This window comes from Pseudomonas sp. 22072 (genome assembly GCF_052046095.1).
GTDB lineage: Bacteria > Pseudomonadota > Gammaproteobacteria > Pseudomonadales > Pseudomonadaceae > Aquipseudomonas > Aquipseudomonas paracarnis.
In genome coordinates this window covers 213,355-269,177 of record NZ_JBQEQE010000006.1, presented here as the reverse complement: position 1 = coordinate 269,177, position 55,823 = coordinate 213,355, and the positions used below count along the sequence as shown (strand labels likewise).

Here is a 55,823-nt window from a genome sequence, read left to right as displayed (position 1 = left end):
CCGATGGCTTTCACATGCCTGCCGAATGGGCGCCCCAGACCCAGACCTGGATGATCTGGCCCGAGCGCCCAGACAACTGGCGCCTGGGCGGTAAGCCTGCTCAGGCGGCCCATGTGGCGGTGGCCAAGGCCATCGCACGTTTTGAGCCGGTGACCGTCGCGGTCTCCGCCGGCCAGTACGAAAACGCCCGTGCCCGCCTGGACGTACCCAATATCCGCCTGGTGGAAATGTCCAATGACGACGCCTGGGTTCGCGACACCGGCCCCACTTTCGTGATCAACGGCAGTGGTGAAGTACGGGGTGTGAACTGGGACTTCAACGCCTGGGGTGGTTTTGACGGCGGTCTGTATGCACCGTGGAATCGCGATTCCCAGGTGGGAGGCAAGATCCTCGAGATGGAGCGCGCACCGCGTTACCGCACTGAAGGCTTTGTGCTTGAAGGCGGTTCGATTCATGTCGACGGCGAAGGCACCCTGATCACTACCGAAGAATGTCTGTTGAACCGCAACCGCAACCCGCACCTTGATCGTGCGGCCATTGAGGCGGTGCTCAGCGATAACCTGGCGGTAGACAAGATCATCTGGTTGCCGGATGGCCTGTTCAACGACGAAACCGACGGCCATGTGGATAACTTCTGCTGCTACGTGCGCCCGGGCGAAGTGCTGTTGGCCTGGACCGATGACCCGCAAGACCCGAACTACCCACGCTGCCACGCAGCCATGGACGTGCTGCAAAGCAGCACCGATGCCCAGGGCCGCTCGTTCATCGTGCATAAAATGCCGATCCCGGGTCCGCTGTATGCCACTGAGGAGGAATGCGCCGGGGTAGACCTGGTTGACGGTAGCCAGGAGCGTAATCCGACCGTGCGGTTGGCCGGTTCCTACGTCAACTTCCTGATCGTCAATGGCGGCATCATCGCGCCGAGTTTCGATGACCCGTTGGACGATCAGGCCAAGCAAATCCTGCAGAACCTGTTCCCACAACATGAAGTGGTGATGGTGCCGGGCCGCGAATTGTTACTGGGTGGGGGCAATATCCATTGCCTGACCCAACAGCAGCCAGCTCCGCAGCGAAAGTGAGTGCAGTTGTAACAGCGCCTTGATGGCGCACGAGCACCGCGCGTTTGCAGTGTTCCCCGCAAGCCCGCGACCCAGCCCGGTCGCGGGCTTTTTCATGCCTGCATGCCGGTGAACAGGGCACATTGGCATAGCTCTTGTATCGCTGTGGTTACAGTGGCCCAAGGGGGATGACCGTGCAGTTCTGTCACAAACCTTGAGTAAGTTAGCCGCTCACGCAGCAGGAGAGAGCGCTGAAATGAATGCCGATGTCCACCTGATGAACACGCGTACGTTCCACCCTTTGCGGGTCGACGCAGACGCCATCCATGCGTTGGCCCTTTGGTTGAAGGCGAACGGCTCGCCACAGGTCAGGCAATTGCCTGATTTGCGCAGCGTGATGAGTGAGCGCTACCCGGTGGGGTTGTTCACGGAGGACGAAGTGCAGGCGTTGTGCGAGTTGATGAGCAACTAAAGAACACACCTGAAACCGACTGTGGGAGCTGGCTTGCCTGCGATGGCGGTGGTTCAGTTGAAGATTGGGGGACTGGCACACCGCTATCGCGGGCAAGCCCGCTTCCACAGGGATCTGCGCCAGGCGCTGATTTTTTGGACAATATCTAACCAGTGTGGGAGCTGGCTTGCCTGCGATGGCGGTGGTTCAGTTGAAGATTGGGTGACTGGCACACCGCTTTCGCGGGCAAGCCCGCTCCCACAGGGATCTGCGCCAGGCGCTGATGTTGTGGGCAATACCTAACCAGTGTGGGAACAGGCTTTGGTTCCCATGAGGTGTGTCAGAAGCTGTAGGTACCGGTGACTACCAGGCTTCGCGGCTCGCCTGGTTGAATCTGCGCCGCACTGGTCGCCGAGGCGTAGTAGTTTTTATCAGCGATATTGTTCAGTGCTGCCCGCACGTCCCATTCTTTCTGACGGAACCCGGCCAGCGCGTCCCAGCGGCCATAACCAGGCAACACCACGGTGTTGAGGTTGTCGGCGTAACGATCGCCCACCAGGGTCAAACCGGTTTCCGCGTACCAGCCCATCTCCGGCTTCCAGGTGATGAACAGGCTGGCGTTGCGCTTGGCCACGTCGCTGATCCGTTTGCCCTCAAACCCGTTGTTGTCCTTCTCCACCTTGGCATCCTGCAGGCCTACGCCGCCGCGCACATACCAGTTGTCGACGATCTTGCCGGTGGCGGTCAGCTCCACGCCGCGTGAGCGTTGTTCGCCGGTGAGCAGGGTAATGGTACGGTCCAGCGGGTCGCTGGTGCGGCGGTTGTAGAGTTCCAGCTCGTACACAGCCAGGGTGGTGCTCAGGCGCTCATCGAACCAGTCGCTCTTCACGCCGATTTCTTTTTGCTTGGTCAACTCCGGGCTCAGGTCGTTGACGTTGCCGGTGGCGTTCGGCGTGATGCCGATCAGGCCGCCGCCTGCTGGGGTGAAAGTCTTGCTCCACGAGGCGTAGAACGAGTGGTGCTCCAGGGGCGTCCACACCAGGCCGACGCGCGGGCTGGTGCTGTGGCTTTTCACGTTCTGTTGGATGTCGAGCAGCTTGTTGGTGGTGTCCACTTCGAAGCGGTCGTAACGCAGCCCGCCCAGCAGTTGCCACTGGTCATTCAGGCGCAGTTGGTCCTGTATGTAGAGGGCGCGGCTTTCGACTTCGGTGTGGTTGTTACTCGACAGTCGCATGCTCCCGGTGTGGCTCAGGCGGCGGTTGGGCTGGTTGAGGTCCAGGCTCGGCACCGTCTTGCCATCTCGAGCGGAGTACAGCTTCGGATCACGGCGCTGGCTGCCCAGCTCAATACCGGTGAGCAGGCGGTGCTCCAGGCCAAAGGTGTCGAAACCGCCTTCCAGCTCCAGGTTGTTGAACACGTTGCGGGTGGTCAGGTCCTGCTGCCAGTGTTGGCGGCTGACGATGTTGGTTTTCGGGTCATAGCCGGTCTGGTAAGTATTGTCGAAATCGCTGTCGAGCTTGAACACGCCGAGGGTGTGGCGCAGCTGCCAGTCGGCGTTGAGCTCGTAGGCAAGTCTGGAACGCAGCGACTGGGACTTATCGTCTATGTAATCGCCGTGATCAAAGTAAGTGGTGCTGCGGCTGACATCCGCCGGGCGCCCGTTGACACCAGGAATGCCACGGTCTGGGGTGCGGTTGTAGCGGCTGTATTCGTATTGCACCAGCCAGTTCAGCTCTGGAGTGAGCTGCCAGCTCATCGACGGCGCGAACAACTGGCGGTTGCCGCTGACGCCATCGCGAAAGCTGTTGTTGTCCTGGTTGCCCATGTTCAGGCGCAGGCTGATGTTATCGGTGGGGTCGGTACTCAGGTCGGCATACAGGCTGCGCAAATCGTTGCTGCCGCCTTGGGCTTCGATGCTGGACTTTTGCCCTGGGCTTGGCAGTTTGCTCACCCGGTTGACGATCCCGCCCTGGCCGCCTCGCCCGTAAAGCACGGCGGCCGGTCCCTTGAGCACTTCGATACGCTCGATGTTATGCAGGTCACGTACGTACTGGCTGTCGTCGCGAATGCCATCCAGATAGAAGTCATTGCTGGCGTCGAAACCGCGTATGCGCAGGCTGTCGAAGCGTGTATCGGCGCCGCTGCTGACGTTGGGGATACCGCTCAATGCCTGGCCCAGATCGTTGGTGCCATAGGAGCGCAGGCTCTCGGTTTTGACTGAGTCGATCGCCTGGGGCACGTAGCGAACAGCCGTCGCGGTGCGTGTGGCGGTGCTGGTCTCTTTGACCCGTGGGTCGTCTTCGTCTGCTTCCACGCTGATCGAGGTTTCGGGCAGGACCGTGGCCGCACCGGCAAAACCAGCAGACAGCAGGACAGAGAGCCCAAGGGAGAGGGGCGTCAGGCGAGGGGCAGGCATGGGAGTGTATCCAAATGATGTGGCAGGAAAATTGTGCGCGAATGGTAATGCTTTGCATTTGCGCACGTTATCTATTCCCTAACGCATTGCATGCGGATTTGTTACTTAATGTGTTTACAAGGGCTGATCAAGGTGTTTTCAAGGCTTTCATCCCGCCGCTTTAGCCCGCTGCTTAGACGAATATCGCCTAAATACAGACGATTCACGAAATTGACACATAGTTCAACGCCCGCATAGGATTGCGCCCAACGCCTGTGGCTAACCACCATGACTAAATCCAATAAAAAAAGGCCCGCGGCAGTTCAGTCGTCCGCGGGCCTTCTTTTTGCTGGCAAGGTCGACACCAGAAAAGCAACAGGAGCCTGGTGTCACAGCGCGTACTCAACCCGTAATAAGGAATATAAGAAAATGTTGAAGCAACGGATGAGTCTGATCGCTCTGGGGATTTTGAGCGCATCGACAGCAATGGCAAACGACCAGGAGCAATCCAAGGGTTTCGTTGAAGACAGCCACCTGAACATCGCAGCACGTAACGCCTACATCAGCCGTGACTACAAAAACGGCAAGCAGGACAAAGCTGAATGGGGCCAAGGCTTCATCGGCAAGTTCGAGTCCGGCTTCACCCAAGGCACCGTCGGTGTGGGTGTGGATGTGATTGGCCAATACGCTATCCGCCTGGATGGTGGTAAAGGTCGCAGTGGCGCTGGCGGTATCGACTTCTTCAAGCAAGGTGACAGCGGAGAAGCCGCCAACGACCTGGCCAAAGGCGGCGCAGCCGTCAAGGCGCGTATCTCCAACACCGTGATCAAATACGGTCAGCAGATGCCAGCCGTGCCGGTCCTGCAATACGACAACTCGCGTCTGCTATCGGAAACCTACGAGGGCACCTCGATCGTTTCCAAAGAGATCGCCGGCCTGCAACTGGATGCTGGTCACTTCACCAAGGAAGCTCGCAAGAGCGCCGAGGGCAGCGACAGCGGCCGCTTGAAGAGCATCAACTACATCGGTGGTAGCTACAAATTCACCGAAAGCCTGTCGGCTGCTTTGTACGCCTCCGACATGCAGGACGTGCTGAAGAAGCAATACGTCAACGTCAACTACGTGCTGGCCCTGCCAGAACAACAGTCGCTGACATTTGACTTCAACGGCTACAAAACCAAGCTGGACCGCAGCTTCGCCCTGGAAAACCAAGGTGATGCGGACGCTCGCGACAACAAGATCTGGAGCCTGGGCGCTACCTGGGCCGTTGGCGCGCACAGCTTCACCCTCGCTCACCAGCGCAGCACCGGTGACACCGGCTACCTGTACGGTGGCTACCGCAACGCTGGCGGCATTGGCGACGGCGGCAATACCATCCTGCTGGCCAACTCCTACTGGTCCGACTTCAACGGCAAGGACGAGCGCTCCTGGCAAGCAGGTTATGGCATCGACTTCGCCACCTTCGGCGTACCGGGCCTGACCTACAACATTGCCTACGTGCGCGGCACCAACATCGACGACGGCACTGGCCGTGGCGATGGCACCGAGCGTGAAATCTGGAACCAGTTCAAGTACGTGGTACAGAGCGGCCCAGCCAAAGACCTGAGCCTGCGTGCCCGTGCCTCGTGGTTGCGCGTTTCCAACAACGCCAGCAACTACAACGTAGGCGGTAACGAAATCCGTCTGTTCGCCGACTACCCGATCAACGTTTTCTAATTGATCGAATGTCGTGCCTGATGCCAGGCGATAAAAAACCCCGACTGGTTCGGGGTTTTTTATTGTCCGCTCGCGGGGGCGTCAGGCTTTGACCGGTGCGAGCTTTTTGCAGTTCTCTTTGCGCGTCGGGTACTGCTCGCATTTGCGCAGTACGCTTTGCACCTGCTGCGCATTCTGCAGTTGCTGGTTGGCCAACAGCTTCTCGGTAATAAACAGTTCTTCCGAGCCCAGGTTGCGTTCCGCCTTGTCGATCATCGCCAGGGCCGATTGCCCGTCACCGCGCTTGAGGTGGTAGCTGATCATCAAGTCATAGGTGGAAGGCCCTGCCAGGGACCAGTCCTTGATCGCCTGCAACTCTTTCACCGCTTCGCTGTTTTTGCCCTGGGCCAGGCGCACGGTATAGGCGGTGCGCCGAATGCTCGGCTGGTCTTTTACCGGCGAGGCCAGGGCCTTGCGGATGAAAGCGTCAGCCTGCGGCACCTTGTTTTTTTCCAGGGCATCAATTGCGAAGTACGCGTCTTTATAGCCCTGCAAAGCCTTCGCCACCTGGGGCGTATTCTTCATTTTCGACCAGCTTTGCGGGTTGACCCGGGCGCGGCGTTCCTGGCGATACTCGCGTTGCAAGTACTGGCGCAGCTCGGTGTCGCGGTCCATGGCCGACATATGTGAGCGGTTGAAGTATTGGCTGGTCGCGGTGATGCCGGTGGTCAAGCCATCCTTGACCAGCACGTCCAGCTCTTTGGTGAACTGGTCGAGATTGAACTGCTGCAGCGAATCCTGCATGGCATTCTTGCGCGCCGTGAGGAACCCCGTGAGCAAGGGCTTCTGCTTGCCCTGGAAGTCGTTGAGGCGCTCCAGACTATGGGTGGCGGCTCGCGGCGCGTAACCGGCACGGATCATCAAGTCGGTGCCCAGCAAGTCGGCCTGGTCTTCCTGGCTGCGGCCCCAGGCGGTGCTCCATACCTGATCGGAAAAGGTATTGGCCAGGGCGGTATACAGCACGGTGTTGCCGATGGTCTTCTGGGTGCCGGCTGGGTCTTTACTGAACAGTTTCATCGTACCGGAGCTGCGGTCCACGCCCGTATCGGCAGCCATGGTGGCCAAGGCGACCGTGGAGGCCACGGTGGTGAACATGTCTTTCTGCTGCTGGAAAGCGGCCATGCGGTCATGGTGATGCAGCAATACGTGGCTCATTTCATGGCCCAGCATCGCGGCGATTTCGTCTTCGCTGGCGACGTTGTCCAGCATGCCCAGCGGCACGAACAGGTTGCCGTAGGGGTCTGCCGACGGCCCGAAGCCATAGCTGTCGGTGATCTTCACCTGCAGCGGCGGCAACTCCCCCGGCCAGCCCTTGGACAAGCGCGTGACGATGCCCTGCAAGTAGCCTTGCAGCATCGGGATATCCACCAGGTTCTGCTGGCGCGCTTCAGCGGCCGGTACCGCACGCCCGTCGTAGCTCAAACGCTGCTGGCTCTGGCGCTGTGGGTCGAGCTTGTAATACTGGCGTACGTCGCTGTTATCCACGTAATGGCCCTGAACCCGGGACTGGGTCGAGGGCCCCACCAGGTTCATAAACGCCTGGTCTGCGCCTTTCAAGGTGGCGCAACCACTGAGCACCGAACTGGCCAACAGGCTGGCTGCTACTAGATATCCCTTCACCGCAACGCTCCTTTTATTGATTGCAGCCGGCACCAAAACCGATGGTGGAGTTGTTGCGGCTGTCCTTGGCCTGGCTTTTGGTCAGGCCCTGGCAGGGCAGGTCGACGACGTTCAGCGGGGGCTCGATGCGCAAATCCATGGTGTCCAGCCACACCTTCTGGCCTGCCAGTTCTACCTGCACCAGGTCCAGCGCCTGGTTGTACTGCAATACCGGCAGGGGCTGGGTGGGCGCGTCCTTTTTCGCCAGCTCACGTTGTTGCTTGCCCTGCTCGTCCAGCACTGTCACCGGGTCGGCGAGGAACGCCTTGATACTGTGGGTTTCTGCCCAGGCGCCCTGGGTGAAGAGGGCGGCGAGCAAGACGATGAGGCTTCTGTTCATCCTTGGTTTCCTTGAGTCAGATAGCAGAGCGGTGCACTCAGCGATCGCGGTCGAAGAAGGCTTCGATCCGCTCGCTGAACAGCACCAACGACAGCAACACAATGCCCAGCACGTTGACCGGGGTGATGTCATTGAGGCTCAGCAACACACTGACCCCCGCCAACATCGACATCACCAACAGCCACGACGGGCACGGCGAGGTAAAAAACCAGATTTCCTGGCGCCGCCACCGGCTCCAGGTGCGATGGCCCGCCAGGCGACGTGCGTGCAGCGCCTTGAGCACGGCGATCAACGCCAGCAGCCCGAGCTCCAGCAGGTCCAGCCAATTGAACGGCAGGTGGGGGAAATTGGCCGGTTCATGGTCGTAGTCCATGCCCGCATTGATCAGGTTGTCCAGCGCCATGGCGTGCAGGTAAACGCCAGGGAGTTGGCCGTGTACCGGCGACTCCACCAAGTCCCCGGTGGAAGCAATATTGGCGCCCACCAACACCAGGCGGTCGCGCAGTAACTCGGCGACCAATGCCTGGTCGTCGGGGTCGCTGACCTCCAGGTCACTGGCCGACAACGTCAGCGTATAAGGGCAGCGCGCCTGGGCCGAGTCGTCGAGCTTCCAGAACACCGCCTGAAATAACTGCGCCACCCCATCCAGCAAAAAGTGCCGTGCCGGCGCGCAGTGGCGGATATCGGCAATACGTGCCTGCTCGGGCGCCAGCTTCAGCCCCCACTGCACCGCGATGGGCTGGCGCTGCGCAGCGGCTTGCACATCCACCGGCGGCTGCTTGCAGTGCTGCGTGGCACAGAACACTCGATACAGCGACAGGGCGGGAGTTTCCATCAGCCCTGCATGTGTGCGCATCGCCAGTGGATACTTGTCATCCACCCCTTCCCATACAACCAGCGCCGGCTGGCTCACCTGCATGAACGGCGCCAGCGTATTCGCCTGGCCCGCCTCTGCCCGAGTCAACCCAGTATTGGCCAGCCACAATGGGATGCGTTGGCGTTGATAACGCTCAAACACATTCGCCAGCAACTGGCTGCCCCGCGTCGGGTCGCCAAACGAGTGGTCGTGGCTATAAAGCAAATCCACAAACACCGCCTGGGGCTTGTACGCCAGCAAGCGCTTGAACAACTTGCTCTGCTCGCCATAGGGCATGGGCCACGAACTGTTATTGCGCATCAGGTAGGCATCATCGATCAACACCACCGCCACCCGCTGCTGCCCAAGGCTCGGGTAGTGACTGGCGAACATACGATTGAGCCACTGCGCCGACGCCTTGTCGCTGGAACTGGCCAGGCCGAAAGGATCAAGAATCGCCAGCAACACGATGATGACCGCCAGCCAATAGCGGCGGTATTTGAACAGCGGGGGTTTGGACAACATCCATGTCTCGATAAAAACGCAAGCAAGGCGGGGTTTTTAACGGAGTGGGGAGGGGGTGTCAATTGGAAAAGTGGCTAAGTGCCATATCGCTATGGGCGCATGGGTTGTCATTCGTAAAAAGCCCTGGCCTATCCAGGCCAGGGCTTTGCGCTGTGGGCGCCGGGCTTGCCCGCGATGAAATCAGCCCGCGTCCCGCACGAGTTCTTGTCGATGACTCGTCGCATCTCCCCTGAGCGCTCGCGGGAGTGGCACCGGGTTCTCTGACTCAGGCATGATGTGAACCTGAGCCAACGGAGAGGCGCTATGGGCAGTCACGATAACCCAGCGGTTTCACTGGCCCTTCGTTCGTATTCGGGCCAAGTCGAATTGCACGATCACGACTTTCATCAGCTCGTGCTGCCGCAGTCCGGCTCCATGGACATCGAAGTCGACGGTCGGGCCGGCAAGGTCGACTGGAGTCAGGGCGTGGTAATTCCTGCCGGTGCTCGCCATGCGTTTCTGGCGCAAAAGGCCAATACCTTTCTGGTACTCGACGTGCCGGCCACGACGTTCGGCGGGCCCAAGAATCTCGACCTGTCGACCAGACTCCAGGCCGACAAACGCTTTTTCCCAGTAGGCCCGGAAATCCGCCATTTACTTCAATACGCCAGCCGCAGCGCGCCCTTGCTGACCAGTTCACCTCAGGTGGCGGAGTCCTGGAGTACTTTGCTGCTGTCTTCGCTGACGCTGCCGCCCGGAATCATCCCTGAGCATGGTCAGTTCACCCTGGCACGGGCACTCGCTTACATCGAAAGCCATCTGGACAGCCGGCTTAGCGCCACCGAGATTGCACGGGTGGCAGGCACCAGCGAGCGGCAACTCTACGTGCTGTTCGCTCGGCATTTGAATAGCACGCCTTTTGCGCATATCGCCACCTTGCGTCTCAACCGTGCCATCGACTTGCTGTGCGAAACCGCGCTGTCGATCACCGAGATCGCCCACCGCGTCGGTTATGCCGATCAAAGTGCACTCACCCACGCCCTGAAAAAGAACCGCGACCTGACCCCGGCCACGGTGCGACGAAGTTCGCGGGTAAGGTGAATCCGGCAGGCCTGAACAAATCTTCAGCAGTGCTCATCAATACCCGCCCGGCCGGACCTTTCTATGATTGCCCCACCGACAAGGATAAATCAGACGGGGCGTAGATGACCGAAGTGACGCACACTGCCAAAACACAGGTGTCTGTCAGAGCCGCAGCCTCGGCCACCGCCATCGGCGTGATCGCGGTGTTTCTGTGGTCATGCCTGGCGTTGCTGACCAGCCTCACCGAAGGCATTCCACCCTTCCAACTGCTGACCCTGAGTTTTGCCGTCGCGTTTGTAGCGAGCCTGTGCATCCTTGGCCGCAACGGCATGGCGGGGTTTCGCAGCTGGCGTCAGCCCTGGTCGGTATGGGCGGTCGGTTTTCTAGGGATATTCGCCTACCACGCGCTGTATTTTTTCGCCCTCAAGGCTGCCCCGGTTGCCGAGGCGAGCCTGATCGCCTACCTGTGGCCACTGTTGATTGTGCTGCTCTCGGCCTTCAGCGCGGGGGAACGGCTGCGCAAACGCCAGTTACTCGGCGCGCTGCTGGGGTTGGCCGGTACCGCGTTCATCATGCAACAGCGCGCCTCGGATGAAGCCGCCGCCATGCCGGTAGCCGGCTACCTGGCCGCCTTCGCCTGCGCGCTGGTCTGGTCGTCCTATTCGGTGATCAACCGCCGTTTCAGTGACGTGCCAAGCAGCATTATTGGTGGCATCTGTGGCCTCGTCGCAGTGGCCGGCCTGGTCTGCCATCTGGCGTTTGAAACCGCGGTCATTCCAAGCGCCGGGCAATGGGCGGCCATCGTCGGCCTTGGCCTGGGGCCGGTGGGCCTGGCGTTTTTCGCCTGGGACCACGCCACCAAGCACGGCAGCCTGGCGATGCTCGGCGCTCTCTCCTATCTGGCCCCCCTGATCTCGACCCTGCTGCTGGTGGCCATAGGGCAAAGCCATGCCAGCCCGATCCTGATTATTCCCACCCTGCTGATCATCGTCGGCGCCGTTATCGCCACCTCGAAAACAGGCCAGCCCAAAGCCGACATCACTGTTGTAAAGGAGCTTTGAGATGGACCTGATTGCCTCTGAAGGCGCCACAAGAATTGAACGCGACCTGCCACGGTTCAGCGTGGCGCCCACTCGTCCTGCGCTCCAGCATCTGGGACTACCGTCATTGAAGTCCAGCCGCAGCGGTATTCGCCGCCGCGCAAATGGCGAAGCGCCACGTGTGTTGCTGTTCGTGCCGCCTTACACGCGGCTGATTGAGCCGGTACCGCTGGGCAGCGCATTTGCCGACATCGGCATCGACACGTTCGAAGTAATGAAACGCGCAGGCACGCCCATTGGCCTGTTGCGCATCGCCACGGTGGCCAAGCGCGCCGGTTACGAGGTGCAGATCGTCGACGCGCCATTCGCCGGCTGGTCCCAGGAAAACACTCTGGTGAACGTCGATCAGGGCCATTTGGTCCGCTATGGCCTCACCGATGTGCAAATGCGCAAGATCATCGAAGATGCACAACCGGACATCGTCGGCATCCAGTGCAACTACACCGTGCAATGGGGCAACGCCCGGGCGCTGGCCGACCTGGTGAAATCCATCGATCCAAATTTGCTGCTGGTGACGGGCGGTGCCCATTCCAGCGGTGACTGGCAGAATGCCTTGCTGGACTCGCCTTTCGATTTCACCCTGATCAACGAAGCGGATCGCGCCTTCACGCTGCTGCTCGACGCGGTCACCCATGAAGGCGGCAATGTCGACGCGGTGCGGGGCATTGCCTATCGCAGCTACAGTGGCCAACTAGTTCGACCGACTCGCAAATCCAGCTACTTGAGCATTGTCCCGGCCCGGCAGGATCTGGATGAGCGGCTGGGCGTCATGCCGTTGCCGGATTTCAATTTCCTGAACATGAACAACTACTTGCAGCCCTATCATTCCTCCGGTGCGCGGGTGCGCAAGACCGGCGCCTGGGCGCAGATCTTTTCCACCATAGGCTGCAACGTCAATTGCAACTTCTGCTATATCCCCAAAATCAACGGCCCCTGGCGGGCATTGGGGCTGGACTGGTTCGACCTGCATCTGGCGGATTTGGTCAAACAAGGCGTGACCGAAGTGTTGATCGAAGACGATCACTTGATGCATGACCCGCTGTACGCTATGGAGGTCGGCAAGCTTTTGAAGAAACACCATTTGCCGTGGGTCGAGGAAGGTGGGCTGAGCCTGTTCAATCTGGTGCTGCTGCACAAGGGCGAGCGATTTCTGGCGGAACTTGATGAGCAGGAACTCAAAAGCCCGCACTACCGCAACGTCATCGCTGCCATTCGCGGCGGTCTCACGGCGAAGACGTTTATCCGTTCAATCGCCGACAATGGTTGCTACAACATTTACCTTGCGGTGGAGAGCGCCAACGAAGAGAGCCTGGTGAACTCCAACAAGTCGCGTTTCAACGCGATTCAGCAGGCAACCTTTGAGATCATCCAGATGTTTACCGAGTGCGGAATTCAGGTGACGGGCGGCTTCATGCTCGGCTTCGTCAACCCGCCGGCCTCGGCTGCCGAACAGCCGTTCATCGAAAGCCTGGGGCAAATCGGTAATACCATTGACTATGCCGTCGGCCTTATGGGCGCAGGCATGGCCTACGCCAACCCGTTTATCGTGACCCCGATTCCGGGCACCGAGATGTGGGCATACCAATAGCAGTATGTGGTCCGTCACTACGACAATGGCTGGTCTCACGAAAAAGCCACCATGGCCACCGAGCAATGGAGTGCCGAGGACATCGAAAAAGCCCGTATGGAATTGCTGGTACGCGCCAATGGTGCTGATCGGGTGCGGGAAATGGTGCGGCGCGGAACGTGGCCAGTGGATGTCTGATTTTTTACGCAGCCCTACTCGTTCAATGACTTCGAGCGAGTAGCCAAACAACCTCACACGTCAATTGAGCCATTTACACCATCAGCCTGCTTCTGACCGGTTTTTGACCTTCATCTATAGGTTGAATTTTCCTAAGCGAAGAGTGAGCAAATGCGCGGTCAGTAGCCAGTAATAGCGCGTCGATTCAGCGTGCTGGTTCACGTGACGGTTTAGAAACCATGCGAGATGCTTTCGCTGCCAGGTCCATGGATTATCTTTGTGCAAGCGATTAGAGATCTCCGCTTGAATGGTCTTTGCTTGGCGTAGGTGACGTTCGCGAATGGCATGCGACCCGGTGAGAAGATCCGCCAGGAACAGCGCCATGTCGAATGTTTTGCTCGTGCTCGATCATCGTTATAAGCCGATACCACGTCGAGACGACCATGCCCCAGTTCGTCGCTGATTTGTGTGCAGGCCTGCTGATGAAGGATGGGCGGGCAGGGCGGACGATTGCCCGTGAAAATCGAGGTGGTTTTCGGCTGGTATCCATAAGATTTTGACGGAATCCGACGGAACGCTAAAACGAAAAAACCCGCCAGAAGGCGGGTTTTTCGGGGGTTCCAGAGATTTTGAAAGCTTTCTTTGGAACCTTGTATGGTGCGGCACCAGACGAACGGTAGCAGTAAGCGGGGCTAGATTTTCCGTGGGGCTGGAAGTCGGTGGAAAATTTGGCGTATCCCTACAAGTAACTATAAATAAATCAGCTAGTTATGGATCTCAGTGGAGTCGAACCGGGACTTTTAGGTTAGAGCACGTTGTCGAGCTGCATATAAAATATCCAGAGCAGGATACGGCAAGGTAAACCCTTCAAGTTTGAACATTGCCGATTATTTCCCATGGTGAATCGGCAGGAGTCGACCAAAAGCAACTAGTCGGGTGTGTCTAATCAATCATGGCGATTCACTCAACGGTACACCTGCCTGCCGTGCAATTTTGCGGACGGCGAGTTGTAGTTCGAGCTTGCATTGATATAGATCTTTATTGTTTTCACGCCCATAGGCTTTAACACATGAAAAAGCAGTGTCTACAAAAAACATGCTTGCAATTCTGGTCATCATTATTGAGTAAGCCCAAGCTTCCTTTCCAGCCTTTATCTTGTGCTCGGGTGAGGCGTGCATAAACATAAGCCACATAAGCGTGTCCTCGCCAGTTATATGGCTTGCTCCGCTGAGGCGATGATAGCTTTCATAGTAATCAGTCTCGCGCCCAAGTGTTTCAAATCTTTTATAAAGCGACTTAGGCCAGTCACTCCCCGGATTGGATGTATCTACAGAGCATTGAGTTTCAATTTCATTAACGAATTCGTCTAATACCGTAATGACTTTTCTTCTTTCCTCTATCATAGTCGATATTTCTTCTGCGTCGGTTCCGTCCAGTATTTTCTGCTTCCACTCATTGAGCTTTCTATTGTGCTCATTCAGCCATGATTGGAAAAATTTTATTAATGTCCCTGAGTCGCCTCTTTCGGCTAGGTACATGATGTTTATTGAGCCTTCTACAACAACTCTAGCTAATGCCTCCGCACTGGCTGGCGAACCTGTCGAAATAGCAACTAGCATGCCTTGGACGTGCTCGTATACACGACCGGTCAGATTTAAAAGCGAGTGAATTCGAAAGCCTTCATTGTTGTTTTTTGGTTCGATTTCTCCCAAGTAGTCATTAAGGATTTTATCTGCTTTGGCACACGATTCAATGGCTACTGCCGACTCGATAAGGTTTGCTTTTTTATCTATTTTAAAGGCTTTTCTGAAGTTTGGTATATGAGGCATTGTTGTGTGTTATTCCTGTAGGTTTAATTAATGCATTTCTAAATGGAAGCGCTATTTAATTTTTGAGTGTAGCATTTTGTCGGCTGTCAGAAAATTTTTCACTAACTTTGAATCGTGTGTATCTTGATTTTTAGCCAATTCAGCGTCGTTAAAATTGCTTTCATAACTTATTAATGTTGGGGGCTTAGGCTCAAGAAGAAAACATGAGGACAGACCCCGTGTTTCCTAAACAGGCATTGCCCCTAGAAGGGGCAGATGTATTTTCGATCTCTTATTCGTCGAATCATCGACGAGCGAGGTCGGCGAACGCCTTAGGGGATCAAGAAAGGCCCTCCGGGGGGGCGGGGCGCGGCAAGCTTAATCAGAACGAGGCTTCTGGGCACAAGCGCAATCACACCAATCCCCAGAAACAACAAAGGCCCGCATTTCTGCGAGTCTTTGTTTTGTATGGTACGGCACCAGGCGAACGTTATATTTCGGGGAGGTTAGGTTTCCAGGCGTCCAGGTTTCGGTGAAAAACTTCGCGTACGGCAATTAGTTATTATTATGAATCAGCTAGTTACGGAATTGAGTGGAGCCGAATCCGGCCCTATTTTGTTTCATTAATATCTTATAACCTTAATGGCTAATTAAATAGAAAAATCAATATCAGCTATGTAAAAAATTCTCTCCGAGAATCGCTAGGGAGGAAAGCTATCAAGCTCGCACGCTGTGCTGTTTTTTGAGAAAGTATCGCTAAGCGTAACTCGTATAGCGCGATATAGAAGTTTTCTGGGGTTTTAGCTATATTTAGTCTGGCTCTGGACTTGCATATTCATATGCGTCAAGTCTATTTTTTGTTTTTAAAATTATCTAGGCTCTGCTATAGTAGGCTGATTAAAATGCTGCGTGCGCCAAAGTAAATCGAGGTGATTGTGCTGGGAGATATTCAAATTAGATCCGCCCTTTTGGCTAGGCTTGGTCGAATGTCGCACCGACCCAGCGCGCTAATTGAAGAGCTGAGAGTGCATAATGGAAGTGCAATAGCTGATGTGGTGGCTATTTACAAGGAGGCTCATTGTTATGAGATAAAAGGTGATGCCGATAAAATTGAGCGAGCAATAAGCCAAGCTGCCTATTATGATTTGGCGTTCAGGAAGATAACTTTAGTTACTACAGAGCGTCATGCGAATAAAGCTATAAGGGTTATTCCAGCGCACTGGGGAGTGATGATTGCCAGGGAGGTAAGTGGTGTTGTGGTTCTGCGGGGGGCAAGATCTTCAAAAAATAGCCCTTTTTTTGATAAGAAGACTGCTCTCATGACTCTCTGGAGGACAGAACTTTCAGATGTGGCCGAAGGGCTGAATATACAGGTTGCTGCAAAGGCAAATAGGGATAATATTTCTAACTCCATTGCAGGAATTATGGGGAGAGAAGAGCTTAGCCTTGCAATTAGCGCTAAGCTCGCGCAGAGAAAGCTAGGGTTTTTGTAACATAAATGTGATGTGAGCATTGATAGTCGGATTCAGGATGCTGCTAGGCGTGACTAGGGTACCATGTGAGTTGGCTTTATCGTTCAGGTAATTGTCTCCCCAAGAGTATGGTGGTGTCCGATAGAAGGTTTTTGCCACCAGAATTTTCGCCATATCGTTATACTGCTGGTTCCCTCGCGGATGGTTTTTTAAGCCGTTACCTCTAATAACATATTGAAAGTCTTCAAAGGCATACAGGATTTTGGGCGCAGTAACGTTGCGCATGCTTTCTGGTGGGATGTCGATTTCCGAGAAATTAGGGCTTACGATAGTATAATCCCCAAGTTCAATGTCGCTTAGTTCATGGTGGGCAATAACTTTTTTGTGTATGGCTAGTTCACTTCTGGGTAAAGAGATCTCATGCCCGACTTCAAGTATTTCCTTGATTGATGCCGGTATTGAAGAACCGGTTATTATTATTTTTGAGAATGAATAATCGCGCTTTATAGCGATGATAAAGTTGATTAGCTCTCCCGCTCTTTTGGTCGTATCACATGTGCGGCAAATCCTATTGTCTAGAATAAGGATCATTGATGTGAAATTGGGAGGGCATTTTCTAACTAATGTTTGTATTTCTACTTTGGTTGTAGTGTAGTGCTGAAAGTCTTCAGGCTGAACTCTTAGTGCTATGGTATCTGATTTAATTTTGCCTGTGATTTTGGCGTTGAACACAGCATCATTTCGTTGTGGTGTTCTTTCGATGGCGATAACTGGGATGAACGTGGTGTCGGAAAATTTGTCGATAATATACATGTAATTGTCTTGTCCCGAAATCGTTATTGCATCTGGGATATCGAAATTATCAAGGTAGAAATTTTTATATTCTTTTAAGTGCGTTTTTATTTTTTTGTGCGTTCCGTCAATAGATTTTTTTAGGGACTGTTCATTCAGACCTTTTTTCATCGGGAAATCAAAGAAAGGAGCGATAAAAGGCTTCAGCGTAGGATGCAAAACCTTTAGGGCCCCGATCTCATTAGTTTTGGTTTTTAAGAATGGAGTATAGTTATTCATGTTTAAATATCAAATCCCTAGTGTTATATTCGGACACGATATCGGAAAAGATTTCATATCGATTTAACTCGTGCCTAAGCATGCCTGCAATTATTGCTGGATGCAGTCCTTTTTCGTTTGCGTATTTTATTACGATCTCTCTGCGTAAATCATATTTTGGTTCACAGTTCCGCCATTCGTTTCTACTGACAAAAATTGTTTTGGTAAGTCGATCGGCTTCTAATTCAATTTTTTCGGTTGATGCTTCTTCAAAGTCATCTAGTATGGGTGTCTCTAGTTGATCTATGTGCAGGTGTATATGAGATAGCTCGTGCGTTAGTGTGAACCAGAAATTATCTAGTCTACTGTGTCTTAAGGTCATGCCAATGACAGGATGGCCAGACTTTAATTTGAATACAGCTCCGTCAAGCTTCATTCCTTTAAGCTGTTCGTCAAATATAAGTATTATGCCGAGGCTTAATAGCGCGGTGGAGACTAAGCGGACATTTTCAGGGGCGGGACTCATCCGAGTGATTTGATAAATTTGGTCAGTGGAAATCGGCTGGTATTTAGGTACGTCTTGCAAGTTTAAAAGTAGCTGGGCTGTATATTTTATGCGGGAAAGCCAATAGGAAGTAGTGGCGGTATTTGCATTGTTCGATTGTCTAAAGAAAGTTTCGCCTTTGTTGTCTGTGAGTAGGTCGCGAAATAAAGAGATGTTTTCACTACAAGGTGCATTTCTTTTAGTAGTTGATGCTTTTACTAAGCGGATAACTTCGTCGTGGGCGTTTAATGCGTTGATTAAAACCTTTGGATTTATTGTGCTTTCAGATGTTACTACAAAATCATCCTGTTCCTCATTTTTGTTGGTCATATTGCCCCCGCATATTGAGCGGCCTTGGCCTCTGCCATTTCAAAATAGTTCAGTTGATCTTTGTCTAAACTGGGGAAATGTTGCATTCCAATCCGTTCGTAATAGGTTTTTGCTTTTGGTAGTGAATGTAAGCTAAAACCGGGCCTGAGCCTCAATGCGTTACAAGAGTAGGCTATCGCGGATTTTATTAGAATGCTGCCAATTCCGCTAAATTGTTTGTTGCTCATTGGGTTTTGCCGATTCCAGGGAGCTACGGCAAGATACTCGATGTAAAAAATATTTCCTTTGTCAAAAATGCTTTGTTTGGGGTGGTAGATTAGACATGCCCCTTGAGGTTTTGAGTCAGCTGATAAGAAAAACCAATGATATTCGTCTGTCCGATATGCGATTGATTTTTTAAACCATTCCCAATGGCTATCCTCAAGGCTTAGGTTGCTTATTTCAGCTTCTAATAGATTCTCATCCTGACAATTGTCTCTAACGTGTCTTAGAAGTTTTATGTTGAACTCCCCCCATAATTTATCGCAAAGATTTCCGTGGGCGATGTCCCATCCATGATGGATTTTGAACTCTACTGAGCGGTTGTTTAGATCAAGTAGATTACCCTGCTGTATTATCTCGTCTTCATTAGGCGGCATTGCGTCTAATAAACTTCTAATTTCATCTAGAGTCATTATAAATATCCGGCTGAGGAAGCGAAGTCTTTTGATTCTGCTGGAGGGCTATATTTTTGAGGTGAATACAATTTTCCTAGTGCTCTTCGTAACAGGAGCATAGGTGTAGATGCAGAACGATTATGGCGGGATGTGAGTTGAATGTACTCTTTCTCGATAGCGATTAACGTATCGAAGTTTAATATTTGTTGTTGTATCGAGTTGATCATTTTTTAGCCTTTCCGTGGCAAACAATCGTTCAGGTGTTTCTGCTGATCCTGCTGAGCGTTAGCTAGCATTCTAGGTCGAGCGTACTCCACATTTTATTTGCGTGCCATGTTTTGGCCACCATTTGAGTCCGATTTGCTGGCTAGGGAGGCATGCGTTGCGTTTCTCAGAGGTGGGGGCGGATTGATTTTCTTTCGGTGTCCCCTCCCGAGTAAGATTTACATCCTCTGATCTATCGACAGGAGGACCCTTCGCCTAGAGGTTGATGCCAGGATTTCCCTAAGCGAAAAGCGAGCAAATGCATGGTCAGCAGATAGTAATAGCGCGTCGATTCAGCGTGCGGGCTCAAGTGGTGGTTCAGAAACCATGCGAGATGCTTTTGCTGCCATGCCCATGGATTATCTCGGCTCCAGCGTTCAGAAATGGCTGCTTGAATAGTCTTGGCCTGGTGGATGTGACGTTCGCGTGTGGCATGTGCTCCAGTCAGCACCCCAGCCAAGAAGATCTCCATATCGAATGGTTTATTCATACCCGGCCACCGATATACGCCGATACCACGTCGATTCGACCATGTCCCAGTTCATAGCTGATTTGTACTCGGGCATCCTGATCTAGGCGTTGGTCGAGTTGATAGCAATGGCCACCGTTGATGGGGGCGGGATTGTGGGTGATCTGCTCATAGCGCTCGCACGCATAGGCCGCCCGCAATTCATGGAAGCCCTTGAGGTTGTGCGTATGGAGGATGTCCCTTGCGGGGCGGACGATTTCCCGTTGGAAATCGAAGTAGCTCTCGTTCGGTGCCAGCAGGTTGCGGCTATCGTCGGGTGAGACCTTTTCGGCAAACCTCAGTGCGTCACGAATATGATCATCTACCGTAATCCAACGAGGTGCTGACGCGCCTGAACGGCCACCTTTGGTGCCGTCCTGGACGTTGATCCTCCCGAGCTGCTCGGCTTCCCGTTGCAGTCGAGGAAGGTCGGCCAAAATCGCCTCACGCAAACGCATACCGGTGGCTCGCGCTAACTGAGCGATGGCCGCTACGCGCGTCTGCTGGTTTTCGCAAAGTACCTCTACGATCCGCTTCACCTGTTCGCGGTCTTGGCCTTGCGGCACTGACCGACGAACAGCGGTGCGCCGCATTCCCAGCGCCTTACTCGGGCTCGGCACTTTCACATACTGATCACCGCGAAGCGCGGCCATGGTTCGGTTCACGCTGGACAATCGGTTTTGCGCAGTGGCGATACCGATAGCGCCTTGTTCGACTTGCTGCCGCAGATGCCCGGCATAGCCCAGCAAGGTCTGCCGGTCAATTTTTCGCGCATCGTTAAGCCCGGGCCCATCCTCCGAGCGACACCAGTGCACAAACGCCTGCCAGCGATCACTGTGCGCCTTGACGGTGCCGTAATGCCCACCGCCAAACAGATCTTTCAATGCCTGTGGTCCTGCGTAGCTCAGTTGCCGGCCATAGCCAAAATTGCGCCCATCTCGTCTACCTACCAACATGATCAAACTCCTCTCGAAACCAAACCGTTGAAGCCTTTCCCCACGTCATCCCGCCAAGAATGTTGAGTGTTATCAGGGATCAAGGCCCCTGCGACCTGTGAGGGTTGTCCACTAACGCGGGACTGACGGCTCTTTACGACCGGGAGCTTGGGCATCTCATGATCTGGCCTCCTGAACACTTCCGAAGAAGTGGGCGGGTAGAGGCTGCACTGGCTGACGAGACCGGAGCCGCGAGATTCTGAGTCTGGTGAAGGCAGTGATGCGATGACCGGGGCATGCCTGACTGTCAGTCAGGTGCCGTCCATTCCGTGGGCTGCGGCACCATCATCTGCATCGCTGTTGCTGGTGATTTCGGTGTTTGTCACGCCGATTGTCACGAGGGGGAATGCCGCAAAGCCTTGTACGAGGTGGGCTGCAGCAGCGGTAGGAGCGCCCGTCTCTTTCCGGGAGAAAGAGACGGGCGCAGGTTGGCGCAATGAAATGGCCAAGCGGATAGGTTGCTGCAGGGCAGCTATGAAAGGGGGAAGTTGCCGCAGTGGGCACACTGGTAAAAGTAGGCACCCATCACATCGCTGTGACCGTGCGAGCCGCCGGACGCTAATCGCACTTTGGGAGAACCACCACGGTGTGGCGTAGCCTTAAAGGTTCTGGCTACCTGGTTTGCTGTCAACGACAGCGCTTTGCCCGATCTTTTCTACGCCTGTGGATAATTTTGGTCAAGGCTCGAATTTTCGAGAGTTCTGCGGCTGTGGATGAAATTATCCACCGGTGGAAATCTATAGTTTTCCACAGACAATTTGCGTGGGCTTTAGATTTCTTAAATGAGGTCCATCCAAGCAGGGCGGCTTTGCAGCCCCGCTTGGATGGACCCGCGTGGAAGGGCGGACAACGGTGATCTCACACGTTTACCCACGTTTGGATGCGCCACGGCTATTTTGTAGGGCGGTAATGTTGTCGCCGACCGGGTGAGCGAATTCGTGGGGCGTCACATGCCCATGGCGGTTGGCGTCGATGTAGTTGCTCCACCACGCCATGATCAGCCTGCGCTGTTCGAGGAATTCGGCCTTGTGGATATAAGCGGCGCGCACGCGGTTGCGTTCCTTGTGACTCATTTGTCTTTCGATGGCAGCGTCGGTCCATAACCCGGACTCTAGTAGGGCGCTACAGGCCATGGTCCTGAAGCCGTGGCCGCACACGTCCTTGCTGGTGTCATAGCCGACGTTACGGAGCATGGTGTTCACCGTATTCTCGGACATGGGCTTCCAGTACTTGTGGTCGCCCGGTAGCACCAACTCTGAAAAGCGACTGAGGCTTCGCAGGCGCTCCAGTATTTCGATGACCTGCGGCGATAGCGGAACCATTTGAATGTCGCCGTTCATCTTGGTCCCACGTGTGGAGTTGCGTACCCCTTCAATCGGTGCGCGCGTATCGGGAATTTCCCACATGGCGCGTTGTAGGTCGAACTCACTCCATCGAGCGAAGCGCAGTTCGCTGGAGCGGACGAATACATGCAGCGTGAGCAGGGCGGCAAGGCGCGTCAGCTCACGGCCGTTGTAGTTGTCGATCCGGTGTAGCAGTTCGGGTAGGCGGTTGAGGGAGAGGGCCGGGCGATGGATTGTGCGCGGCGCGTGAATCGAGCCTGCCAGATCCAGTGCAGGATTCATGGTGATCTGCCGAGCCCTTTTGGCGCCGCGCATGATGGTGGATAAATAGTTCTGTACCCTTAACGCCACATCCATGGTGCCGCGTTCCTTGATGCGCTGGGTGATCTCTAGCAGGTCATGGGTATCGAGCTCAGCGATGGGTCGTTGGCCGATCAGCGGGAAGACGTGGGTGCGCAGTCGGCTCATCACGGTTTTTGCGTGGCCTTCGGTCCAGCGGCGGGACATATCAGCGTGCCATTCCAGAGCAACGGTTTCGAAAAGCAGTGCCGCACGCTGGGCTACGATCTTGGCCTTCTTCTTTTCTTCCATTGGGTCGAGGTTGTCGAGCAGCAACGCCTTGGCTTCGTCTCGCTTACGTCGTGCGATGGAAAGGGTAACGATGGGGTAATTGCCGATGATGAGCGTACCTTCCTTGCCGCTGGGCTTGGTGTACTTCAAGCGCCAGGTCTTCACGCCATTGGGTTTGACGAAAAGGTACATGCCGCCGCCGTCGAACAGTTTGTAGGCGCGTTCGCGGGTTTTGGCCGTGCGGCATTGCAGGTCGCTGAGGGGGATCGCTAGACGTGGCATAGGGGTACGCGCTCCTGACCGGGAAATCGCAGTACCCCTAACATACCCTCGGGGAAGGGGGATTTTGTTGGATCCCGACAGAGGGTCCTGGAACGAAAAAACCCGCCAAAAGGCGGGTTTTCGGGGCTTCCAGAGCATTCGGTGGAATGCAATGGAGCCTAATGTGGTGCCGGCACCAGGAGTCGAACCCGGGACCTACTGATTACAAGTCAGTTGCTCTACCAACTGAGCTATACCGGCGTGTTAGGGCGACGATTATAGCGATTGGAAAGGTTCTGTAAACCCCTGAATTCTGACTATTTTTGCAAAGTCTGAGGTTTCTTGCGATTAGGCTGTCTTGGGCACGTTTTCACAGGTTGCAAGCCTGTGGAAAAACACACGCTGAAAAGCCATTAAATTGACTATCTACCGTCCATCTAAAAGGCCGAGCATAAAAACAGCAAAATAATGACACTTCAAACCCTTTGTCACAGAATGCCCCCAACAAGGGCGCCTATAAAAAGACCTGCGGCAAGTGCCCGCACTTGCTGACCTTCACGTCTTTAAGCTGCGTCGTGAGGAGCAGGCTATGAGCCTAAGCAAAGAAATTCTGGCGTTGTTTGGCAAAGACGTTACCCATGATGCCGACGGCATCAATGCAAGAATGCACTTTTTCGGCAGTGTTCCTGACGAAAGTATTTACCAACAGCCCCTCAATGCCCCGGAGCTGCGCCCTAAAATAGTGGCGTTGGTGTCTATCAATGGCGGTGTGGGCCGCAGCACGCTGGTCACGGCCTTGAGCAGTGGGTTGCAGCGCCTGGGCGAGTCGGTGGTGGCGCTGGACCTGGACCCGCAGAATGCCTTGCATCATCACTTTGGGGTCAGTTCCACCTTGCCCGGAATCGGCCGCACCAGTCTGGAGCATGGGCAATGGGCGCCCTTGCAGCAGTTGGGCTTTGCCGGTTGCCAGGTGATGATCTTCGGCGATATCGATATCCAGCAGCAGGAAAGCCTCGAGCGCTGGCTCAAGCAGGAGCCCGGTTGGCTGGCGCAGCGTCTTGGGTGCCTGGGGCTCAGCGAGCGGCACACGGTGATCATCGATACGCCCGCGGGTAATAACGTCTATTTCCATCAAGCGTTGAGCGTTGCCGATGTGGTGCTGGTCATCGTGCAGGCGGACGCTGCTTGCCTTGGGACCCTGGATCATTTGGACCTGCTGCTCGCTCCGCACCTTGAGGGCGAGCGCCCGCCGGTTGTGCAGGTGGTGATTAACCAGGTGGATGAGAGTAACCCCTTCAGCCTGGACATGGTCGAGGCGTTCAAGCATCGCTTAGGCAAAGACCCGTTGGAAGTTCATCGCGATATGGCCATCAACGAGGCGTTGGCCTACTCATCCGACCCGCTGGATAACGTGGCGAAACGGCTGGCCAGTGATGATATCAACGAGGTTTGCCTGTGGCTGAAGGCGCCAAAACAGACCGCATAAAGCGCCCGTTATGCGCGTGGCGCCAGATGCTTATGCACAATCGGTTGGTAACAGCTGTCACGAAACAGCCATTTTGTGCAGCAGTTCTCAGCACGCTGCAACTGCCTGTTTTGTGTGCACTTTATTTTGTGAACAAAAAATGACCAGGCCGGCTTTTGGTGTGAAGTGCCGATATCTAGGGCCTCTGCAAAGTATTCATCAACAGAGTTATCCACAGGGCGCATGTAGGATTTTTTGCCCTTTATTCGCGCTCGGCCAGCACCATCAGGTTGCGAGGGGTCAACGATGGTTCGCAGAAGCTGCCGACCTCGACGTTGTAGCCCTGTTCCACCATGAACAGTGCCCGGTCCAATACCAACCACAGTTCCAATGGGCGTCGAAACAAGCCTCTCACTAACTCAAGGTTGCGCACCTCGGCCAGGCGTTGCCAGCCGTGAGCTTCCAGGGCCGGCCAGTTCTGCTCGCCTGTGGATAAGCCCTTGAGGCTTGCCAGTTCCTGGCAATAGTCGGCAAAGGGTTTATCCAGCCAACTGGCGGGCAGGGAAGGTGTTGGCAGGTAGTCGTCGCAGTCACGCAGTTGCCGTTGCAGTTGGTCAAAGCCCAGGCGGCGGGCCATGGATGTGTCCCGTTGTTGGCGTACACGGTTGCCGGCGGTGACGGTTTCGCTCAGGGGCAGGCCCAGGTCATCAATCGACAGTTGCAGCAAGGAGGCGCGCCCGGCGGCGGAGAGGGCTTGATAACGGTCGGCGGTGATGCGGTTGTAGCAGCAGGGCGCCAGGGCCAGTTGTTTGCAGCCGGCGGCGCTGGCCAGTTGCAGCAGGCGCACATGCAGGTCGCCGCAGGCATGCAGGGCGACCGGCGTGTGTTCGGGCTGGATCGCGACATCCGCCATCACGTCTTGCAGATGATGGGTTGCGGGCAGGCCGTGGCGATCACTCAAGGCTTGGCCGGAGGCGATCAGGGCGGGGTCGTATTCCAGGCAGGTCAGCTGTTGGCCGGGTTGCAGCAGGCGGCGGCCTAGATGGCCTTTGCCGGCGCACCAGTCCAGCCAGTGGGCTGGCGTTTGGATAAAGGACAGCGCGGCGCCGAAGGCTTCGATCTGTTGCCATTTGCGCCCTGGCACGTCGACGTTCAGACGGTGGCGAGCGGGCTCAAGGGTGTGCGTGGGTAACTTATCCACAGTAGCGAGGCGCAGCGCGTGAGCGGCCAGCTGTGGAAAAGGTGTGGGCGCGGGCAGGTCGTGGGGTTGGTTGTGACTGGCTTCAGCTTCGGCTAACGAACGCCGACGCAGCCACTGGGATAACTCGGGATGCTCGGTTTCCCAGGGCAGCTGCAACTGAGTAAAGGGCCGTGGTCGCCACAGCCCTTGGTGCTCGATCAGGAATGCATCCAGTGCCTGGAAGCGTGCCTCAACGGCCTTGGCATGCATCGACGCGCAGCCATTTTTCCAGCAGTTTGAAGCCGCGCACCAGCACGTAGGCCATCAGCAGGTAGAACAACCCCGCAGCGAAGAAAATCTCCACCGGCAGGTAAGTGCGGGCAATGATGGTGCGCGCCATGCCGGTCAGTTCCAGCAGGGTCACGGTACTGGCCAAGGCGCTGGCCTTGAGCATCAGGATCACTTCGTTGCTGTAGGCCGGCAGGCCGATGCGCGAGGCGCGTGGCAGGATGATGTAGAACAGCGTCTTGGGCTTGGACATGCCCAGGGCCCGCGCCGCTTCGATCTCGCCCGGCGGAATGGCCTGGATCGCACCGCGCAGGATCTCGGCAATGTAGGCGGCGGTGTGCAGGGTCATGGTGGCGGTGGCGCACCAGAACGGGTCTCGCAGGTACGGCCACATGAAGCTGTTGCGCACGGCGTCGAACTGCGCCAGGCCGTAATACACCAGGAACAACTGCACCAGCAGCGGCGTGCCACGGAAGAAGAAAATGTAGCCGTAGGGCAGGGCGCTCACGTACCAGCGGCGCGAAGAGCGGGCGATGCCCAGAGGGATCGCCAGCAGCAGGCCGGCGATCACGGCGATTGCCACCAGCTCCAGGGTCAGGGTTGCGCCCTGGGCCAACTTCGGCAGCCACTTGATGATCACGGCCCAGTTCAGGCCCAGGTCAAAGTGCGATAGCCAGCTGTAGTCGCCGCTCATTGGGTGCTCCTTGCAAAGCCGCGGGCGGCGCGTTTTTCCAGGAAGTGCATGCTGGTCATCGCCAGTACGGTCAGGCCCAGGTACATGAATGCGGCGACCATGAAGAAGGTGAAGGGTTGCTTGGTCACGGTCACGCCGATCTGCGCGTGGCGCATGATTTCTTCCAGGCCGATCACCGACACCAGCGCGGTGTCTTTCATCAGGATCATGAACAGGTTACCCAGGCCCGGCAGGGCGATGCGCCACATCTGCGGCATGATCAGCCGGGTGAAAATCCGAAACTTCGACAGCCCCAACGCCACACCGGCTTCGCGGTGGCCCTTGGGAATGGCGAGGATCGCGCCGCGGAACACTTCCGTTGCGTAGGCGCCGAAGCACAGGCCCAGGGCGATGACGCCGGCGGCGAAGGCACTCAGCGACAGGTCGGGGTTGCCGAAGAACTCACCGAGCGCACGCATCAGGTTGACGGTGCCGAAGTAAATCAGCAGCACCCACAGCAGCTCGGGAATACCGCGCACGATGGTCGAATAAGCGCCGCCCAGCCATTGCAGTGGCTTGTACGGGGAGGTCTTGGCCAAGGCGCCGGCAAGGCCGAGCACCAGCCCCAGGCACAGGGCCGTGAGCGCCAGTTTGACGGTCATCAGCGCGCCGGCGGCAAGGGCCGGGCCGAATCCGTAGAGATCGAAATTCATGGTGTTTTCATATCGCGGCAGGCATTGCTAAAAGCCAGCGCGCTCGCAGGAGCGCGCCGGGCAGGCCGTTCAGATCATTCGATGCTGAACGGGAAGTACTTGTCGTTGATCTTCTTGTAGGTGCCGTCTGCCTTGATCTCTGCCAGGGCTTTGTTCAGGCGCTCGCGCAGCGGGTCGCCTTTGCGTACGGCGATACCGATCTTGTCGCTTTCTACCACCGGGTCGCCTTTGAATTCATAGGCCGAACCGTCTTTGCTCTTGAGCCATTCGTACTGCACGTACTTGTCAGCCAGGATGCCGTCGAGGCGACCGGAGGTCAGGTCGAGGTAGGCGTTTTCCTGCGTGTCGTAGAGCTTGGCTTCGGTGTCCGGCAGCTTGTCTTCCAGGTAGGTACCGGCCAGCGTTGCGCGCTGTGCACCGATCACCTTGCCTTTGAGGTAAGTGGCGTCGGTCTTGAAGTCCGCAGTGGCTTTGGGCGCAATGAACTGCAGCTTGTTGGAGTAGTACGGGTCGGTGAAGTCAACCGCCTGCTTGCGCTCGTCGGTGATCGACAGCGAGGACACCAGGAAGTCGAACTTCTTGGCGTTCAGGGCAGGGATGATGCCGTCCCAGTCGGACACATACACTTCGCACTTCTCGACTTTCATCTTGGCGCACAGGGCGTCGCCGATGTCCTTGTCGAAGCCGACAACGTTGCCGCTGGCGTCTTTATTGTTGAACGGCGGGTAGGCCGCTTCGATCCCCATCTTCAAGGTTTCTGCCATGGCCGTGGCGCTGAATGCCATCGAGACGGCCGCGGCCAGAAGGAATTTCTTATAGGTCTGCATGCATGTTGCTCCGTTAGCGGTTGCTGGACATGAATTGTTTGCAGCGCGCCGAAAGCGGGTTTTCAAATACCTGCTGTGGCGATCCTTGCTCTTCGACCAGGCCCTGGTGCAAAAACACCACTTCGCTGGATACCTGGCGGGCGAAGCCCATTTCGTGGGTGACCAGCAGCATGGTGCGGCCTTCTTCGGCCAGCGCGCGGATCACATTAAGTACTTCCTGGACCATTTCCGGGTCAAGCGCCGACGTCGGTTCGTCGAACAGGATGACTTTAGGCTGCATCGCCAGGGTACGCGCAATCGCTGCGCGTTGTTGTTGGCCGCCAGAGAGTTGCGCAGGGTAGGCGTGCCGCTTGTCGGCGATACCAACCTTGGCCAGCAGGGCCTCGGCCACTTCTATCGCTTCGGCCTTGCTCTGGCCGAGCACGCGCCGAGGAGCCTCGATGATGTTGTCGAGGATGCTCATGTGCGGCCACAGGTTAAAGTTTTGAAACACAAACCCGATTTCGCTGCGCAGGCGGTTGATCTGCTTGCCGTCGGCGGCCATCAGTTCGCCGTTTTTCGCGGCCTTTAGCTTGAGTTCTTCGCCGGCCACCAGGATCTGGCCCTGGTGCGGGTTTTCCAGCAGGTTGATGCAGCGCAGGAAGGTGGACTTGCCGGAACCGGAGGAACCCAGGATCGAGATCACATCGCCGTCGCGAGCGGTCAGCGAGATACCTTTGAGTACCTCAAGCTCACCATAGCGTTTATGCAAGTTGCGGATTTCAAGCGCGGGCGTGGCCTCGGCCATGTGCGGTCCTCATTGTGTTCGTTGCGATCTTCGCTGTTGGGCCGCCTTCCTGGCGAGGCGCCAAGCTAGCATAGCGTTTGGATGACAGCCAACAGCGCTGCGGACGGTTAACCGGTGGTCTGCGGCAGGGTGTCGCATCGGCGCAGCAGTGTGTCGCGCCATCAACAACCTACAGACGTTTGACCCGGAAAGATCCACAGGCTTCGCGTAAAAAAGGGCGCGATGGTGCCAGCTTTGGCCGGGTGTTGGAAGGGTTAACCGGGCAAACGGTCCATATCAGCCCGGTTATGGGGCGTCACGTACTTTTTGTGTGTGTTTTTGGTGCGTCGCAATGCCACGAATGTGAGTCGCACGGTAACGCTATAGCGGAATGCCATTGTTCTCAATGACTTGCGATGAGTGGTGAATTGTCCTACAGCCCCCGCCAACTGTGGTTCTGAAATATTTTGGCGCAAATCTTGCGTAAAAAATAAAGAACGCCCTGTTGGATTCTTTTCACGAGAAAGGCTGCAAGCCGGGCGAACCGTTTTCGCAATTCCTCGCAAAGGTGTGTCAATGAGTAGTACGCAAAGCTCCAATGACCTCGAACAGGGGCTCAAACCGCGTCACGTCACCATGCTGTCGATTGCCGGTGTCATCGGCGCCGGTTTGTTTGTCGGCTCCGGCCATGCGATCGCTGCTGCCGGCCCGGCTGTGCTGTTGGCCTATGCAGCCGCCGGTACGCTGGTAGTCCTGGTGATGCGCATGCTGGCCGAGATGGCCGTTGCGTCACCGGATACCGGTTCGTTCTCTACCTATGCCGACCGGGCAATCGGCCACTGGGCCGGTTTCACCATTGGCTGGCTCTACTGGTGGTTCTGGGTGCTGGTGATTCCACTGGAAGCCAACGCGGCGGCGACCATCCTGCACGCCTGGTTCCCCGACGTGGCGATCTGGGTGTTCACCCTGGTCATTACCTTGCTGCTCACCGCAACCAACTTGTTCAGCGTGAAGAACTACGGCGAGTTCGAGTTCTGGTTTGCGCTGATCAAGGTCGTGGCGATCGTGGGCTTTGTGATCCTCGGCCTGGCCGCGATCTTCGGCTTCTTGCCCACCAGCCAGGTCAGCGGTGTTTCGCACCTGTTCGATACCCAAGGGTTCATGCCCAACGGCATGGGTGCCGTATTGGCGGCGATCCTGACCACCATGTTCTCGTTCATGGGCACCGAGATTGTCACCATCGCCGCAGCCGAATCGAAGAACCCGGGCCAGCAAATCACCAAGGCCACCAACTCGGTGATCTGGCGGATTGGTTTGTTCTACCTGTTGTCGATCTTCATCGTGGTGTCCCTGGTGCCTTGGAACGATCCGACCCTGGCTGCCGTAGGTTCCTACCAGACCGTGCTGGAGCGCATGGGTATCCCGAACGCCAAGCTGATTGTCGACCTGGTGGTGCTGGTTGCCGTGACCAGTTGCCTCAACTCGGCGCTGTACACCGCGTCGCGCATGCTGTTCTCCCTGGGCCGTCGCGGTGACGCACCGGCCGTGGCCAAGCGCACCAACAAGAGCGGCACGCCTTACTGGGCGGTGTTGCTGTCTACCGGCGCCGCGTTCCTGGCGGTATTCGCCAACTACGTCGCTCCGGCGGCGGTGTTCGAATTCCTGCTGGCCAGCTCCGGCGCCATTGCGTTGCTGGTGTACCTGGTGATTGCCGTGTCGCAACTGCGCATGCGCCAGAAGCGTGCGGCAGCAGGCGAGAAGATCGTCTTCAAGATGTGGCTGTTCCCAGGCCTGACGTACGCGGTAATGGTGTTTATCGTCGGTACGTTGACCATCATGCTGTTCCAGGAAGCGCACCGGGTCGAGATCATCGCCACCGGGGTTCTGAGCTTGCTGGTGGTATTGGCGGGGTTGGTGGTGGCGAGCCGTCGCAAGGCCCAAAGAGTAGGGGCTGCGGCGCTTAACTGACGAGAGACGGTGGTAGCGCACCGCGCAACAATGTGGGAGCCGGGCTTGCCCGCGATGACGGACTGCCAGTCGATATATTCGTCGACTGACACACCGCCATCGCGGGCAAGCCCTAACGCCAGTCAGTTAAGACAGAATCGGTAACTGTGGCGAGGGAGCTTGCTCCCGCTGGGGCGCGAAGCGGCCCCAAAAATGGTACTGCTACGCAGTCCAGCGGGAGCAAGTCACTGGTTGTCTGCTCGAGCTCTTAACTGACTGGCATTAGGGCAAGCCCGCTCCCACATTTTTATTTTGTGTCAGTCGGGGGCGTTGGCCAGCGCCTGGGACGCCGCCACGTAATCGGCCTGGAACTGCGGCGACTCAATCCACGCTAACGCCGCGGCTTCGTCATCGCTGTCCGTCGCCCACTGCCGATACTCGATCAGCGCCGCCAGGATAAAGTCGGTCGCTTCTTCTTCGCCTTCCTGCTCCAGCACCAGCGCCAGCAACGGGTGCGCCAGGAACACCGCACACAGCGCCTGCTGGCTGATCTCGCCAGCGGCACGCATTTCGACGAACAGTTCAGTCAAATCCACCGACTCAAGGTCGATGCGGCTGTCGTCGCCAGCAAAAGCATCCGGCTTGTGCGCCACGGCGCGCTGGGTGCGGTTTTGCTTGGCCTTGGCTTTTGCCCGGTGGGCGCGTTTTTGCTGCTTGTTTGGCGAGGCCATGGGCTCAACGTCCTTGGGGGTCTGGTCTGGAGGGTGTATTGAAGCGCAGGTTGGGGTAAATCCCAAGGGTTTCTCGGGCGGCAATGATTGCTGTAGTGCTCGACCTTATCTGCGCGGGTACTTAGGCTGACAGTCTATTGACCCACCAGAGCCCGCCCATGACCCGTGACACCCTGGAACACCATCAGGTCCCGATCTACTTTGTTGCCGTCTTTGTGGCCGTCACGTTTGGCCTGTTCTGGCCCTTGTCGGCGCAGGGCTTCAGCCTTTGGGTGACACCTGCCATCGCCGTGCTGATGTATGCGATGTTTTTGCAGATACCCTTTCTTGAGCTGCGCCAAGGCTTGGGCAACAAGCGCTTCATGGCGGCCTTGCTGCTGGCCAATTTCATTCTGGTGCCTTTGCTGGTGTGGGGGTTGACCAGCGGCCTGGTGGAGCGCCCGGCGTTGCTGGTGGGCGCTCTGCTGGTGTTGCTGACGCCCTGTATCGACTACGTGGTGGTATTTACCCATATCGGCAAGGGCGATTCGCGTTCGATGCTGGCGGCAACCCCGCTGTTGCTTTTGCTGCAACTGCTGCTATTGCCGGTATACCTGGGGCTGATGTTGGGCGAGCAATCCAGCGTGGTGGTAGCGGCGGGGCCATTTGTAGAGGCGTTCGTGGGGTTGATTGTGGTGCCGATGCTTCTGGCTGTCCTCACCAGCGCGCTTGCGCGGCGTTCGAGCGCTATCGGTCTTTGGAGCAGCGCCTGGGCGTGGTTGCCGGTGCCGGCGATGGCGCTGGTGTTGTTTGTCGTGCTCGCTTCGCACATCACTGCGGTGGTGCGAGATATCAACTTGTTGTTGCCGGTCATTCCAATCTACGTGGCATTTGTACTGTTGGCACCGTTGATGGGCATTGGGGCTGCGCGGCTGTTCGCACTGCCAGCGGTGACGGCGCGGGCGGTGACGTTCAGTGCGTCGACGCGTAACTCGCTGGTGGTTTTGCCATTGGCGCTGGCCCTGCCGGAGGATGTGCGCGGTTTGGCCGCAACGGTGGTGATCCTGCAGACCCTGATCGAGCTGGTTGCCGAACTGCTCTACGTTCGCCTGATCCCGGCAGTGGTGTGGCCCACCAGTCGGTAACCGCGTGAATGTTCAGGTCTGTTCAGGCGCCATTCAGGGGCGCGTTCGGCACCATACGCCAGCGCTTCCCACCTGACAGGTCACCCGATGGATCACCGCAACCGTTTTCGCCTGGAGTCACTGGGTATTTTCCTGGTCGCTCTCTTGTTGTTCACAGTAGGTATCTGGGATCAGCAGCCCCAGGGTTTTGACGGGCGTTGGGCGCTGTTCCTGCAGGAAATGTATCGCCATGGCGCGAGTCTTTTCCCCACCACCTACGGCCAGCCCTATGCGGATTACCCCGGCACCGCGACCTTCTTCAGTTATCTATTCGCCCGCTTGTTTGACGCGCCGAACCACTTGGCGAATGTGCTGCCCACAGCGCTCGCGTCGGCGGGGGTGATCGCGCTGATGTATCGCCTGCTGGCGCCCTACAGCCGTGCCTGGTCGCTGCTGACGGTGCTGCTCACGCTGCTCACCGCCCAGTTGCTCGAGAAGTCGCGCTCGGTGTGCCTGGACCAGATGGTTGCATTGTTATGCGTGGGCAGTTTCTACCTGCTGCACACCGGCGAACGCCTCGGGTCACGGTTGAGGCAACTGGCGGTGTTCCCGCTGTTCATCCTGGGTTTCGCCTTACGTGGGCCGCTGGGGTTGATTGAAGTCTGCGCGGTGGTGTGTGTGTATTGGGCGTTGAGCAAGCCGGGGGAGCGTGTCCGACAGGTGCTGATCCACGGCGTTGTCGGCCTGGTGTTGCTCGCCGCGTGCTGGTGGCTGCTGATGAAGCTTGCGCGGTTCAGTGGTGGCGATGCGTTTGCCGATGAAGTCTTCAAAATGCAAGTCGGCGGGCGTCTGGATGAGTCGGGTGAGCCGTTTTACTTTTATTTCCAACTGAGCTTGTACCGCTACTTCCCGGTGGTGCCGCTGGCGTTCGCGACCCTGTTTGCGTTGCGCCATCGCTGGCCCGAGCGTTGGGCCAATGAGCACCTGCAATTGCTGGTGCGGTTCGGGGGCTGCGGCTTGATGATTCTGCTCGGCCTGTCGGCACCGCATTTCAAACGCGCTTATTACATTCTGCCGATGGTGCCGATGTTTGCGGCTGTCGCTGCCTATGGGCTGCTTCACGCGCAAGGCTGGCTGGTGGGTGTGCGCCGTTGCTATGAATGGCTGGTCGCGGCGCTGCCGGCGTTGTGCGTGGTTGTGTTGTTTGTGTGTCGACACGCCTGGCAGAAACAGGGCTACTGGCCGGAGATTTCCTTGCCGTTGATGATCGGCGTGCTGGTGGTGCTGCAAGCCGCAGCGTTGATTGCCTGGCGGCGAGCATGGCGGTTGGTGTGGCTCAGTCTGATCGCGCTGGTGGCGCAATGGCTGTTGCTTGTGACAGTGATAGAGCCGGCCAAGGACCTGCAATTCGACACCCGGCGGTTTGTCAGCCAGGTGGAGGCGTTGCGCCAGGCGCAGCCAGGTCCCTTGGTGTTTGTCGATCTGGCCCGGGATACCTGGGCGGTGCGCTACATGATGAACCTGGATCACGATGAACAGCCGCTGTTTGTCGGGCGTCACGAGCTTGAGAAGTTGGCGGCGCTGCCCCGGCCCTCCTGGGTGATCGTGTCGCGCAAGGAGACCGCGCTGTTGAAGGGGTCGCCGTTGGAGCACCTGGCGCCGAGCTATCAAGGGCGCTTGAATGACAACCCGTTGATGGTGTTCTTGCTCAAGTAAGGAGGCCCTTGAGCCAAGGGCCTGTCGAGCAGATGATTATTTGCAACGGAAGCTTTCAGGCATCGTGACCGTGTAATTGCGCTGCACGCGGTCCTGGAAATTCAGGTTCTGCAAACCCTGCTGCACCAGGAAGGCTTCGACCTTGGCGGCTTGGCAGTCGTCGTTATAGGACGACGCCCTTAGCAGGTAGACAGCGCGCCTGCTCACTTCATCACGAGCGGTGACCCGGAAGGTGGTGAGCGTGGTGTAGCCGGTGCGCTCCGAGGTCCCTACCGGGCCGTAGGAGGTGTTTGGAGTGCTGGTGCAGGTCAGTTGGTCGGTCTTTTTCTTGTTCTTCTTGCATTGGGTGGTGGTGCTGTTTGCCACCTGCCCGTATTCGGTGGCGGTATAGCGATACGTCACCTGCTTGCTGTCGACGTCCAGGGTGACGGTCATTTTGATCGGCGCGTGGTTCTTGGGCAGGGTGGTGTCGGTGAAGACATTGCGAAAGCCCTGGTCCTGCATGGCGCGGACCATGTCACGCAGGTAGTAGCGAGCATTGAGTGAGTTTTCATCACTTCCGCCAGTGGAAGTCACCAGCACGGTTGCCTGTCGGTCGAAGTGATAGTCGGGATCAGGCGTCGCGTTGATCGCTACGTCCAGCTGCGTGGCACACCCACTGAGCAGGGCGGTCAGTATTAATAGGGTGCAAAGCAAGAAGCGGGTCATGAAAAAACCTTACAACTGAGATTTGGGTAAAGGCTGAACGATTGAGTCCAGCCAAAAATAACCCTCAATCGTCCTGCTGCGACATCGTGTCCGTAAATGCGTGAGTCGCATTAAATCGCAGGCAATAAAAAACCCCAAGGAACGCATTGTTCCTTGGGGTTTCTCGGTATTTTGGTGCCCAGAGACGGAATCGAACCGCCGACACGGGGATTTTCAATCCCCTGCTCTACCGACTGAGCTATCTGGGCAACGGGGCGCATTAAACGGGTTTTTCAGGGGGTCGTCAAGCAAGTTTTCAAAAAATATTTAATTATTACCGTCGCTTACGTGCAGACCCTGGTTTTTGATCAATTATTGAGCAGGCGGCACGTAGCCGTCGGCCTTGGCGTATTCCTCGCCGGAAAAGAACTTGTCCATTTCGCCGGCCAGGTATTTACGGTCTTCGGCGTTCATCATGTTCAGGCGTTTTTCGTTGATCAGCAGGGTCTGGTGTTTCAACCAGTCGCCCCAGGCTTTGGCGGAGACGTGCTCGTAGATGTCCTGGCCCTTGGCACCTGGGTACGGAGGGCGCTCCAGGGCTGGCAGTTCTTCTTTGTACTTGCGGCACATGATGGTGCGGGTCATGACGAAACTCCTGCGTTCAATACGTCGGCCGCGCGCTTCAGCAGTTTTTTCACCGGGGCGGCAAGGCCCAGGCGCGGCGGGGTGGCGAGGTTATACCAGAGCCAGTCGGCCTCGGCCACGTGATGGGCGGTTTCCTCGACCTGGACCAGCCAGGGTTCGATGGCCAGCTGGAAGTGGCTGAAGGTGTGGACCAGCCCGGGCAGTTCCTGATGCTTGCCCAGCGCCAGCGCGTGCTGGTTGGCGAGGTGATCCAGGTCTTGCAGGTCGTCCAGCTCCGGCAAGCTCCACAAGCCGCCCCACAAGCCCGTAGACGGGCGACGGTAAAGCAGGATCGCGCCCTCGGCGTTGGCCAGCATGGGCATCAGCGTGCGCTTTTGCGGGATGGTCTTGCGCGGTTTCGGGATCGGGTAGCGTGTTTCCAGGCCCAGCATGTGGGCTTCGCAGCCTTTTTCCAGCGGGCACAGCAGGCAACTGGGTTTGCTGCGGGTGCACAGGGTGGCGCCCATGTCCATCATGGCCTGGGTGTAGGCGTTGACGCGCTCAAAGGGCGTGAAGCGCTCTGCGGTGGCCCACAGCTGTTTGGCGACCTTGGGCTCGCCCGGGTAACCCTCTTGCGCGGTAAAGCGCGCCAGCACGCGTTTGACGTTACCGTCGAGGATCGGCGCGCGCAGGCCCATGCTCAGGCTGGCAATCGCGCCAGCGGTGGACAGGCCGATGCCCGGCAGCTCGGTGAGCTTTTCCACGTCGCGGGGGAATTCGCCGCCGTGTTCGGCCACCACGATCCTGGCGGTCTTCTGCAGGTTGCGCGCCCGTGTGTAGTAGCCCAGGCCCGTCCACAGGTGCAGCACTTCATCTTCCGGCGCGGCGGCCAGGGCTTCGACCGTCGGCAGGGACGCCATAAACCGGTCAAAGTAATTGAGCACGGTGCTGACCTGGGTCTGTTGCAGCATGATCTCTGACACCCACACCCGGTAAGGGGTGATGTCCTGTTGCCAAGGCAGGTCGTGGCGGCCATGGCGGTCGTACCAGTCCAGCACCGCTTGTGAAAACTGCTCGTTTCTCATCGGTTGAACAGGCCTTTCAATGCGTCTTTGAGCTTGGGGTTAACCTTGTCGAGTTTCTCTTCCAGCTTCTCGTTGAGGCGGTTGCCGGCAGCCTTGAGGGCGACCTGGCCCAGGCCGTCCTTGTCCACGCGGCAGGCCTTGGCGCCAAGCTCAAGTGGGCCTCGGCAGCGCAGTGGCACCTCAATGCCCTGGAAGTTGGCGCCGACCTGGCAGGCCGGGTCCGGCACGTCGCGCTTGTCGCCTTCGACGATGATGCCGACGCGGTAGTCCATGCCCAGCACGCGTAAATCCACATCACCGTTGCCGTTGAGCGTCAGGCCAGGAATGCGTACTTTCAGGTCGGGGTTGCTGGCCACGCCGTTACGGAACGTGAGGTTGCCGCGCAGTTCCTGGAAGGGCGTGTCCTTGCCGCTTGGTGTGGCGCTCAGGGTCTTGCGGTTGAGCAGGGCGATGCCGGTGCACAGTTGCTGCTCGATGTTGGCATTGAGCAGCACACCGTTGTTGATCACGATGCTGGTGGTGCCGTTGAGGCTGTCGATCAAGGCCTTCTGGCTATTGCCGCGGCCGGTGAGGTTACTGTCGAGGGTGAGCTGGCCTTTGACCGGCGGGTTTTTCCCTTGGGCCTGCAGGATGCGCTCAACGGGCACCTGCTTGATGTGGCTTTGCAGGGCCAGCACGGGCGTGTCCTGGCGTACGTCGAGTGTGCCGTTGGCCTGGAACGTGCCGTTGTAGAGACCGCCGCTAAGGGTGTCGAGCTTGAGTTGCCCGTCAATGCCAGAGGCTTTGAGCACCGCGTTCTGAATGGGCAACTGACTCAGGGTCAGTTCGCCAAAGGCCAGGTCTGCATTCACGTCCAGGCTGCGCAGGCGCGTCAGCGGCAGCAGTTTGTCGTTGCTCCAGGCACCTTTGGTTGGCGCCTCCGGCAATGGTGTACTGCCGCCTGCCGCCATGGCGCCGGCTTCGCTGCTCTGTACTTCGGCCTGGCGCGCGGCGGTTGCGCCTTTGGCGGCTTCGGATTTGGCCGGCAGGTAATTGTCGGCATTGAAGGTATCGCCCTTGAGCTGCACACGCAGTGACTGCTTGGCGAAGTCATCCACAGCGACGCGGCCGGTGAAGGTGCTGGCATCGAGCTTCAGGTTCAAGTTTTCCAGGGCGACGCTGGTGGGCGTGCCCTTGAGGCGGCTCACCAGTTCGACCTTGCTCAGGCTGCCTGGGGCCATGGCAGGCAGTGGGTGGCCGACGCTCTCAAGAAACTTGGCCAGGTCAAACTGGGCAACCGACAGGGCGCCGCTGATCTGCGGGGTTTTGTCCAGGTCATTGGCCTTTAGTTCGCCCAAGGCGCGCAGTTGGTTGGCCGCCAGTTTCAGGTTGGTCCATTCGGCGACGTTGGCCGCCAAGTCCACCAGCAGTTGGCCCTGGGTGGAGAAGCTCACGGTCTTGCCTTGCAACGGCTCACCGGTGGCTTCGCCACTCAAGCGCATGTCTTCGAACTGATAACGCTTGAGCGCGCGCTGGATGCGCAAGTTGCCGTTCAGCTCAGTCTTGACCCGCATCAGCGGCTGGTTGCTGCCCAGGAACGCCGTGAGTTTCAGCGGGATGCTGGCGCCTTCGTGGATGGCACCGGCACTCAACTGGATACTTTCGGCACTCAATTGCTTGCCGGTCTGTTCATCGGTGTATTCGACGCGGGCGTTGTTGATGGTCAGGCTGTCGATGTCCAGGCGGATCGGCTGCGGCGGTTTTTCCGGCTTGGTTTCAGCCACCGGTTCGACCGGCGCGGGAGCGGGGGCACCGGCGGTTTCGTCGGGCAGGTTCTTGCCGATGTCTTCCCAGTTGCCGTGGCCTTGCTTATCGCGGTTCAGGCGCAGGTTCAGGCCCTCGACACGCACATCGCTCATCTGCACTTCGCGGCGCAGCAGCGGCAGTACGCGCACCGACAGGCCGAGCATCTGCAAGTCGGCAAACGGTTGAGTCGGTGCGGTCAGGGTTGCGACGCTGGCTTCATGAAGCTCCAGGCCCAGCCAGGGGAACAGGCTCCAGCCGATATCGCCATTGAGCGTCAGCTCGATGTGGGCCTTGTCGCGGGCTATCTGGCGAATTTCTTCTTTGTAGTCGTTGGGATCGAAAAGGTGGGTCAGGGCAAAGCCGAGCGCCACAATGATCAGCAACAGCCCGAGAAGTACCAGACCCAGGATTTTGCCGAACGCTTTCATGGGCGAGTCCTTGTATGTCGATTTCAAAATTTAGCCGCAGAGTATAACGCCCGAAGGCCGGCGTCAGTTCACGGATCGTTACATTGTATCCACCGGTGCGGAAATGGGATTTTGACGTCAAGAAAATACAGATAATCGAAAAAAGGTAGTGGCAGTTTGATTTTTCCGTCATCCACTGGTGCTAATCTCTGCACGTTCGTCCGCCTTCTGCGACTTAACGTCGCGCCTAAAAGGGAGCTTCACTCAACAAAACGGCCACGCTTTGCGTGCAAGGCCGAGGGAGAGAGCGCCTGACGGACGCATACCAATAACTGGGGGAAACACCAATGAGCACTAGCACTGTGGCCGGCAATGCCGCCGCACAGCCTGCGTTCCTGTCCAAGGAGCGCATCATCGCCAAGCCGGGCTTCAACCGCTGGCTGGTTCCACCGGCCGCACTGGCCATCCACTTGTGCATCGGCATGGCCTACGGCTTCTCGGTGTTCTGGCTGCCCTTGTCCAAGGCGCTGGGTATCACCGCGCCGGTGGCCTGCGCGCCGGACATGAGCTTTATCGCCCAAGTCTTTTCGTCCCAATGCGACTGGCCCATCTCCATGCTGGGCTGGATCTACACCCTGTTCTTCATCTTCCTAGGCTGCTCCGCAGCGATCTGGGGCGGTTGGCTGGAACACGCCGGGCCGCGTAAGGCTGGTGTTGTCTCGGCGCTGTGCTGGTGTGGTGGCCTGCTGATCTCGGCCTTGGGTATCTATACCCACCAGATCTGGCTGATGTGGATCGGCTCCGGGGTCATTGGCGGTATTGGCCTGGGCCTGGGCTATATCTCGCCCGTCTCGACCTTGATCAAGTGGTTCCCGGACAAGCGCGGCATGGCGACCGGCATGGCGATCATGGGCTTTGGCGGCGGCGCGATGGTGGGTGCACCTTTGGCCGCGGCGCTGATGGGCCATTTCTCTTCACCGACCAGCGTCGGTGTATGGCAGAGCTTTGTGGTCATGGCGGCGATTTACTTCGTGTTCATGATCGGTGGTGCACTGCTGTATCGCGTGCCGCCAACCGGCTGGAAGCCTGAGGGTTGGACTGCTCCGGCGAAAAAAGCCAGCAATGCGATGATCACTCACCGCCATGTGCATGTGAATGTCGCGTGGAAAACCCCGCAGTTCCGCCTGGTATGGCTGGTGCTGTGCCTGAACGTGTCGGCCGGTATCGGCATCCTGGGCATGGCTTCGCCACTGCTGCAGGAAGTGTTTGGCGGCAAGTTGCTGGGTGTTGATGTGCCATTTGGTCAATTGGATGCGGGCCAGTTGGCCTCCATTGCAGCCATTGCCGCTGGTTTTACCGGCCTGTTGAGCCTGTTCAACATCGGTGGCCGGTTCTTCTGGGCGTCGTTCTCCGACTACCTGGGGCGTAAAAACACCTATTTTGTGTTCTTCGCCCTGGGCTTTGCCCTGTACGCGCTGATCCCGAACCTGGGGCACCTGGGTAACGTGGCGCTGTTCGTGGCCGCGTTCTGCATCATTCTGTCGATGTACGGCGGTGGTTTTGCCACGGTTCCGGCCTACCTGGCGGACCTGTTCGGCACTCAGATGGTTGGCGCGATCCACGGTCGCCTGTTGACCGCCTGGGCCGCTGCGGGCGTGTTGGGCCCGGTGTTGGTGAACTACCTGCGTGAATACCAGTTGAGCATCGGCGTTGAACGCGCCGCGGCCTACGACATCACCTTGTACATCCTGGCCGGCCTGCTGGTGCTGGGCTTCATCTGCAACCTGCTGGTGCGCCCGGTGGCCGACAAGTACTTCATGACCGACGCGGAACTTGCCGCCGAACAGGCGCTGGGCCATGACAAAGGTGCTGATGCGAGCACCGTGCTGGAGTGGAAGGCCTCCGCCGCCAGCAAGCCGCTGGCGATTGCCGCGTGGCTGGTAGTGGGTATTCCGCTGGCGTGGGGTGTGTGGGTGACCCTGCAGAAGACCGCGGTACTGTTCCACTGACACCGCAATAAGGGTGGGCCCGGCTCCTGTGGGGGCCGGGCTTGTGTGGGGAGCTGGCTTGCCTGCGATAGCATCACTGCGGTGTAACTGATACCCCGAGGTGTCTGCATCGCAGGCAAGCCAGCTCCCACATAAGCCCATGCTCACATGTATGCACATGTCTATCCCCGACATTCCTCGCTCCAACTCGTCAGTCTTATCCCCTTCGTTGTTTCTGTTTAGCGCCTGCGCCCCTATAATGGCTGCCTTTTTCGCCCAATGATTTTGCGGAGCTGGTGATGGCCGAACGTAAGGCATCTGTCGAGCGCGACACTCTGGAAACCCAGATCAAAGCCTCGATCAACCTGGATGGCACCGGAAAGGCCCGATTTGATATCGGTGTACCTTTTCTTGAGCACATGCTGGACCAGATCGCCCGTCACGGGTTGATCGACCTGGATATCGTCGGCAAAGGCGACCTGCATATCGACGACCACCACATGGTGGAAGACGTGGGCATCACCCTCGGCCAGGCGTTTGCCAAGGCCATCGGCGACAAAAAAGGCATCCGTCGCTACGGCCATGCCTATGTCCCGTTGGATGAAGCGCTGTCCCGTGTGGTCATCGACTTCTCCGGTCGCCCGGGTTTGCAGATGCACGTGCCGTACACCCGCGCTAACGTGGGCCGTGGCTTTGACGTCGACCTGTTCCAGGAATTCTTCCAGGGCTTTGTCAACCACGCACTGGTCAGCCTGCACATCGACAACCTGCGCGGCACCAACACTCACCACCAGATCGAAACCGTGTTCAAGGCTTTCGGCCGCGCACTGCGCATGGCCGTGGAAGTCGATGAGCGCATGGGCGGGCAAATGCCGTCGACCAAGGGCGTCCTGTAATGCAGACGGTCGCGGTTATCGATTACGGCATGGGTAACCTGCACTCGGTGGCCAAGGCCCTTGAGCATGTAGGCGCTGGCAAGGTGCTGATCACCAGCGATGCCAACGTGATTCGCGAAGCCGACCGTGTGGTGTTCCCCGGCGTCGGCGCGATTCGCGATTGCATGGCCGAGATCCGTCGCCTGGGCTTTGATAGCCTGGTGCGCGAAGTCAGCCAGGACCGCCCCTTCCTCGGTATCTGCGTGGGCATGCAAGCCTTGCTCGACAGCAGTGAAGAGAACGGCGGTGTCGACTGCATTGGCCTGTTTCCAGGGCAGGTGAAGTTCTTCGGCAAAGACCTGCATGAAGATGGCGAGCACCTCAAAGTCCCGCACATGGGCTGGAACGAAGTGCGCCGCACCGTCGACCACCCGCTGTGGCACGACATCCCGGACATGGCGCGTTTCTACTTCGTGCACAGCTACTACATCGCCGCCGGTAACCCGCGCCAGGTGGTGGGTGGCGGGCATTACGGCGTCGATTTTGCCGCCGCACTGGCCGATGGTTCGCGCTTTGCCGTGCAGTTTCACCCGGAGAAAAGCCATACCCATGGCCTGCAATTGCTGCAGAATTTCGCCGCGTGGGATGGTCGCTGGTAAATGGCCAGGAAGCCGAAGCCGCCGATCTTGAACCTCGCGCCCGAGCAGGAGCGTGAGGCTACCGACAAGATCAAGCGGTTCATGGAAGACCGCTTCGAGCTCAAGCTGGGCTCGTTCGAGGTCGCCGAAATTCTTGAGTTGTTCACCACCGAAGTGGCGCCGCATTATTACAACAGGGCGATTTTCGACACGCAGACGCTCCTTAAAGAAAGGTTCGAAAGCATCGAAAGCGACTTGTGGTCGCTTGAGAAACCCTGATTTCCCAAGCATTGCTGAATATCGAATAAGGTTTGCCAGATGCTGATTATCCCCGCTATCGATCTCAAGGACGGCGCTTGTGTCCGCCTGCGCCAAGGCCGCATGGAAGATTCCACCGTGTTCTCCGATGACCCGGTGAGCATGGCTGCCAAATGGGTAGAAGGGGGCTGCCGTCGTCTGCATCTGGTGGACCTGAACGGCGCCTTCGAAGGTCAGCCGGTCAATGGCGAGGTGGTCACCGCCATCGCCAAGCGCTACCCGACCCTGCCGATCCAGATCGGCGGCGGTATCCGCTCCCTGGAAACCATCGAGCACTACGTGAAAGCGGGCGTGAGCTACGTGATCATCGGCACCAAGGCCGTGAAAGACCCAGCCTTCGTCGCCGAAGCCTGCCGCGCGTTCCCTGGCAAGGTGATCGTCGGCCTGGATGCCAAGGACGGCTTCGTCGCCACCGACGGCTGGGCTGAAATCAGCACCGTGCAAGTGATCGACCTGGCCAAGCAGTTCGAAGCCGACGGCGTGTCCGCCATCGTTTATACCGACATCGCCAAAGACGGCATGATGCAGGGCTGCAACGTACCTTTCACCGCAGCCCTGGCAGCGGCCACCAAGATTCCGGTGATCGCTTCCGGCGGCATCCACAACCTGGGCGACATCAAGTCGCTGCTGGACGCCAAGGCGCCTGGGATCATCGGCGCCATCACCGGCCGTGCGATCTATGAAGGCACTCTGGACGTCGCCGAAGCCCAGGCTTACTGCGACGCCTACAACGGCTGAGGACTGACCATGGCGCTGGCCAAACGCATCATCCCTTGCCTGGACGTCGACAACGGTCGCGTGGTCAAGGGCGTCAAGTTCGAGAACATCCGTGACGCCGGCGACCCGGTGGAAATTGCCCGTCGCTACGATGAGCAAGGTGCCGACGAGATTACCTTTCTCGACATCACCGCCAGCGTCGATGGCCGCGATACCACGCTGCATACCGTCGAGCGCATGGCCAGCCAGGTGTTTATCCCGCTGACCGTGGGTGGCGGCGTGCGCACAGTGCAAGACATCCGCAACCTGCTCAATGCCGGTGCGGACAAGGTCTCGATCAACACCGCCGCGGTGTTCAACCCCGAGTTTGTCGGCGAAGCCGCGCAGCACTTCGGTTCGCAATGCATCGTGGTGGCTATCGACGCCAAGAAGGTCTCCGGCCCGGGCGAAACCCCGCGCTGGGAGATCTTCACCCACGGCGGGCGCAAGCCTACCGGGCTGGACGCGGTGGAGTGGGCGATGAAGATGGAAGGCCTGGGCGCCGGTGAAATCCTGCTGACCAGCATGGACCAGGACGGCATGAAAAACGGCTTCGACCTGGGCGTCACCCGCGCCATCAGCGATGCACTGGGCATCCCGGTGATCGCGTCGGGCGGCGTCGGCAACCTGCAACACCTGGCCGATGGCGTGCTTGAAGGCCACGCCAGCGCGGTGCTGGCGGCGAGTATTTTCCACTTTGGCGAATACACCGTGCCCGAGGCCAAGGCCTACATGGCAGCGCGCGGTATCGTCGTGCGCTAAACGCTGCTGGACACCATGGCAGGCTCGCGGCACTCTCTGCGCTTGCCATGGATTCCGGTAGCCTTCATGTTCAAACACCTGCTGCTCGCCCTCGCCAGTTCCTCCATGCTCATGGTGGCTCCGGCACACGCCGAACAACCGTCTGACGCCTCCCTGGTGTTGCTGACGGAAAATTTCCCGCCCTACAACATGGCGAAAAACGGCAAGAACTTCGCCAAGGACGAGAACATCGAAGGCATTGCCGTGGACATCGTGCGCGAAACCTTCAAGCGCGCTGGCATTTCCTACAACCTCACTCTGCGTTTTCCTTGGGAGCGAATCTACAAGCTCGCCCTGGAACAGCCAGGTTACGGCGTGTTTGTAATGGCGCGGTTGCCAGATCGTGAAGCCTTGTTCAAATGGGTCGGCCCTATCGGCCCGGACGATTGGGTGTTGCTGGCCAAGGCAGACAGCAAGATCGAGTTGGAAAATCTGGAGCAAGCGCGCCGCTACAAGATTGGCGCCTACAAAGGCGATGCCATTGCCGAAAGCCTGGACAAGCAGGGGCTCAAGCCGATAGTCGCCCTGCGTGACCAGGATAATGCGCAAAAGCTTATGGAAGGCCAGATCGACCTGTGGGCCACAGGCGACCCCGCTGGGCGTTACCTGGCGCGGCAGGTGGGGGTGAACGGGCTCAAGACGGTATTGCGCTTCAACAGTGCGCAGCTTTACCTGGCGTTGAACAAAGACGTGTCGGATGAGGTGGTGGCCAGGCTCCAGGCCGCATTGGATGAGTTACGCAACAGCGGCCGTATAGACGAAATCATGGCGCAATATCTGTAAGTGAGCTGTTGTGGCGAGGGAGCTTGCTCCCGCTGGGCTGCGTAGCGGCCCNGAGCGCTTCGCACTCCAGCGGGAGCAAGCTCCCTCGCCACAGTGACTGTCAGCGATAGATGCCGTTCTTGCCATGCCCGGCCATCGCCCGATTACTGCGCACGCTGATCATCAACTTGATATCGATCCACTCCACGCCCTGCGCCTTGAGCTTGGGCAACTCGCGCTCCAGCACCGCCAGCGTCTGTGGGTAAGGATGCCCGATCATGACTGCCGAACCCTGCTTGTGCGCCAGTTTGATCGCGGTCTGCAGTTGCGTGGTAATCGCCGCCTCGGTGCGTTCGTCATCGAGAAATACATCCCGCGACACATGGGCCAAACCGATCTTCTGCGCCTCGGCGGCGGCGACGGTTTGCGCACTGGTGCGGCTGTCGACGAAGAACTTGTGACGCCGTTGCAACTCACCCATCAGCCAGGCCATCGCTGCCGGTTGTGCGGTCATGCGGCTGCCCATGTGGTTGTTGATGCCGGCGGTGCAGGGCACGGCTTCAAATGCCGCGTCCAGGCGCTTGCCCAGTTCTTCGATGGACAGCTCCGGGTGCCAGGCGAATGGGCCGGTGGCCGGGTCCATGGGCATGTGCAGGATCACGATCTTGCCAGCCTTGTGGGCCTCACGGGCAAATTCGGCGGCGTGGGGCGTGTCCGGCATGATGGCGGCGGTCACCGGGCCGGGTAGCGCAAGCACGCGACGATCCCGAGGCAGGTTTTGCCCCAGGTCGTCGATGATAAGCGTCAGGTAGGCTTTGTGTGGTTCGCTGGCAGTAGCCGCTTGAGCGACCCCTGCCAGGCTGCACAGCACAGCGAAGATCAGGGCAAGACGCATGATCAACGGCTGCGGGTGATGCTCAAGCCCTTGAGCAGGCTGAGCGCCTGGGCCAGTTGGTAGTCATCGTCCTGCGGCATCGGCTTGGCCTTGGCGCGGCTGCCGGTTGGCTGGTCGGCACCGCCGTTGCCATTGCCCAGGTGGCCTTGCAGGTCGGCCTCTTTGTAGTATTCGCCATCGATCTCGTTGGTGATCTTGGCGCGGCGTACTTCGATGTCCGGCACAATGCCCTGGGCCTGGATCGAGCGGCCGTTCGGCGTGTAATACAGCGCCGTGGTGATCTTCAGTGCACGGTCGTTGTTCAGCGGCAATACGGTCTGCACCGAGCCTTTGCCGAAGCTGGTGGTGCCCATCAGCACGCCGCGCTTGAGGTCTTGCAGGGCGCCGGCGACGATTTCCGAGGCCGAAGCGCTGCCGCCGTTGATCAATACCGCCAGTGGCACGTTCTCGCTGAGGTCGTTGCCGGTGGCCGAGAAGCGCAACTCGGAGTTGGCGATACGGCCCTTGGTGTAGACGATCAGGCCCTTGGTGACGAAGTGGTCGACCACCTCGACCGCCGACTGCAACACGCCGCCTGGGTTGTTGCGCAGGTCAAGCACGATGCCGTTGAGCTTCTTGCCGTTGTCCTTGCGCAGCTTGGCCAGGGCCTTGGCCACTTCGTCGCCGGTCTTGACCTGGAACTGGGTGATACGGATATAGCCATAGCCCGACTCCAGCAGCTGGCTTTTCACGCTCTTGACCGTGATGGTCGCACGGGCCAGGGTCACGTCAAACGGGTTGCCGCCGTCGCGTACCAGGGTCAGGGTGATCTTCTGGCCGAGCTTGCCGCGCATCTTGTCGACGGCTTCGGTCATGGTCTGGCCACGGGTCGGCTGGCCGTTGATCTTCACGATCAGGTCGCCGGCCTGGATGCCGGCCTTGGACGCCGGGGTGTCGTCGATAGGCGAGACCACTTTTATCTGGCCGTCTTCGGAGCCCACTTCGATGCCCAGGCCGCCGAACTCACCGCTGGTGCTTTCCTGCAGCTCGGCGAAATCTTCCGGGCCCAGGTAAGCGGAGTGCGGGTCGAGGTTGCTGAGCATGCCCTTGATGGCATTTTCCAGCAGGGCCTTGTCGTCTACGGGTTCGACATACGCTGCCTTGATCCGGTCCATGACCTCGGCAAAGGTGCGCAGCTCGTCCAGCGGCAATGGCGCCTTGGTCGTCGCAGCCATGGCAGGTGCAGCCGGTGCGGCCTGGTCGGCAAAAGCCAGAGGCGCGCCGATCACCAGGGCGATCGTCAGGGCCAGCGAAGTGAGGCGGGACAAATGCAGCATGTCGAACGAACTCCTAATGTAGATGCGACCCTATCCTTGGGACCGGCACCATTGTGCAGGGTCGCTCGGGCGGCCCTGCTGACGAATAGCGAAGTACAGCGCCGGGGTGTCCTGGCCGCCACTGTTACCGACAGTGGAGATGGATTCACCGGCTTTTACAACATCACCTGCCGACTTGAGTAGTGTCTGATTGTGGCCGTAAAGGCTCAAATAGCCATTACCGTGGTCAAGAATCACCAGCAAGCCGGCGCCCCGCAACCAATCGGCGAACACCACGCGCCCACCGTGCACCGCGTGGACCTGGCTGCCGGCAGAGGCGCTGATCATCACGCCATCCCACTTGGCGCGGGTGTCATCGCCACGGGTTTCCCCAAAGCGTGCCAGTAATCGACCATCAACCGGCCATGGAAGTTTGCCTCGTGCTGAAGCAAAAGGGCCGCCGAACGACTCGCCGCTGCTGGAAACCAACGGGCCAGGCGCTGCACGCGCCGGTTTGCGCGGGGCCGGAGCGTCGGTGGTGGCAGCCAGTTCGGCCTCACGCTGACGTTTTTTTTCGGCTTCCTGCTGGGCGATCAGCGCTTTTTGCCGCGCTTCTTCGGCCTCGCGTGCCTGGCGGGCCAGGGTTTCTTCAATGGTCTTGAGGACTTTGGCCAGGTCGGCCTGGTCTTGCTCGCGGGCCTGCAACTTGGCGTCGCGGGCTTTTACGTCGCTGTTGAGCTTGGCCAGGGCCTGCTGGCGTTCCTTGCGTACTTTATCGAGCTGGTCGCGCTGGGTGTCGAGGGCAGTTTTCTGGTCGAGAAGCTGCGATTGCTGGTCGGCGATTTCCTGTTCGACATTGGCCAATTGGCGCAGGGTTTCGTTAAACCCCTTCAATTGCGCCAGGCGCGCCTGGCTCAGGTAGTCGTAATAGGTGAGGGTACGGGCGAATTTTTCCGGGTTCTGCTGGTTGAGCAGCAGCTTGAGGTACTCCTGGCGGCCGCTCTGGTACGCGGCACGGGCCTGGATCGCGATCAGGCGTTGCTGTTCAACGCGTGCGCTCTGGAGTTTTTTTTTCTCAGCGTCGAGTCGCTCCAGTTCCGACTCGCTCTTCTTTAGTTCTTTTTGCAGCTCCTGGACCTGCTTCTCCAGCTTGCCCATTTCGGTTTCCGTGCCGCGCAGGTCTTTCTGCACCCCGGATTTTTCTTCCTGGAGCTTGCCGAGCAGCTTTTTCAGCTCGGTAATGTCCTGACGCGTAGCGTCCAACTGTTGTTGGGTTTGTGCGCGCTCATCGGCAAACGCCGGTTGGAGCAGGCAGACAAGAGCAAGGGTTATCAAGGCGCGAAGCATAGAGGCGGGCGACACCAGGGGAAAAGGACGGCCTAGTATGCCCGCCAAGCGCTGCAAAAAAAACGCCCAATTGGGGCTGGTGGGCAAGATAGGTGCCGAGTGGTGCTGGTATGGCAAAAAGATATCTCTCAAAGCGCCACAAACCAATGTGGGAGCGGGCTTGCCCGCGATTGCGGTNNAGCCGCTATCGCGGGCAAGCCCGCTCCCACACCGTTTTGTGGCGTACTTTGGATCAGACCAGGATCGAGGTCCCGGTCATCTCCTTCGGCTGTTCCAACCCCATCAGCTTGAGCATGGTCGGCGCCACATCCGCCAGCACGCCACCTTCACGCACTTTCAGGTCACGTTTGCCGACATAGATGAACGGTACCGGTTCGGTGGTGTGCGCGGTGTGCGCCTGGCCGGTGGATTCGTCGGACATCTGTTCGCAGTTGCCGTGGTCGGCGGTGATCAGCGCTTCGCCGCCGACTTTTTCCAGCGCGTCGACGATGCGGCCAACACATTTATCCAGGCATTCCACGGCCTTGACCGCCGCTTCCAGGTTGCCGCTGTGGCCAACCATGTCGCCGTTGGCGTAGTTGACGACGATCACGTCATAACGCTGGTGATCAATGGCGTCGACGATCTTGTCGGTGACTTCCGGTGCGCTCATTTCCGGCTGCAAGTCGTAGGTAGCGACTTTTGGCGACGGGATCAGGATGCGCTCTTCGCCGGGGAACGGCTCCTCGCGGCCACCGGAGAAGAAGAACGTCACGTGGGCGTATTTCTCGGTTTCGGCGATGCGCAGTTGGGTCTTGCCGTTCTTGGCCAGGTAGTCGCCCAGCACGTTCTCCAGGCTGCCCGGGGCGAACGCCGACGGGGCCGGGATGTTGGCGGCGTATTGGGTGAGCATGACGAACTCGACCTTCGGCTGGCGCACGCGTTCGAAGTCCTTGAAGCCTTCATCGACGAACACATGGCTCAGTTCACGGGCGCGGTCGGCGCGGAAGTTCATGAACACCACGGCGTCGCCGTCTTCGACCTTCACCGGTTCGCCGATGGTGGTGGCTTTGACGAATTCATCGCTTTCACCGCGGGCGTAGGCCGCTTCCAGGCCTTCCTGGGCGGTGGCCGCGTTGAATTCGGCCTGGCCGTCGACGATCAGGTTGTAGGCCTGGGCGACACGGTCCCAGCGGTTGTCGCGGTCCATGGCGAAGTAACGGCCCACCAGGCTGGCGATACGGCCCTTGCCCAGGGCGGCGAAGGTGGTATCCAGCAGTTCGATGGAGGATTGCGCGCTTTTAGGCGGCGTGTCGCGGCCGTCGAGGAAGGCGTGCAGATAGATTTTGTCAGCACCGCGCTTGAACGCCAGTTCGGCCATGGCGACCAAGTGATCCTGATGGCTGTGTACGCCGCCGTCCGACAACAGGCCCATGAAGTGCACGGCCTTGCCGGCGGCAACGGCTTTATCGACCGCCGCGCAGATGGTCGGGTTCTCGAAGAACTCGCCATCGCGGATCGCCTTGGTGACACGAGTGAAGTCCTGGTACACCACTCGTCCGGCACCGAGGTTCATGTGGCCGACTTCCGAGTTGCCCATCTGGCCGTCCGGCAGGCCCACGTCCATGCCGGAACCTGAGATCAGGCCGTTGGGCACGGTGGCGGTCAGGCGGTCCAGTACCGGCTTGTTGGCCGAGTACACCGCGTTGTCGTGGTGGCTTTCACTGTGTCCGAAGCCATCGAGAATTATCAGGACCAAAGGTTTAGGCGTGGTAGTCATAGATCCTCTCGCGGCGCTAATAAAGGAAGACAATTGAAAAGGGAGTGGCAGTTTAAAGCGAAGTTCCAACCACGTCACCGCTTTACGGGGGTTGGCCCCCCCTGGCGGCTGTGTATACTTACCGCCATTTTAACGCCCTGGAACCTCCTTGATGGTTGATCACCTGATTGCATTTGCCACTGCCCACTACCTGCTTGTGGGCGCCTTCGTCATCCTGCTGGCGCTGCTGATCGCTCACGAACTGAGCCGCGGTGGTCGCAGCCTGAGCACGTCGGAGCTGACCGCGCTGGTCAACAAGGATGAGGCCGTGGTCGTCGATATTCGCCCGGCCAAGGATTATGCCGCCGGCCATATCGTTGGCGCCCTGAACATTCCCCAGGACAAGCTGATTGCGCGTCTGGGCGAACTGGAAAAGCACAAGGCCAAGACCATCATCCTGGTCGATGCCCAGGGCCAGCACTCCGGCACCCACGCCCGTGAGATGCTCAAGTCTGGCTTCACCGCCGCCAAGCTGTCGGGTGGTATCAGCAGCTGGCGTGGCGATAACCTGCCGTTGGTGAAGTGATATGAGCCAGGTTGTCGTGTATTCCAGCGATTGGTGCCCTTACTGCATGCGGGCCAAGGCCTTGCTTGAGAAAAAGGGGGTTGCCTTTGAAGAGATCAAGGTCGATGGCAAGCCCCAGGTGCGCGCCGAAATGGCCCAGAAGGCTGGCCGCACGTCGGTCCCGCAGATCTGGATCGGCACCCGGCATATCGGTGGTTGCGACGACCTGTTCGCTCTGGAGCGCGCCGGTAAACTTGATGCGCTGCTGTCCGCCTGACGCCTAAACCCTCAAGAACCCAAGATAAAGAAGGATCTGCGATGACTGATCAACAGAACACCGAAGCAGCAGAAGCTCAAGGCCCACAGTTCTCGCTGCAGCGGATCTACGTGCGTGACCTGTCGTTCGAAGCGCCGAAAAGCCCGGCCATCTTCCGTCAGGAGTGGACCCCAAGCGTTGCGCTGGACCTGAACACCCGTCAGAAATCCCTGGAAGGTGACTTCCACGAAGTCGTGCTGACCCTGTCGGTCACCGTCAAGAATGGTGAAGAAGTCGCTTTCATCGCTGAAGTGCAACAGGCCGGTATCTTCCTGATCCAGGGCCTGGACGAAGCGTCCATGAGCCACACCCTGGGTGCGTTCTGCCCGAACATCCTGTTCCCGTATGCCCGTGAGACCCTGGACAGCCTGGTCACCCGTGGTTCGTTCCCGGCGCTGATGCTGGCCCCGGTGAACTTCGATGCCCTGTACGCCCAAGAGCTGCAGCGCATGCAACAGGAAGGCGCGCCAACCGTTCAGTAATTTGCTGAGCGATGCCGTTCTAAAATGTGGGAGCGGGCTTGTGTGGGAGCTGGCTTGCCTGCGATAGCATCACTGCGGTGTGACTGACACACCGAGGTGCCTGCATCGCGGGCAAGCCCGGCTCCCACACAAGCCCGCTCCCACATTTGTTATGCGGTGTTATTTAAAGCCCAGTTGGCGCCAGCCTTCATAGACGGCAACGGCTACGGTGTTCGACAGGTTCAGGCTGCGGCAGCCTTCACGCATCGGCAAGCGCAGGCGATGGCCATCGGGCAATGCGTCAAGCACCTCGGCCGGCAGGCCTCGGCTCTCCGGGCCGAACAGGAACGCGTCGCCCTCGGCAAAGCTGGCATCATGAAACGGCCGCGAGCCCTTGGTGGTGAACGCGAACAGCCGTGGGTGGCCCAGGCTCTCCAGGCAACTGGTGAGGTCGGCATGGCGCTTGAGGGTGGCGTACTCGTGGTAGTCCAGCCCGGCACGGCGCAGGCGCTTGTCGTCCATGTCAAAGCCCAACGGCTCGATCAAATGCAGGTGGCAGCCACTGTTGGCGCACAGCCTGATAACGTTGCCGGTATTCGGCGGAATTTCTGGTTGAAAAAGGATGACGTGAAACATGCACGGCTCCGAAGGCAAAGATGCGCTGCATTCTACCCCCGAAGACGACCCGAGACCGAAGCTATTGCCGAGGGTGTTGGGCTCATTGGCGATTGTCGGCTTGATGATTGGCTTGATGATCGGTCGCTTGACCACCCCCGAGCCGCTGGAGCTGCAACAGGTAGAACCTGCGGCGGATGGTTTGGTGGTGTGGTTCAACAACGAACCCAAGCTGCACGGCGAGCATATCGACGGCACCGTGGCGTTGCTGTTTGACGCCCAGGGCAAGGCTGCCAGCGGGCAGCTCAAGGTCAACGGCAAGGACGTGAATTGGCGCATACGCAAGACCGACGCTGGCCTGCTGCTGAACCTGGTGGCGGCTCGGCCGTTGCGTGGGGAGTGGAGCGGTGCAGAGGTCGATGGCCGCTGGCGGCTGGAGATCCATCTCCACGAGCAATAAAAGAGGGAGTTCCCGGCCTGCCTGTACCAGGGCTCCCAAAACGGGGTGAAGCCTAAGGCTTCGGTGTTAAAGAGGGGATTCTCGGCCTGCCTGTACCAAGGTCCCCGAAACTGGGTAGTACTGGGGTTGTTGCAGGGTGCGTGCCAAAACTTGCAATTGCTGCTGGAAAAAAATGCCAAAAAGCGCAAAGCCCCGGAATACGGGGCTTTGTTTGTTTCTGCTACCAAGAAATTTGTAGCGAAAGCGATATGTGAGTTTTCTGGTCTGTGCTCAATGCCGGTTCATCGTGCATTGAAGCGGTGCACAGTCTGCAGGCATTGCACAAAACCAATGTGGGAGCTGGCTTGCCTGCGATGACGGCGCGTCAGCCCTATACAGGGTGACTGACACACCGTCATCGCGGGCAAGCCCGGCTCCCACACTGGGCCTTCAGCGGTCTTGGGGTTCAGGCCTCATCACCCTCATCATCATCCCCACCATCAACCTTCATCCCCAATTCCTTGATCTTGCGCGTCAGGGTATTGCGCCCCCAACCCAGCAGCACGGCCGCATCGCGACGACGGCCGGCAGTGTGCTTCAGGGCAGTCTCGATCATGATCCGCTCGAACGCCGGCACCGCGCTGTCCAGCAGGTTCGACTGGCCGCGTGCCAAGGCCTGGTCCGCCCATTGGCGCAACGCCTGTTCCCAGTTGGTCACGGGAGCCGAGTCCTGCGGCAGGCTCAGCAGCTCCGGCGGCAGGTCGCTGATGTGCACTTCACGCCCGGAGGCCATCACCGTGATCCAGCGGCAGGTATTCTCCAGCTGGCGCACGTTGCCGGGCCACGGCAGGTTTTTGAGGTATTCCTCGGTCTCGCTTTTGAGCAGCTTGGGCTCCACCGCCAGCTCCAGAGCGGCGCGGCTGAGGAAGTGGCGGGCGAGGGTGGGGATATCTTCGCGACGGTCCGACATGCGCGGGATGTGGATGCGGATCACGTTGAGGCGGTGAAACAAGTCCTCACGGAATTTACCCGCATGCACCAGTGTTTCCAGGTTCTGGTGGGTGGCCGCGATGATGCGCACATCCACCTTCACCGGCGTATGCCCGCCCACACGGTAGAACTCGCCGTCAGCCAGCACCCGCAGCAAGCGAGTCTGAGTATCGGCCGGCATGTCGCCGATCTCATCGAGGAACAGCGTGCCGCCGTCCGCCTGTTCAAAGCGCCCGCGACGCAGGTTGGCTGCGCCGGTGAACGCGCCTTTCTCATGGCCGAACAGCTCGGACTCCATCAAATCCTTGGGGATCGCCGCCATGTTCAGCGCGATAAACGGCGACGCCGCCCGTGGACTGTGGCGGTGCAGGGCGTGGGCCACCAGTTCTTTACCGGTCCCCGATTCGCCGTTGATCAGCACAGTGATGTTGGAGTGGCTCAAGCGCCCGATGGCGCGAAACACTTCCTGCATCGCCGGCGCTTCCCCGATGATTTCCGGGGTGCGGGTCAGGGTCGGCGGCGCTTCCTGGTTCTGTTGTTCCTGGGCGTGCTGGTTGGCGCGCTTGACCAGCGCCACCGCTTCATCCACATCGAATGGTTTGGGCAGGTATTCAAAGGCGCCGCCCTGATAGGACGCGACAGCGCTGTCCAGGTCCGAGTGGGCGGTCATGATGATCACCGGCAGGCGCGGGTGCTGCTCGCGAATGCGCGCCAGCAAGTCCAGGCCACTGGCGCCAGGCATGCGGATATCGGAAATGATCACGTCCGGCTGCTGACGTGCCAGGCGGCTCATCACCCCATCGGCGCTGTCGAAGCTCTGGGTGGTCATGCCTTCTTGTTGCAAGGCTTTCTCGAGGACCCAGCGGATAGAACGGTCGTCATCGACGATCCAGACAGTTTCACTACGGCTCATGTCGTGGGGGCTCCTTGTTCCAATGGCAGGAAGATCGAGAACGTGGTGTGGCCAGGGTGGCTCTCACATTCGATCAGGCCCTGGTGCTGGCTGATGATGTTCTGGGTGATGGCCAGGCCCAGCCCGGTACCGTCCGGGCGGCCGCTGACCATGGGAAAGAAGATGGTTTCCTGCAGCTCCGCAGGAATGCCGGGGCCGTTGTCGATGATCTCCACCTTGGTCACCAGGCGGTGGCGCACATGGCCGATGGTGAACTGGCGCAGGGCGCGGGTGCGCAGGCTGATGCGGCCCAGGCGTAGCTCATTCTGGCTGCTGATGGCCTGCATGGCGTTGCGCACGATGTTGAGCACCGCCTGGATCATCTGTTCGCGGTCGATCAACACGTCGGGAATACTTGGGTCGTAGTCGCGCACCAAGGTGATGCAGCCTTGGCTTTCGGCCTCGACCAATTGGCAGACGCGCTCCAGCACCTCATGCACGTTGGTCATTGCCAGGGACGGCAGCTTGTTGGAGCCCAGCATGCGGTCCACCAGGTTACGCAGGCGGTCGGCTTCTTCGATGATGACGTTGGTGTAGTCCTTGAGGTGCTCGTCCGGCAGCTCGCGGGACAACAACTGTGCCGCGCCGCGAATACCGCCCAGCGGGTTTTTGATCTCATGGGCGAGGCCGCGCACCAGCATCTTGCTGGTTTCCTGCTTGGACAGCTGCGCTTCCTCCTTGGTGATGCGCAGCAGGCGGTCGCGGGGGTGGACTTCGAGCAGCAGCAGGGTCGCGCCATTGCTCAGGATCGGGGTCACGGCGTAGTCGACGGTCAACGTTTGCCCGGTGAGCGCGGTGAGCATCGCTTCGCGCTTGGTGAACGGGTGTGCCTGCTCCACGGCCTGGCGCAACGAACTCAAGGCTTCGGCCGACTCGGTGAACAATTCGCTGATGAACTGCCCATGGCTGCGCTGGCCGCTGATGGCCAGGAGCATCTCCGCCGCCGGGTTCATGTACTCAAGGCGCAGGTCGGCATTGAGCAGGATGGTCGCGGTGGTCAGGTTGTCGAGTAACAAACGGTGCAGTGCATCGCTGATGGTCATCGGGACCTCTTTTGGAGCAAGGCGCGGGCTTGAGGCACACGCTGATACAAGGAAAATGCAAAAACCAAACCAAGGCTCCGAAAAGAAGCGCTAATGCCCTGAAATAAGGGTTTCAGGCGCGAAACTGTGGCGTTCTGCCAGCCTCAACGGGAAGTTTCGAACCAAAATGGGCTGGGCAATTGAGAAGGGTGCAAGCTATCGCACCAATATAGTGCGGTTTTGTGAAGGTTGTTCAGCAACTGAAGATTTAAGGCAAATCGCAGTCAGTGTGGGAGCTGGCTTGCCT

The 55,823-nt window shown here is 58.3% G+C and carries 51 protein-coding genes and 2 tRNA genes (1 of these 53 running past the window's edge); 23 read left to right on the top strand and 30 right to left on the bottom strand.

The genetic code is table 11. From position 1 onward, the window contains the following. On the top strand, positions 1–1,079 hold the 3' portion of the coding sequence (aguA, locus tag ACTJLA_RS09120; protein WP_198861811.1) for an agmatine deiminase. It extends 28 nt beyond the left edge of the window; the window shows 1,079 of its 1,107 coding nt (coding positions 29–1,107); its start codon lies off the left edge, out of view; it ends in the stop codon at positions 1,077–1,079. Between the two features lie 235 nt (positions 1,080–1,314). Continuing rightward, positions 1,315–1,530 (top strand): hypothetical protein, encoded by a 216-nt coding sequence (locus ACTJLA_RS09115; protein ID WP_054922627.1) that lies wholly within the window; start codon positions 1,315–1,317, stop codon positions 1,528–1,530. Between the two features lie 319 nt (positions 1,531–1,849). Here ACTJLA_RS09115 and ACTJLA_RS09110 read toward each other — a convergent pair whose 3' ends face one another. Beyond that, the gene (locus ACTJLA_RS09110) at positions 1,850–3,925 is read right to left on the bottom strand and encodes a TonB-dependent receptor (RefSeq protein WP_440841044.1); all 2,076 of its coding nucleotides are present in this window, start codon (positions 3,923–3,925) and stop codon (positions 1,850–1,852) included. 408 nt (positions 3,926–4,333) lie between these two features. On the opposite strand from ACTJLA_RS09110, the gene ACTJLA_RS09105 reads away from it, so the two are divergent. After that, on the top strand, positions 4,334–5,620 hold the full coding sequence (locus ACTJLA_RS09105; protein ID WP_034125518.1) for an OprD family porin: 1,287 nt from the start codon (positions 4,334–4,336) through the stop codon (positions 5,618–5,620). 81 nt (positions 5,621–5,701) lie between these two features. On the opposite strand, the gene ACTJLA_RS09100 is transcribed toward ACTJLA_RS09105, so the two are convergent. The 3 genes from ACTJLA_RS09100 to ACTJLA_RS09090 are packed head-to-tail and all read right to left on the bottom strand — an operon-like array spanning position 5,702 to position 9,039. After that, positions 5,702–7,279: a M48 family metallopeptidase gene (locus ACTJLA_RS09100; RefSeq protein ID WP_054896636.1), complete on the bottom strand. Its 1,578-nt coding sequence runs from the start codon at positions 7,277–7,279 to the stop codon at positions 5,702–5,704. A gap of 13 nt (positions 7,280–7,292) precedes the next feature. Beyond that, a complete protein-coding gene (locus ACTJLA_RS09095; protein ID WP_014716500.1) occupies positions 7,293–7,658 on the bottom strand; it encodes a hypothetical protein in 366 nt (121 codons plus the stop codon). A gap of 37 nt (positions 7,659–7,695) precedes the next feature. Next, complete coding sequence (locus ACTJLA_RS09090) at positions 7,696–9,039, bottom strand: CHASE2 domain-containing protein (RefSeq protein ID WP_054896635.1); 1,344 nt, start codon at positions 9,037–9,039, stop codon at positions 7,696–7,698. Positions 9,040–9,342: 303 nt separating this feature from the next. Here ACTJLA_RS09090 and ACTJLA_RS09085 point away from each other — a divergent pair, with 303 nt between their 5' ends. The 4 genes from ACTJLA_RS09085 to ACTJLA_RS09070 all read left to right on the top strand — a co-directional run bounded on the left by ACTJLA_RS09085 (position 9,343) and on the right by ACTJLA_RS09070 (position 12,966). Continuing rightward, positions 9,343–10,119: a helix-turn-helix domain-containing protein gene (locus ACTJLA_RS09085; RefSeq protein ID WP_440841041.1), complete on the top strand. Its 777-nt coding sequence runs from the start codon at positions 9,343–9,345 to the stop codon at positions 10,117–10,119. 104 nt (positions 10,120–10,223) lie between these two features. Then, positions 10,224–11,162 carry an aromatic amino acid exporter YddG gene (gene yddG / locus ACTJLA_RS09080; protein ID WP_440841040.1) on the top strand — a complete coding sequence of 313 codons (939 nt, stop codon included), beginning with the start codon at positions 10,224–10,226 and terminating at the stop codon, positions 11,160–11,162. Position 11,163: 1 nt separating this feature from the next. Further along, complete coding sequence (locus ACTJLA_RS09075) at positions 11,164–12,789, top strand: B12-binding domain-containing radical SAM protein (RefSeq protein WP_440841038.1); 1,626 nt, start codon at positions 11,164–11,166, stop codon at positions 12,787–12,789. 6 nt (positions 12,790–12,795) lie between these two features. Next, positions 12,796–12,966 (top strand): hypothetical protein, encoded by a 171-nt coding sequence (locus ACTJLA_RS09070; RefSeq protein WP_440841036.1) that lies wholly within the window; start codon positions 12,796–12,798, stop codon positions 12,964–12,966. Between the two features lie 929 nt (positions 12,967–13,895). On the opposite strand, the gene ACTJLA_RS09065 is transcribed toward ACTJLA_RS09070, so the two are convergent. Then, the gene (locus tag ACTJLA_RS09065; protein WP_252949501.1) at positions 13,896–14,774 is read right to left on the bottom strand and encodes a DUF5677 domain-containing protein; all 879 of its coding nucleotides are present in this window, start codon (positions 14,772–14,774) and stop codon (positions 13,896–13,898) included. Positions 14,775–15,688: 914 nt separating this feature from the next. Here ACTJLA_RS09065 and ACTJLA_RS09060 point away from each other — a divergent pair. After that, entirely contained in the window at positions 15,689–16,246 is a 558-nt protein-coding gene (locus ACTJLA_RS09060; protein WP_163034892.1) for a sce7726 family protein, read from the top strand. Here ACTJLA_RS09060 and ACTJLA_RS09055 read toward each other — a convergent pair. The 7 genes from ACTJLA_RS09055 to ACTJLA_RS09025 all read right to left on the bottom strand — a co-directional run bounded on the left by ACTJLA_RS09055 (position 16,232) and on the right by ACTJLA_RS09025 (position 23,007). Next, positions 16,232–17,296, bottom strand: coding sequence for a beta family protein (locus ACTJLA_RS09055; protein ID WP_440841034.1), 1,065 nt, complete (start codon positions 17,294–17,296; stop codon positions 16,232–16,234). The two genes, ACTJLA_RS09060 and ACTJLA_RS09055, sit on opposite strands and share 15 nt — an antisense overlap. After that, the gene (locus tag ACTJLA_RS09050; RefSeq protein ID WP_122764513.1) at positions 17,289–18,149 is read right to left on the bottom strand and encodes an ImmA/IrrE family metallo-endopeptidase; all 861 of its coding nucleotides are present in this window, start codon (positions 18,147–18,149) and stop codon (positions 17,289–17,291) included. The genes ACTJLA_RS09055 and ACTJLA_RS09050 overlap by 8 nt, the downstream gene beginning before the upstream one ends. After that, complete coding sequence (locus ACTJLA_RS09045; protein ID WP_122764514.1) at positions 18,146–18,823, bottom strand: N-acetyltransferase; 678 nt, start codon at positions 18,821–18,823, stop codon at positions 18,146–18,148. Before ACTJLA_RS09045 ends, ACTJLA_RS09050 begins: the two co-directional genes overlap by 4 nt. A 439-nt stretch (positions 18,824–19,262) precedes the next feature. Then, positions 19,263–19,559, bottom strand: coding sequence for a hypothetical protein (locus ACTJLA_RS09040; protein WP_314545627.1), 297 nt, complete (start codon positions 19,557–19,559; stop codon positions 19,263–19,265). Next, on the bottom strand, positions 19,556–20,536 hold the full coding sequence (locus ACTJLA_RS09035; protein ID WP_440841061.1) for an integrase domain-containing protein: 981 nt from the start codon (positions 20,534–20,536) through the stop codon (positions 19,556–19,558). The genes ACTJLA_RS09040 and ACTJLA_RS09035 overlap by 4 nt, the downstream gene beginning before the upstream one ends. A 902-nt stretch (positions 20,537–21,438) precedes the next feature. Continuing rightward, complete coding sequence (locus ACTJLA_RS09030; RefSeq protein ID WP_440841031.1) at positions 21,439–22,767, bottom strand: tyrosine-type recombinase/integrase; 1,329 nt, start codon at positions 22,765–22,767, stop codon at positions 21,439–21,441. Between the two features lie 164 nt (positions 22,768–22,931). Beyond that, a tRNA-Thr gene (locus tag ACTJLA_RS09025) sits at positions 22,932–23,007 on the bottom strand. A 328-nt stretch (positions 23,008–23,335) separates the two neighbouring features. On the opposite strand from ACTJLA_RS09025, the gene bcsQ reads away from it, so the two are divergent. Continuing rightward, positions 23,336–24,232: a cellulose biosynthesis protein BcsQ gene (gene bcsQ / locus ACTJLA_RS09020; protein WP_440841029.1), complete on the top strand. Its 897-nt coding sequence runs from the start codon at positions 23,336–23,338 to the stop codon at positions 24,230–24,232. A 241-nt stretch (positions 24,233–24,473) separates the two neighbouring features. Here bcsQ and ACTJLA_RS09015 read toward each other — a convergent pair whose 3' ends face one another. From ACTJLA_RS09015 to ACTJLA_RS08995, 5 genes are all read right to left on the bottom strand, one after another. Next, positions 24,474–25,661 (bottom strand): methyltransferase, encoded by a 1,188-nt coding sequence (locus tag ACTJLA_RS09015; RefSeq protein ID WP_440841028.1) that lies wholly within the window; start codon positions 25,659–25,661, stop codon positions 24,474–24,476. Then, on the bottom strand, positions 25,642–26,331 hold the full coding sequence (locus ACTJLA_RS09010; protein WP_032803763.1) for an ABC transporter permease: 690 nt from the start codon (positions 26,329–26,331) through the stop codon (positions 25,642–25,644). Before ACTJLA_RS09010 ends, ACTJLA_RS09015 begins: the two co-directional genes overlap by 20 nt. 38 nt (positions 26,332–26,369) lie before the next feature. Continuing rightward, the gene (locus tag ACTJLA_RS09005) at positions 26,370–27,065 is read right to left on the bottom strand and encodes an ABC transporter permease (protein WP_005783890.1); all 696 of its coding nucleotides are present in this window, start codon (positions 27,063–27,065) and stop codon (positions 26,370–26,372) included. A gap of 74 nt (positions 27,066–27,139) precedes the next feature. Continuing rightward, positions 27,140–27,892 (bottom strand): ABC transporter substrate-binding protein, encoded by a 753-nt coding sequence (locus ACTJLA_RS09000; protein ID WP_014716503.1) that lies wholly within the window; start codon positions 27,890–27,892, stop codon positions 27,140–27,142. 13 nt (positions 27,893–27,905) lie between these two features. Next, entirely contained in the window at positions 27,906–28,679 is a 774-nt protein-coding gene (locus ACTJLA_RS08995) for an ABC transporter ATP-binding protein (RefSeq protein WP_010213906.1), read from the bottom strand. Positions 28,680–29,234: 555 nt separating this feature from the next. Between ACTJLA_RS08995 and gabP the strand changes: the two genes are divergently transcribed. Beyond that, on the top strand, positions 29,235–30,626 hold the full coding sequence (gene gabP / locus ACTJLA_RS08990; RefSeq protein WP_034125525.1) for a GABA permease: 1,392 nt from the start codon (positions 29,235–29,237) through the stop codon (positions 30,624–30,626). 296 nt (positions 30,627–30,922) lie between these two features. Here gabP and ACTJLA_RS08985 read toward each other — a convergent pair whose 3' ends face one another. Continuing rightward, a complete protein-coding gene (locus ACTJLA_RS08985; RefSeq protein ID WP_034125526.1) occupies positions 30,923–31,336 on the bottom strand; it encodes a hypothetical protein in 414 nt (137 codons plus the stop codon). A 158-nt stretch (positions 31,337–31,494) separates the two neighbouring features. Between ACTJLA_RS08985 and ACTJLA_RS08980 the strand changes: the two genes are divergently transcribed. Both ACTJLA_RS08980 and ACTJLA_RS08975 read left to right on the top strand, forming a co-directional pair. Then, the gene (locus ACTJLA_RS08980; protein WP_440841024.1) at positions 31,495–32,460 is read left to right on the top strand and encodes an arsenic resistance protein; all 966 of its coding nucleotides are present in this window, start codon (positions 31,495–31,497) and stop codon (positions 32,458–32,460) included. A gap of 87 nt (positions 32,461–32,547) precedes the next feature. After that, entirely contained in the window at positions 32,548–34,155 is a 1,608-nt protein-coding gene (locus ACTJLA_RS08975) for an ArnT family glycosyltransferase (protein ID WP_440841023.1), read from the top strand. 36 nt (positions 34,156–34,191) lie between these two features. Here the strand turns inward: ACTJLA_RS08975 and ACTJLA_RS08970 are convergent, their stop codons facing one another. The 5 genes from ACTJLA_RS08970 to ACTJLA_RS08950 form a co-directional block, all read right to left on the bottom strand. Further along, on the bottom strand, positions 34,192–34,863 hold the full coding sequence (locus ACTJLA_RS08970) for a hypothetical protein (RefSeq protein ID WP_440841021.1): 672 nt from the start codon (positions 34,861–34,863) through the stop codon (positions 34,192–34,194). Between the two features lie 172 nt (positions 34,864–35,035). Next, positions 35,036–35,111, bottom strand: a tRNA-Phe gene (locus ACTJLA_RS08965). A 103-nt stretch (positions 35,112–35,214) separates the two neighbouring features. Then, a complete protein-coding gene (locus tag ACTJLA_RS08960; protein WP_034125530.1) occupies positions 35,215–35,487 on the bottom strand; it encodes an oxidative damage protection protein in 273 nt (90 codons plus the stop codon). Then, on the bottom strand, positions 35,484–36,551 hold the full coding sequence (gene mutY, locus ACTJLA_RS08955; RefSeq protein ID WP_034125531.1) for an A/G-specific adenine glycosylase: 1,068 nt from the start codon (positions 36,549–36,551) through the stop codon (positions 35,484–35,486). The genes ACTJLA_RS08960 and mutY overlap by 4 nt, the downstream gene beginning before the upstream one ends. Then, positions 36,548–38,764 (bottom strand): AsmA family protein, encoded by a 2,217-nt coding sequence (locus ACTJLA_RS08950; RefSeq protein WP_440841019.1) that lies wholly within the window; start codon positions 38,762–38,764, stop codon positions 36,548–36,550. Before ACTJLA_RS08950 ends, mutY begins: the two co-directional genes overlap by 4 nt. Positions 38,765–39,090: 326 nt before the next feature. On the opposite strand from ACTJLA_RS08950, the gene ACTJLA_RS08945 reads away from it, so the two are divergent. The 7 genes from ACTJLA_RS08945 (at position 39,091) to ACTJLA_RS08915 (ending at position 44,902) form a co-directional block, all read left to right on the top strand. Next, complete coding sequence (locus ACTJLA_RS08945; RefSeq protein ID WP_054897552.1) at positions 39,091–40,752, top strand: OFA family MFS transporter; 1,662 nt, start codon at positions 39,091–39,093, stop codon at positions 40,750–40,752. A gap of 278 nt (positions 40,753–41,030) precedes the next feature. Beyond that, the gene (gene hisB / locus ACTJLA_RS08940) at positions 41,031–41,627 is read left to right on the top strand and encodes an imidazoleglycerol-phosphate dehydratase HisB (protein WP_003187781.1); all 597 of its coding nucleotides are present in this window, start codon (positions 41,031–41,033) and stop codon (positions 41,625–41,627) included. Beyond that, the gene (hisH, locus tag ACTJLA_RS08935) at positions 41,627–42,265 is read left to right on the top strand and encodes an imidazole glycerol phosphate synthase subunit HisH (RefSeq protein WP_054897551.1); all 639 of its coding nucleotides are present in this window, start codon (positions 41,627–41,629) and stop codon (positions 42,263–42,265) included. The genes hisB and hisH overlap by 1 nt, the downstream gene beginning before the upstream one ends. Next, the gene (locus tag ACTJLA_RS08930; RefSeq protein ID WP_032894032.1) at positions 42,266–42,523 is read left to right on the top strand and encodes a DUF2164 domain-containing protein; all 258 of its coding nucleotides are present in this window, start codon (positions 42,266–42,268) and stop codon (positions 42,521–42,523) included. A 39-nt stretch (positions 42,524–42,562) separates the two neighbouring features. Continuing rightward, a complete protein-coding gene (gene hisA / locus ACTJLA_RS08925) occupies positions 42,563–43,300 on the top strand; it encodes a 1-(5-phosphoribosyl)-5-[(5-phosphoribosylamino)methylideneamino]imidazole-4-carboxamide isomerase (protein WP_032894030.1) in 738 nt (245 codons plus the stop codon). Positions 43,301–43,309: 9 nt separating this feature from the next. Next, positions 43,310–44,080, top strand: a complete 771-nt coding sequence (gene hisF / locus ACTJLA_RS08920) for an imidazole glycerol phosphate synthase subunit HisF (RefSeq protein WP_003187786.1) — start codon at positions 43,310–43,312, stop codon at positions 44,078–44,080. 66 nt (positions 44,081–44,146) lie between these two features. Continuing rightward, positions 44,147–44,902 (top strand): substrate-binding periplasmic protein, encoded by a 756-nt coding sequence (locus ACTJLA_RS08915; protein ID WP_054919510.1) that lies wholly within the window; start codon positions 44,147–44,149, stop codon positions 44,900–44,902. A 100-nt stretch (positions 44,903–45,002) separates the two neighbouring features. Here the strand turns inward: ACTJLA_RS08915 and ACTJLA_RS08910 are convergent, their stop codons facing one another. The 4 genes from ACTJLA_RS08910 to gpmI form a co-directional block, all read right to left on the bottom strand. Then, a complete protein-coding gene (locus ACTJLA_RS08910) occupies positions 45,003–45,776 on the bottom strand; it encodes a divergent polysaccharide deacetylase family protein (RefSeq protein WP_054919501.1) in 774 nt (257 codons plus the stop codon). 2 nt (positions 45,777–45,778) lie between these two features. Beyond that, positions 45,779–47,092, bottom strand: a complete 1,314-nt coding sequence (locus tag ACTJLA_RS08905; RefSeq protein ID WP_034125537.1) for a S41 family peptidase — start codon at positions 47,090–47,092, stop codon at positions 45,779–45,781. 30 nt (positions 47,093–47,122) lie between these two features. Continuing rightward, positions 47,123–48,418, bottom strand: coding sequence for a murein hydrolase activator EnvC family protein (locus ACTJLA_RS08900; protein WP_003187792.1), 1,296 nt, complete (start codon positions 48,416–48,418; stop codon positions 47,123–47,125). Positions 48,419–48,650: 232 nt separating this feature from the next. Next, positions 48,651–50,177, bottom strand: a complete 1,527-nt coding sequence (gene gpmI / locus ACTJLA_RS08895) for a 2,3-bisphosphoglycerate-independent phosphoglycerate mutase (protein ID WP_440841017.1) — start codon at positions 50,175–50,177, stop codon at positions 48,651–48,653. Between the two features lie 151 nt (positions 50,178–50,328). Between gpmI and ACTJLA_RS08890 the strand changes: the two genes are divergently transcribed. The 3 genes from ACTJLA_RS08890 to secB are packed head-to-tail and all read left to right on the top strand — an operon-like array spanning position 50,329 to position 51,519. Next, positions 50,329–50,742, top strand: a complete 414-nt coding sequence (locus ACTJLA_RS08890; RefSeq protein ID WP_032901811.1) for a rhodanese-like domain-containing protein — start codon at positions 50,329–50,331, stop codon at positions 50,740–50,742. Between the two features lies 1 nt (position 50,743). Continuing rightward, complete coding sequence (grxC, locus tag ACTJLA_RS08885; protein ID WP_003171118.1) at positions 50,744–50,998, top strand: glutaredoxin 3; 255 nt, start codon at positions 50,744–50,746, stop codon at positions 50,996–50,998. Between the two features lie 41 nt (positions 50,999–51,039). Next, complete coding sequence (gene secB, locus ACTJLA_RS08880) at positions 51,040–51,519, top strand: protein-export chaperone SecB (RefSeq protein WP_032894017.1); 480 nt, start codon at positions 51,040–51,042, stop codon at positions 51,517–51,519. A gap of 159 nt (positions 51,520–51,678) precedes the next feature. Here secB and ACTJLA_RS08875 read toward each other — a convergent pair whose 3' ends face one another. Continuing rightward, entirely contained in the window at positions 51,679–52,134 is a 456-nt protein-coding gene (locus ACTJLA_RS08875; RefSeq protein ID WP_314545679.1) for a tRNA (cytidine(34)-2'-O)-methyltransferase, read from the bottom strand. Between ACTJLA_RS08875 and ACTJLA_RS08870 the strand changes: the two genes are divergently transcribed. Then, positions 52,133–52,573: a hypothetical protein gene (locus ACTJLA_RS08870; protein WP_314545682.1), complete on the top strand. Its 441-nt coding sequence runs from the start codon at positions 52,133–52,135 to the stop codon at positions 52,571–52,573. The two genes, ACTJLA_RS08875 and ACTJLA_RS08870, sit on opposite strands and share 2 nt — an antisense overlap. Before the next feature lie 445 nt (positions 52,574–53,018). On the opposite strand, the gene ntrC is transcribed toward ACTJLA_RS08870, so the two are convergent. Continuing rightward, complete coding sequence (gene ntrC, locus ACTJLA_RS08865; RefSeq protein ID WP_003187806.1) at positions 53,019–54,455, bottom strand: nitrogen regulation protein NR(I); 1,437 nt, start codon at positions 54,453–54,455, stop codon at positions 53,019–53,021. Continuing rightward, the gene (gene glnL, locus ACTJLA_RS08860) at positions 54,452–55,537 is read right to left on the bottom strand and encodes a nitrogen regulation protein NR(II) (protein ID WP_014716523.1); all 1,086 of its coding nucleotides are present in this window, start codon (positions 55,535–55,537) and stop codon (positions 54,452–54,454) included. Before glnL ends, ntrC begins: the two co-directional genes overlap by 4 nt. Positions 55,538–55,823 lie beyond the last annotated feature (286 nt).

What these genes read in the sequence shown, in the direction of transcription:
- ACTJLA_RS09115 (WP_054922627.1), top strand. Translation starts at nt 1,315, where the DNA reads ATGAATGCCGATGTCCACCTGATGAACACGCGTACGTTCCACCCTTTG.
- ACTJLA_RS09110 (WP_440841044.1), bottom strand. Translation starts at nt 3,925, where the DNA reads ATGCCTGCCCCTCGCCTGACGCCCCTCTCCCTTGGGCTCTCTGTCCTG.
- ACTJLA_RS09105 (WP_034125518.1), top strand. Translation starts at nt 4,334, where the DNA reads ATGTTGAAGCAACGGATGAGTCTGATCGCTCTGGGGATTTTGAGCGCA.
- ACTJLA_RS09095 (WP_014716500.1), bottom strand. Translation starts at nt 7,658, where the DNA reads ATGAACAGAAGCCTCATCGTCTTGCTCGCCGCCCTCTTCACCCAGGGC.
- ACTJLA_RS09090 (WP_054896635.1), bottom strand. Translation starts at nt 9,039, where the DNA reads ATGTTGTCCAAACCCCCGCTGTTCAAATACCGCCGCTATTGGCTGGCG.
- ACTJLA_RS09085 (WP_440841041.1), top strand. Translation starts at nt 9,343, where the DNA reads ATGGGCAGTCACGATAACCCAGCGGTTTCACTGGCCCTTCGTTCGTAT.
- yddG (WP_440841040.1), top strand. Translation starts at nt 10,224, where the DNA reads ATGACCGAAGTGACGCACACTGCCAAAACACAGGTGTCTGTCAGAGCC.
- ACTJLA_RS09075 (WP_440841038.1), top strand. Translation starts at nt 11,164, where the DNA reads ATGGACCTGATTGCCTCTGAAGGCGCCACAAGAATTGAACGCGACCTG.
- ACTJLA_RS09065 (WP_252949501.1), bottom strand. Translation starts at nt 14,774, where the DNA reads ATGCCTCATATACCAAACTTCAGAAAAGCCTTTAAAATAGATAAAAAA.
- ACTJLA_RS09055 (WP_440841034.1), bottom strand. Translation starts at nt 17,296, where the DNA reads ATGAATAACTATACTCCATTCTTAAAAACCAAAACTAATGAGATCGGG.
- ACTJLA_RS09050 (WP_122764513.1), bottom strand. Translation starts at nt 18,149, where the DNA reads ATGACCAACAAAAATGAGGAACAGGATGATTTTGTAGTAACATCTGAA.
- ACTJLA_RS09045 (WP_122764514.1), bottom strand. Translation starts at nt 18,823, where the DNA reads ATGACTCTAGATGAAATTAGAAGTTTATTAGACGCAATGCCGCCTAAT.
- ACTJLA_RS09040 (WP_314545627.1), bottom strand. Translation starts at nt 19,559, where the DNA reads ATGAATAAACCATTCGATATGGAGATCTTCTTGGCTGGGGTGCTGACT.
- ACTJLA_RS09030 (WP_440841031.1), bottom strand. Translation starts at nt 22,767, where the DNA reads ATGCCACGTCTAGCGATCCCCCTCAGCGACCTGCAATGCCGCACGGCC.
- bcsQ (WP_440841029.1), top strand. Translation starts at nt 23,336, where the DNA reads ATGAGCCTAAGCAAAGAAATTCTGGCGTTGTTTGGCAAAGACGTTACC.
- ACTJLA_RS09015 (WP_440841028.1), bottom strand. Translation starts at nt 25,661, where the DNA reads ATGCATGCCAAGGCCGTTGAGGCACGCTTCCAGGCACTGGATGCATTC.
- ACTJLA_RS09005 (WP_005783890.1), bottom strand. Translation starts at nt 27,065, where the DNA reads ATGAATTTCGATCTCTACGGATTCGGCCCGGCCCTTGCCGCCGGCGCG.
- ACTJLA_RS09000 (WP_014716503.1), bottom strand. Translation starts at nt 27,892, where the DNA reads ATGCAGACCTATAAGAAATTCCTTCTGGCCGCGGCCGTCTCGATGGCA.
- ACTJLA_RS08995 (WP_010213906.1), bottom strand. Translation starts at nt 28,679, where the DNA reads ATGGCCGAGGCCACGCCCGCGCTTGAAATCCGCAACTTGCATAAACGC.
- gabP (WP_034125525.1), top strand. Translation starts at nt 29,235, where the DNA reads ATGAGTAGTACGCAAAGCTCCAATGACCTCGAACAGGGGCTCAAACCG.
- ACTJLA_RS08985 (WP_034125526.1), bottom strand. Translation starts at nt 31,336, where the DNA reads ATGGCCTCGCCAAACAAGCAGCAAAAACGCGCCCACCGGGCAAAAGCC.
- ACTJLA_RS08980 (WP_440841024.1), top strand. Translation starts at nt 31,495, where the DNA reads ATGACCCGTGACACCCTGGAACACCATCAGGTCCCGATCTACTTTGTT.
- ACTJLA_RS08975 (WP_440841023.1), top strand. Translation starts at nt 32,548, where the DNA reads ATGGATCACCGCAACCGTTTTCGCCTGGAGTCACTGGGTATTTTCCTG.
- ACTJLA_RS08970 (WP_440841021.1), bottom strand. Translation starts at nt 34,863, where the DNA reads ATGACCCGCTTCTTGCTTTGCACCCTATTAATACTGACCGCCCTGCTC.
- ACTJLA_RS08960 (WP_034125530.1), bottom strand. Translation starts at nt 35,487, where the DNA reads ATGACCCGCACCATCATGTGCCGCAAGTACAAAGAAGAACTGCCAGCC.
- mutY (WP_034125531.1), bottom strand. Translation starts at nt 36,551, where the DNA reads ATGAGAAACGAGCAGTTTTCACAAGCGGTGCTGGACTGGTACGACCGC.
- ACTJLA_RS08950 (WP_440841019.1), bottom strand. Translation starts at nt 38,764, where the DNA reads ATGAAAGCGTTCGGCAAAATCCTGGGTCTGGTACTTCTCGGGCTGTTG.
- ACTJLA_RS08945 (WP_054897552.1), top strand. Translation starts at nt 39,091, where the DNA reads ATGAGCACTAGCACTGTGGCCGGCAATGCCGCCGCACAGCCTGCGTTC.
- hisB (WP_003187781.1), top strand. Translation starts at nt 41,031, where the DNA reads ATGGCCGAACGTAAGGCATCTGTCGAGCGCGACACTCTGGAAACCCAG.
- hisH (WP_054897551.1), top strand. Translation starts at nt 41,627, where the DNA reads ATGCAGACGGTCGCGGTTATCGATTACGGCATGGGTAACCTGCACTCG.
- ACTJLA_RS08930 (WP_032894032.1), top strand. Translation starts at nt 42,266, where the DNA reads ATGGCCAGGAAGCCGAAGCCGCCGATCTTGAACCTCGCGCCCGAGCAG.
- hisA (WP_032894030.1), top strand. Translation starts at nt 42,563, where the DNA reads ATGCTGATTATCCCCGCTATCGATCTCAAGGACGGCGCTTGTGTCCGC.
- hisF (WP_003187786.1), top strand. Translation starts at nt 43,310, where the DNA reads ATGGCGCTGGCCAAACGCATCATCCCTTGCCTGGACGTCGACAACGGT.
- ACTJLA_RS08915 (WP_054919510.1), top strand. Translation starts at nt 44,147, where the DNA reads ATGTTCAAACACCTGCTGCTCGCCCTCGCCAGTTCCTCCATGCTCATG.
- ACTJLA_RS08910 (WP_054919501.1), bottom strand. Translation starts at nt 45,776, where the DNA reads ATGCGTCTTGCCCTGATCTTCGCTGTGCTGTGCAGCCTGGCAGGGGTC.
- ACTJLA_RS08905 (WP_034125537.1), bottom strand. Translation starts at nt 47,092, where the DNA reads ATGCTGCATTTGTCCCGCCTCACTTCGCTGGCCCTGACGATCGCCCTG.
- ACTJLA_RS08900 (WP_003187792.1), bottom strand. Translation starts at nt 48,418, where the DNA reads ATGCTTCGCGCCTTGATAACCCTTGCTCTTGTCTGCCTGCTCCAACCG.
- gpmI (WP_440841017.1), bottom strand. Translation starts at nt 50,177, where the DNA reads ATGACTACCACGCCTAAACCTTTGGTCCTGATAATTCTCGATGGCTTC.
- ACTJLA_RS08890 (WP_032901811.1), top strand. Translation starts at nt 50,329, where the DNA reads ATGGTTGATCACCTGATTGCATTTGCCACTGCCCACTACCTGCTTGTG.
- grxC (WP_003171118.1), top strand. Translation starts at nt 50,744, where the DNA reads ATGAGCCAGGTTGTCGTGTATTCCAGCGATTGGTGCCCTTACTGCATG.
- secB (WP_032894017.1), top strand. Translation starts at nt 51,040, where the DNA reads ATGACTGATCAACAGAACACCGAAGCAGCAGAAGCTCAAGGCCCACAG.
- ACTJLA_RS08870 (WP_314545682.1), top strand. Translation starts at nt 52,133, where the DNA reads ATGCACGGCTCCGAAGGCAAAGATGCGCTGCATTCTACCCCCGAAGAC.
- ACTJLA_RS08875 (WP_314545679.1), bottom strand. Translation starts at nt 52,134, where the DNA reads ATGTTTCACGTCATCCTTTTTCAACCAGAAATTCCGCCGAATACCGGC.
- ntrC (WP_003187806.1), bottom strand. Translation starts at nt 54,455, where the DNA reads ATGAGCCGTAGTGAAACTGTCTGGATCGTCGATGACGACCGTTCTATC.
- glnL (WP_014716523.1), bottom strand. Translation starts at nt 55,537, where the DNA reads ATGACCATCAGCGATGCACTGCACCGTTTGTTACTCGACAACCTGACC.